The 57,671-nt window shown below is 70.8% G+C and carries 45 protein-coding genes (2 of these 45 cut by a window edge); 22 read left to right on the top strand and 23 right to left on the bottom strand.

What is annotated here, in order from left to right:
* The 3 genes from WME90_RS46275 to WME90_RS46265 form a co-directional block, all read left to right on the top strand.
* Nucleotides 1–424, top strand: partial view of an aspartyl/asparaginyl beta-hydroxylase domain-containing protein gene (locus WME90_RS46275; RefSeq protein ID WP_437278509.1) — the 3' end only. 431 nt of this gene lie to the left of the window's left edge; only the last 424 of its 855 coding nucleotides appear in the window; the start codon falls outside the window, past its left edge; its stop codon occupies nt 422–424.
* Between the two features lie 198 nt (nt 425–622).
* A complete protein-coding gene (locus WME90_RS46270) occupies nt 623–1,099 on the top strand; it encodes a hypothetical protein (protein WP_437278508.1) in 477 nt (158 codons plus the stop codon).
* A 26-nt stretch (nt 1,100–1,125) separates the two neighbouring features.
* A complete protein-coding gene (locus tag WME90_RS46265) occupies nt 1,126–2,250 on the top strand; it encodes an acyl-CoA dehydrogenase family protein (RefSeq protein WP_437278507.1) in 1,125 nt (374 codons plus the stop codon).
* Nucleotides 2,251–2,316: 66 nt separating this feature from the next.
* Here WME90_RS46265 and WME90_RS46260 read toward each other — a convergent pair whose 3' ends face one another.
* The 5 genes from WME90_RS46260 to WME90_RS46240 are packed head-to-tail and all read right to left on the bottom strand — an operon-like array spanning nt 2,317 to nt 6,487.
* The gene (locus tag WME90_RS46260) at nt 2,317–2,703 is read right to left on the bottom strand and encodes a response regulator (protein WP_437278506.1); all 387 of its coding nucleotides are present in this window, start codon (nt 2,701–2,703) and stop codon (nt 2,317–2,319) included.
* Between the two features lie 58 nt (nt 2,704–2,761).
* Nucleotides 2,762–3,496, bottom strand: a complete 735-nt coding sequence (locus WME90_RS46255) for a response regulator (protein WP_437278505.1) — start codon at nt 3,494–3,496, stop codon at nt 2,762–2,764.
* Nucleotides 3,497–3,518: 22 nt separating this feature from the next.
* The gene (locus WME90_RS46250) at nt 3,519–5,075 is read right to left on the bottom strand and encodes a sensor histidine kinase (protein ID WP_437278504.1); all 1,557 of its coding nucleotides are present in this window, start codon (nt 5,073–5,075) and stop codon (nt 3,519–3,521) included.
* A gap of 25 nt (nt 5,076–5,100) precedes the next feature.
* The gene (locus WME90_RS46245) at nt 5,101–5,835 is read right to left on the bottom strand and encodes a sensor histidine kinase (RefSeq protein WP_437278503.1); all 735 of its coding nucleotides are present in this window, start codon (nt 5,833–5,835) and stop codon (nt 5,101–5,103) included.
* A gap of 46 nt (nt 5,836–5,881) precedes the next feature.
* Nucleotides 5,882–6,487 (bottom strand): response regulator transcription factor, encoded by a 606-nt coding sequence (locus tag WME90_RS46240; RefSeq protein ID WP_437278502.1) that lies wholly within the window; start codon nt 6,485–6,487, stop codon nt 5,882–5,884.
* A 709-nt stretch (nt 6,488–7,196) separates the two neighbouring features.
* Between WME90_RS46240 and WME90_RS46235 the strand changes: the two genes are divergently transcribed.
* The 5 genes from WME90_RS46235 (at nt 7,197) to WME90_RS46215 (ending at nt 10,361) form a co-directional block, all read left to right on the top strand.
* On the top strand, nt 7,197–7,688 hold the full coding sequence (locus tag WME90_RS46235) for a GreA/GreB family elongation factor (protein ID WP_437278501.1): 492 nt from the start codon (nt 7,197–7,199) through the stop codon (nt 7,686–7,688).
* A 154-nt stretch (nt 7,689–7,842) separates the two neighbouring features.
* Nucleotides 7,843–8,919 (top strand): Spy/CpxP family protein refolding chaperone, encoded by a 1,077-nt coding sequence (locus WME90_RS46230; RefSeq protein WP_437278500.1) that lies wholly within the window; start codon nt 7,843–7,845, stop codon nt 8,917–8,919.
* Between the two features lie 29 nt (nt 8,920–8,948).
* On the top strand, nt 8,949–9,515 hold the full coding sequence (locus WME90_RS46225) for an RNA polymerase sigma factor (RefSeq protein WP_437278499.1): 567 nt from the start codon (nt 8,949–8,951) through the stop codon (nt 9,513–9,515).
* Nucleotides 9,508–9,903 carry a hypothetical protein gene (locus WME90_RS46220; RefSeq protein WP_437278498.1) on the top strand — a complete coding sequence of 132 codons (396 nt, stop codon included), beginning with the start codon at nt 9,508–9,510 and terminating at the stop codon, nt 9,901–9,903. The genes WME90_RS46225 and WME90_RS46220 overlap by 8 nt, the downstream gene beginning before the upstream one ends.
* Nucleotides 9,900–10,361 carry a hypothetical protein gene (locus WME90_RS46215; protein ID WP_437278497.1) on the top strand — a complete coding sequence of 154 codons (462 nt, stop codon included), beginning with the start codon at nt 9,900–9,902 and terminating at the stop codon, nt 10,359–10,361. Before WME90_RS46220 ends, WME90_RS46215 begins: the two co-directional genes overlap by 4 nt.
* A gap of 40 nt (nt 10,362–10,401) precedes the next feature.
* On the opposite strand, the gene WME90_RS46210 is transcribed toward WME90_RS46215, so the two are convergent.
* Nucleotides 10,402–11,325, bottom strand: coding sequence for an NAD(P)/FAD-dependent oxidoreductase (locus WME90_RS46210; RefSeq protein ID WP_437278496.1), 924 nt, complete (start codon nt 11,323–11,325; stop codon nt 10,402–10,404).
* A 51-nt stretch (nt 11,326–11,376) separates the two neighbouring features.
* On the opposite strand from WME90_RS46210, the gene WME90_RS46205 reads away from it, so the two are divergent.
* From WME90_RS46205 to WME90_RS46195, 3 genes are all read left to right on the top strand, one after another.
* On the top strand, nt 11,377–11,736 hold the full coding sequence (locus tag WME90_RS46205) for a hypothetical protein (protein ID WP_437278495.1): 360 nt from the start codon (nt 11,377–11,379) through the stop codon (nt 11,734–11,736).
* Between the two features lie 336 nt (nt 11,737–12,072).
* A complete protein-coding gene (locus tag WME90_RS46200) occupies nt 12,073–12,873 on the top strand; it encodes a hypothetical protein (protein ID WP_437278494.1) in 801 nt (266 codons plus the stop codon).
* Nucleotides 12,874–13,450: 577 nt separating this feature from the next.
* Complete coding sequence (locus WME90_RS46195; protein WP_437278493.1) at nt 13,451–14,251, top strand: hypothetical protein; 801 nt, start codon at nt 13,451–13,453, stop codon at nt 14,249–14,251.
* 274 nt (nt 14,252–14,525) lie between these two features.
* Here the strand turns inward: WME90_RS46195 and WME90_RS46190 are convergent, their stop codons facing one another.
* Nucleotides 14,526–15,581, bottom strand: coding sequence for a hypothetical protein (locus WME90_RS46190; protein ID WP_437278492.1), 1,056 nt, complete (start codon nt 15,579–15,581; stop codon nt 14,526–14,528).
* Between the two features lie 598 nt (nt 15,582–16,179).
* The gene (locus WME90_RS46185; protein WP_437278491.1) at nt 16,180–17,244 is read right to left on the bottom strand and encodes a glycosyltransferase family 2 protein; all 1,065 of its coding nucleotides are present in this window, start codon (nt 17,242–17,244) and stop codon (nt 16,180–16,182) included.
* 326 nt (nt 17,245–17,570) lie between these two features.
* Here WME90_RS46185 and WME90_RS46180 point away from each other — a divergent pair, with 326 nt between their 5' ends.
* Nucleotides 17,571–19,124 carry a lipopolysaccharide biosynthesis protein gene (locus WME90_RS46180; RefSeq protein ID WP_437278490.1) on the top strand — a complete coding sequence of 518 codons (1,554 nt, stop codon included), beginning with the start codon at nt 17,571–17,573 and terminating at the stop codon, nt 19,122–19,124.
* Between the two features lie 25 nt (nt 19,125–19,149).
* Here WME90_RS46180 and WME90_RS46175 read toward each other — a convergent pair whose 3' ends face one another.
* The 3 genes from WME90_RS46175 to WME90_RS46165 form a co-directional block, all read right to left on the bottom strand.
* Complete coding sequence (locus WME90_RS46175; protein WP_437278489.1) at nt 19,150–19,443, bottom strand: reverse transcriptase/maturase family protein; 294 nt, start codon at nt 19,441–19,443, stop codon at nt 19,150–19,152.
* Between the two features lie 325 nt (nt 19,444–19,768).
* Nucleotides 19,769–21,160 (bottom strand): O-antigen ligase family protein, encoded by a 1,392-nt coding sequence (locus tag WME90_RS46170; RefSeq protein ID WP_437278488.1) that lies wholly within the window; start codon nt 21,158–21,160, stop codon nt 19,769–19,771.
* 555 nt (nt 21,161–21,715) lie between these two features.
* Nucleotides 21,716–22,690, bottom strand: a complete 975-nt coding sequence (locus WME90_RS46165) for a glycosyltransferase (RefSeq protein ID WP_437278487.1) — start codon at nt 22,688–22,690, stop codon at nt 21,716–21,718.
* A 524-nt stretch (nt 22,691–23,214) separates the two neighbouring features.
* Between WME90_RS46165 and WME90_RS46160 the strand changes: the two genes are divergently transcribed.
* Entirely contained in the window at nt 23,215–23,961 is a 747-nt protein-coding gene (locus tag WME90_RS46160) for a cyclase family protein (RefSeq protein WP_437278486.1), read from the top strand.
* 93 nt (nt 23,962–24,054) lie between these two features.
* On the opposite strand, the gene WME90_RS46155 is transcribed toward WME90_RS46160, so the two are convergent.
* Nucleotides 24,055–25,449, bottom strand: coding sequence for a pyridoxal-phosphate dependent enzyme (locus WME90_RS46155; RefSeq protein WP_437278485.1), 1,395 nt, complete (start codon nt 25,447–25,449; stop codon nt 24,055–24,057).
* A gap of 616 nt (nt 25,450–26,065) precedes the next feature.
* Between WME90_RS46155 and WME90_RS46150 the strand changes: the two genes are divergently transcribed.
* Nucleotides 26,066–26,959, top strand: coding sequence for a LysR family transcriptional regulator (locus WME90_RS46150; protein ID WP_437278484.1), 894 nt, complete (start codon nt 26,066–26,068; stop codon nt 26,957–26,959).
* Between the two features lie 30 nt (nt 26,960–26,989).
* Here WME90_RS46150 and WME90_RS46145 read toward each other — a convergent pair whose 3' ends face one another.
* Both WME90_RS46145 and WME90_RS46140 read right to left on the bottom strand, forming a co-directional pair.
* Nucleotides 26,990–29,242, bottom strand: coding sequence for a hypothetical protein (locus tag WME90_RS46145; RefSeq protein WP_437278483.1), 2,253 nt, complete (start codon nt 29,240–29,242; stop codon nt 26,990–26,992).
* Nucleotides 29,243–29,889: 647 nt separating this feature from the next.
* Nucleotides 29,890–31,620: a PHP domain-containing protein gene (locus WME90_RS46140; RefSeq protein ID WP_437278482.1), complete on the bottom strand. Its 1,731-nt coding sequence runs from the start codon at nt 31,618–31,620 to the stop codon at nt 29,890–29,892.
* 218 nt (nt 31,621–31,838) lie between these two features.
* On the opposite strand from WME90_RS46140, the gene WME90_RS46135 reads away from it, so the two are divergent.
* The 3 genes from WME90_RS46135 to feoB all read left to right on the top strand — a co-directional run bounded on the left by WME90_RS46135 (nt 31,839) and on the right by feoB (nt 37,692).
* Nucleotides 31,839–35,099, top strand: a complete 3,261-nt coding sequence (locus tag WME90_RS46135) for an esterase-like activity of phytase family protein (protein WP_437278481.1) — start codon at nt 31,839–31,841, stop codon at nt 35,097–35,099.
* A gap of 341 nt (nt 35,100–35,440) precedes the next feature.
* Entirely contained in the window at nt 35,441–35,752 is a 312-nt protein-coding gene (locus WME90_RS46130) for a FeoA family protein (protein WP_437278480.1), read from the top strand.
* Nucleotides 35,749–37,692: a ferrous iron transporter B gene (gene feoB / locus WME90_RS46125; protein WP_437278479.1), complete on the top strand. Its 1,944-nt coding sequence runs from the start codon at nt 35,749–35,751 to the stop codon at nt 37,690–37,692. Before WME90_RS46130 ends, feoB begins: the two co-directional genes overlap by 4 nt.
* A 48-nt stretch (nt 37,693–37,740) precedes the next feature.
* Here feoB and WME90_RS46120 read toward each other — a convergent pair whose 3' ends face one another.
* The 7 genes from WME90_RS46120 to WME90_RS46090 all read right to left on the bottom strand — a co-directional run bounded on the left by WME90_RS46120 (nt 37,741) and on the right by WME90_RS46090 (nt 46,860).
* Nucleotides 37,741–38,823 (bottom strand): formylglycine-generating enzyme family protein, encoded by a 1,083-nt coding sequence (locus tag WME90_RS46120; RefSeq protein ID WP_437278478.1) that lies wholly within the window; start codon nt 38,821–38,823, stop codon nt 37,741–37,743.
* Between the two features lie 283 nt (nt 38,824–39,106).
* Entirely contained in the window at nt 39,107–40,342 is a 1,236-nt protein-coding gene (locus WME90_RS46115; RefSeq protein WP_437278477.1) for a hypothetical protein, read from the bottom strand.
* A gap of 648 nt (nt 40,343–40,990) precedes the next feature.
* Nucleotides 40,991–42,511, bottom strand: coding sequence for a hypothetical protein (locus tag WME90_RS46110; RefSeq protein WP_437278476.1), 1,521 nt, complete (start codon nt 42,509–42,511; stop codon nt 40,991–40,993).
* Between the two features lie 285 nt (nt 42,512–42,796).
* A complete protein-coding gene (locus WME90_RS46105) occupies nt 42,797–43,936 on the bottom strand; it encodes a hypothetical protein (protein ID WP_437278475.1) in 1,140 nt (379 codons plus the stop codon).
* Nucleotides 43,933–45,240, bottom strand: a complete 1,308-nt coding sequence (locus WME90_RS46100) for a FecR domain-containing protein (protein ID WP_437278474.1) — start codon at nt 45,238–45,240, stop codon at nt 43,933–43,935. Before WME90_RS46100 ends, WME90_RS46105 begins: the two co-directional genes overlap by 4 nt.
* Nucleotides 45,231–45,881, bottom strand: coding sequence for an RNA polymerase sigma factor (locus tag WME90_RS46095; RefSeq protein ID WP_437278473.1), 651 nt, complete (start codon nt 45,879–45,881; stop codon nt 45,231–45,233). The genes WME90_RS46100 and WME90_RS46095 overlap by 10 nt, the downstream gene beginning before the upstream one ends.
* 73 nt (nt 45,882–45,954) lie before the next feature.
* Nucleotides 45,955–46,860 (bottom strand): hypothetical protein, encoded by a 906-nt coding sequence (locus WME90_RS46090; RefSeq protein WP_437278472.1) that lies wholly within the window; start codon nt 46,858–46,860, stop codon nt 45,955–45,957.
* Here WME90_RS46090 and WME90_RS46085 point away from each other — a divergent pair.
* The gene (locus tag WME90_RS46085; protein WP_437278471.1) at nt 46,850–47,116 is read left to right on the top strand and encodes a hypothetical protein; all 267 of its coding nucleotides are present in this window, start codon (nt 46,850–46,852) and stop codon (nt 47,114–47,116) included. The genes WME90_RS46090 and WME90_RS46085 overlap by 11 nt on opposite strands.
* Before the next feature lie 73 nt (nt 47,117–47,189).
* Here WME90_RS46085 and WME90_RS46080 read toward each other — a convergent pair whose 3' ends face one another.
* On the bottom strand, nt 47,190–51,923 hold the full coding sequence (locus WME90_RS46080) for an nSTAND1 domain-containing NTPase (RefSeq protein WP_437278470.1): 4,734 nt from the start codon (nt 51,921–51,923) through the stop codon (nt 47,190–47,192).
* Nucleotides 51,924–52,494: 571 nt separating this feature from the next.
* Between WME90_RS46080 and WME90_RS46075 the strand changes: the two genes are divergently transcribed.
* A complete protein-coding gene (locus tag WME90_RS46075) occupies nt 52,495–54,651 on the top strand; it encodes a S41 family peptidase (protein ID WP_437278469.1) in 2,157 nt (718 codons plus the stop codon).
* A gap of 209 nt (nt 54,652–54,860) precedes the next feature.
* Here the strand turns inward: WME90_RS46075 and WME90_RS46070 are convergent, their stop codons facing one another.
* Nucleotides 54,861–55,607 carry a hypothetical protein gene (locus tag WME90_RS46070; protein ID WP_437278468.1) on the bottom strand — a complete coding sequence of 249 codons (747 nt, stop codon included), beginning with the start codon at nt 55,605–55,607 and terminating at the stop codon, nt 54,861–54,863.
* Nucleotides 55,608–56,204: 597 nt separating this feature from the next.
* Between WME90_RS46070 and WME90_RS46065 the strand changes: the two genes are divergently transcribed.
* The 3 genes in view from WME90_RS46065 to WME90_RS46055 are tightly spaced (each overlapping or abutting the next) and all read left to right on the top strand, a layout consistent with a single transcriptional unit that may run on beyond the window.
* Nucleotides 56,205–56,660 (top strand): hypothetical protein, encoded by a 456-nt coding sequence (locus WME90_RS46065; protein WP_437278467.1) that lies wholly within the window; start codon nt 56,205–56,207, stop codon nt 56,658–56,660.
* The gene (locus tag WME90_RS46060) at nt 56,660–57,382 is read left to right on the top strand and encodes a hypothetical protein (RefSeq protein ID WP_437278466.1); all 723 of its coding nucleotides are present in this window, start codon (nt 56,660–56,662) and stop codon (nt 57,380–57,382) included. Before WME90_RS46065 ends, WME90_RS46060 begins: the two co-directional genes overlap by 1 nt.
* Nucleotides 57,379–57,671, top strand: the start of a protein-coding gene (locus tag WME90_RS46055; RefSeq protein WP_437278465.1) for an SLC13 family permease. The gene runs 1,045 nt beyond the window's last position; the window shows 293 of its 1,338 coding nt (coding positions 1–293); the start codon lies at nt 57,379–57,381; its stop codon lies off the right edge, out of view. Before WME90_RS46060 ends, WME90_RS46055 begins: the two co-directional genes overlap by 4 nt.

Raw genomic sequence — 57,671 nt, 5'->3', positions numbered from 1 at the left:
CTTTCTCTGGAAGCTGTCTCCTCACCAGACGCGCCATGGCGCCTGCAACCGCGGCTCGGAGGTCCGTATCCACCTGATCCTCGACTGCTACATGAGCGGAGCGCTGGAAGCGCTCGTCTCCCGGGAGTTCCTCGATCCGGACGCGCTGAGGGACAAGCCGCGTCTCTCGGAGGAGCGCTTCGCGGAGCTCTGCCGCGCCGCGGACGCGCTGGTGGGCGGCGGCCGCCAGGGCGCCGCAGAGGACCTGTTCCGGAAGGCGTTCCACGATCACGACCTGGGCTCCCTGTCGAGCTACGACCTGCTCGCGCGCTATCACGAGGAGCGCGGCGACGCCGCCCGGCGGGATCACTGGTTGAACGAGAAGATCACCTTCCTGAACCTCAACGTGCCAGGACATCCGTTCTATCAGCACGCCCAGGCGTGAGGCCTGCCATCAAGGAGGGGAGCTCGAGGAGGAAGGCGCATCTGCCGCCGCCCAGGCTCATCCACATCGGCCAGCGCGCGCGCCGCCGGCGGCGCCGGAAGCGGGGGATGCGCCCGATTGCCAGCGAGGGCGGACCTTCATACGATGATCATGTTGCAGGCTCGGGGGGGCTCCGCGCTTCGACGAAAACGGCGGACAATGCTCGGTATCAACCACGCACAGACCGGCGCGCTGGAGGACCGCTCGCCAGGCGGCTCCGAGGCGCGCCCTTCGGCCCGTCGGGAGCGGGAGCGGCTCTCCGGCGCGCGGGACGCCGCCGGGCCGGGCGAGGGCCGCACCAGGCCGGCCCCCGCGCGGCGCTGCGTCACGGCGCGCGCCGTCCGCTCCGACATGTTGCTCGTGCTGCTCGCCGCGCTCGCCGCGCTCGCCGCGGGCGGCGCCCTCGGGTGCGGACACGCCTGCAACTACGGCTTCTCGCCGTGCCCGGCGGTGTCCCCCGCGACCACCGCGCCGGGCTCGAGGGGCGCGCAGGGTACCTGCCCGACCGAGTATCGCCCGATGTGCTCCAACATCCGCTGCGTAACCGACAAGAACGGCTGCCAGATCTGCGATTGTGTGGAGACCGGGGCGGCCCCGCTCCACCCGCGCGACGTGCAGCCGCCGGACGGACGGTGATCGCAGCGCCCCGGAGGAGCGACCCCATGAATGCACAGAAAGACGACGCGAGGCAGGCCGACGAGCTCCTCGCCGAGGCCGAGCGGATCTCGGCGATCCTCGCCGAGCACGCGGCCCGGCACGACCGGGACACCACCTTCCCGATCGAGGGGCTGGCCGCCACGATCCGCTCACCGATCAACACGGCGCTGCTCGGCGGGGCCGCCGGCGACGACGCCGCCCGCGCGCCCTGCTCGTGGCTCACCTTCGGCCGCATCGTCGCCATCCTCGCGCGGGGCGATGCGTCGTTCGCCACGGCGTGGCTCATGCACCAGGGCGCCAGGTCCGTGTACCCCGCCCTGACGGCCCCCGACGAGCGGTCCCGCTTCGAGCAGGCGATCCGCCGCGGCGCGTGGGTCGGCAACGCGCTCTCCGAGCCCACCAGCGGCAACATGTTCCTCGTGCCGCGCCAGGTGGCCCAGAAGGCCGAGGGCGGCTATCGCCTGACCGGCGAGAAGCGCTTCGTCACCGGGTGCGAGCACGCCGACTACTTCTTCACGGCCGCGGTCTGCGACGGCCAGCCCGCGTTCTTCCTCATCGACAGGGACGACTCGATCGCCATCGAGCCCGTCTGGGACACGCTCGGCATGCGGGCCACGCGCAGCCAGATCGTCCGCTTCCAGGGCACGCTCCTGCCCGAGTCGCGGCGGCTCGCGATCGATCCGCTGGCGCCCAACCCCATCCCCAACGGCCTCGCCTGGCTCTCCGTCGGCATCGCCGAGGCCGCCATGGCCGCGGCCGTGGCCTACGCCAGGGAGCGGGTCCTGCCGCCGGGCGACCGGCCCATCGCCGAGCTGCAATGGGTGCAGTTCGCCGTGGCCGACATGAGCACGCGCCTCGAAGCCGCGCGCGCCCTCGCCATGCGCACGGCCGCCGCCCTCGACGCGGGCGACCCGAGCTACGGCCTCCTGCAGCTGCAATCCAAGGTGGTGGCCAACGAGGCCGCGGTGGCCATCGCCACCTCGGCCCTGGAGATCGCCGGCGGCGCCGGGTACATGCGCACCCGCCCCATCGAGCGCCACCTTCGCGACGCGATGAGCGGCCCCGTCATGGCCCTGTCCGGCCCCGCGATCCGCGACATCGTGGGCAAGGCGCTGCTCGGCGTCGCCTGACGCCACGCGCGCGGCCACCTCGCGCTCGCGCCGCGCGGGCTCGCGCGCTCTGGGCGTCCGAGCGCCTCAGCCGAGCAGCTGCCGGATTTGATCGAGCAGATCCGGAAAGCCGATCCCCTTGGAGATCACCGCGTCCGGCGGGGGCGCGTCGCCGAGGTCCTCGCCGCCGCTGCCGCTGATCAGCACCGCCTTCGCGCGCGGCAGGCGCGCCCGCAGCACCGCCACGAGATCGGTGCCGTGGCCGTCGCCGAGGTTCTGGTCGAGCAGCGCGAGGTCGTACCGCGCCCCCTCCGCCGCGAGCTTCTGCCCGGCCTCGGCGAACGAGGCGGCCTCCTCGACCTGGAAGCCCTCGTCCTCCAGGAGCGTCGCGAGCACGAGCCGAGACGACGCGTCGTCGTCCACGAGGAGCACCGTCACGCGCACGCCGCCCTCCTCCTCCGCCGCGGCCGGCATGCTCGCGGCCCCGCAGCGCGCAGCGCCCGCCGCCGTCCGGCGAGTTGTCCCGCGCCCCTCAGCACGTCCCCGGTTCGCTCCGGGCGCGCGCGATCGTGTGCATCAGCTCGCGCACCTCGAACGGTTTGTGAAGGCAGGCGTACCCGCCCTGGCTCGTGAACGCGTGGATCATCTCCGGCGTCGCGCAGCCGGTCATCGCGATCACCGTGATCGGGCGGCTCAGCTGCCGGATCTGCTCGCAGGTCCTCACGCCGTCCAGGGAGGGCATCCGGAGATCGAGCACGCACACGTCGACCGCCGCGTCGCGCGCGCGCGCGATGGCCGTGTGCCCGTCGTACGCGGCCTCGGCGCGCAGCCCGGCCGCCTTGAGCCCCGCCACGATCGACTCCGCGACCGCGGGGAGATCGTCCACGACGAGCACGCCGCGCGACGAGAGGGCCCGCGCGACGATCCGCATGAGGTGCTCCATCGAGAAGGGCTTGTAGATGACCGCGTACACGCCCTCGCCGATGCCCTGCTCGATGAGGTGCTCGCGCGCGAAGGCGGTCATCAGCACCACGGTGAGCTCCGGCTGGAGCCGCTTGATCTCCCGGAACGTCGCGACGCCGTCGAGGCCGGGCATCCTCACGTCGCTCAGCACGAGCGCGAAGCGCCGCTGCCTCACGAGCTCGAGGGCGTGCGCCCCGTCGCGCGCCTCGACGACCTCGTACCCCTCGAGCTCGAGGTTCGCCGCGAGCGTGGCCCGCATGCCCTCCTCGTCGTCCACCACGAGCACCGGTCCGCTCACTTGCATCGACGGCCGTCCCCTTCCGCTGTCACGCGGGCTGCGCGGAGTGTACCTCTACCGCCGCGGCGCGCGGCAACCGGATGGTGAACGTCGTCCCGGCGCCGGGCGCGCTCTCCACCTCGAGCGTGCCGCCGTGCAAACGGACGATTCCGGCGGTGATGGCGAGCCCGAGGCCGGTCCCCTTCAGCTTCGTGCTGAAGAGCGGCTCGAAGATCTTCGCGATGTGGTCCTCCTCGATCCCCTCCCCGTTGTCGGCCACCGTCAGGACCAGCGCGTCGCTACCCACATACCCACACACGCGCACCCACCCCTCGCGTCCCTCGGGGATCGCCTCGGCCGCGTTCTGGATCAGGTTCACGAGCACTTGCCGGAACTGGTCCTTGTCGAGGCTCGGCACCGGCAGCGCCGCCGGCACGTGGTTCTCCAGGCGCACGTGCGCGGGCGGCTCGACGACCGACATCGCGTCGTCCACGAGGGGCGCGAGCGGGCAGGCGGTGCGGCGGAGCCTGCGCTCTCGCGCGAAGTCCAGGAGATCGCCGATGATCCTGTTGCACGAGAGGAGCTCCTTCTCCATCAGGCCGAGGAACTGGGCGACGCGCGGCTCCGCGCCGACCTCGGTCCCGGCGAGGCGCTTCTTGAGGTAGTGCGTCGCGTTCCGGATGGCGCCGAGCGGGTTGCGGAGCTCGTGGCCGACGCTCGCCGCGAGCTGCCCTATCGCGGCGAGCCGCTCGACGCGCAGGCTCGACGCCTGCGCCTCGCGCAGGCTCTCGGCCATGTGGCGGAGCGCCGCGCCCATGCGCCCGAACTCGTGCTCTCCCAGGTCGGGCACGCGGTGATCGAGGTCGCCTCCGGCGATGCGCCTCGAGCACTCCGCGAGCGCGCCGAACCCGCGCGCCATCGAGCGCAGCAGGCCGCCGAGGAGCACGACGAGGCTCACGAGCGCCGCCGTCATCAGGGCGATGCTCGCGATCCTGATCCTGGCGCGCGCGCGGCCCGCCTCCTCCGCGTTCCGCGCGACCTCGCGCCGCGCGTCGGCGATGGCCGCGTCGATCTGGGGCACGAAGCCCTCTTCGTACTCGGCCTCCGGGCGCTCCACGAACCTCCGGTAGGCCGCCGGATCCCCGGCGCTCGCCATGCGGGACACCTCGCCGACGCCCCCGGCGATCGCCGCGAAGCTCGCGCGCATCCGGCGAAGGCGCGCGTCGCCTCCCTGCGCCTCGCGCGGCGCCTCGGGGGCGCGCTCGCCCTCGATCAGCGCCCGCTCGAGCGGCGCCCACGCCCCTTCGAGCGGCTCCTGCGCCCGATCGATCGCCTCCGCCGCGGCCAGGTCGCGCGCGACGAGCTCGGCCAGGTAGCGGAGCTCCTCGGTGTCGCCGCCGCCGAGGGAGATCTCCGCGGCTTCCCGCATGTAGCGGCCGGCGTGGTTGGCGAGCGTGACGTGGCGGGTGAGGTCCTCGTACGACAGCTCGGCGCGCCGCTCACGCCGCGTCATGCTGGCGGAGGTGACGTAGAGCGCGCCGGTCGCGAGCAGCACGACGACCGCGGCCACGGCGAAGATCAGCGAGAGGGCGGCCCGGATGCTCACCGCGGCGCCTCGGGCGCGCGCGCCGTCACAGCCGCTCCTCGGCGCCCGCGCCGGGCGGCTCGGGCGCTACCGCGAGGGGCAGCTCGATGCAGGCCAGCGTGCCGGAGGGCGCGCCCCGGCCGAGGGTGAACGTGCCGAAATAGCGGCGCGCGACGCGCCCGGCGATGTTGAGCCCGAGGCCGAGGCGGCCCGGCTTGGTGGTGTAGAACGGGCGCGTGATCACCTCCCGCTCCGCCTCGGCGACGCCCGTCCCGGTGTCGCCGACCTCGATGCGGTAGCGCGCGCCGAGCACGCTCCCGCGCAGCGCGACCACCCCGCCCCCGGGCATCGACTCCGCCGCGTTCTCCACGAGACACCGGATCGCCAGCGCGAGCTCGGCTGGATCGAGCTCGACCACGCCGTCCACCGCCTCGACGTCGACGCGGATCCCCGGCTCGGCGATGCGCGCGCACGCCGCCGCCGTGAGGACGCACTCGCGGGCGCTCGCGCTCACCGGCCGCCGCCTGAGGCTCGCGTTCGCGTCGACGACGCCGTCGACCAGCGCGCTCGCCGCGATCGCCTCCTCGTCGATGACGTCGATGAACTGCTCCACCCGCGGGTCGTCCCGAAAGACCTGCTCCCGGGCGACCTTGCGCCTGATGAAGAACGCCGCATTGCGGATCGTCCCGAAGCAATTGCGCAGATCGTGGCGCAGCGTGGCCACGATCTCCTCGGCCGTCGCGGTCTGCTCCACCGCGCCGAGCGGATCTCGGCTCGTCATCGTGAGGGATCGCCTTCTTGGGTGCCGCGTTCGCCTCGGTGGGCGGTCACTTGAGCGTCCGGGCCGGGAGCCCCGCGTCGCCGACCCGCACCGTGTCCAGGTAGCTCGACGCCGCGCGGGAGGACGGGGGCGGGTCCGTGCGCACCCGCTCGCGCAGCGACGACACCGGCGCGTCCTGGGTCTCCCGCGGCCTGAGCGACGGCGCGCCCCTCACCGCCTTCGATCCGGGCGCGACGGTCTCGCGCGCCGCGGAGGCGCCCGCGCCGGCGGACCGCCTCGCGTGGGCGAGGCGCGCGAGCTCCAGGACGATCCTTGTGATCCGGGCGGGCTCGAACGGCTTGAGGATAACGTAGTGGCGGCCCCCCTCGCTGGAGCGGATGTACTCCTCGGCGCCGGTGATCAGCAGGCAGCTCGTGTAGAACGGCAGATCGGCGACCCGCTTGAGGAGCTCGTCTCCGTTCATCCCGGGCATCTTGTAGTCGGAGCAGACCACGTGGAACTGGCCTGTCTGCAGCAGCTCGAGCGCCCGGTGGGCGGACGTGCAGGTCTCGACGTCGACGTCGTCGTCGAGGATGGCCGCGATGCTGTCCAGCATTCTCCGCTCGTCGTCGACGACGAGCACGCGCAGCCGCTCCTGGGCATACAGGCTCACGATCTTCCTCTTGTGTGCTCGTGCGGTGGTTCGAACGCTGCTCTCGCGTGGCGAGCGACGGCAGGACGCCTCGCGTCATTTCCCGCGCGCGCCCGGCTCGCGCGCTCCAAGCTGTGCGGCGATGCCGCATCGACACACACGCTCTCGTGTCGACGCATGGCAGCTCGGAGCAGCGGCGCAGCAGATTAGGAATCTACACTACTCCCCCTATCCCGGCAAAGAGATTCCTGAACGATTCCTGAGCGGTTCACGATGCGCGCCGGCGCGGGGCGCCATCGCGCGTCTTTGTCGGTCTTCGTCCGTCTTCGTCCTTCCGAGTCACAGTCTTGAAACATTCGATTCACACAGACGATAAGTGCGTCGGCGGCCCCGCACGCGGGGCGCGCGTGAATTGCACATCTGCAAGGAGCGGAGAGGTCTCGGCGCTGAAAAGAGCCCACGAACTGCAACTCTGCAGGAGAGAGGCACCCATTGCAGAGTTGCAATCAGCGCAGGTGCGCTCTCGGCGCTGCTGCGCTGCTGGACGACGGGCGGGCGCGCGGCGGGAGGCCTTTCCAGGAGGAGCTGGGCCGTCCCCTCGGGGACCGGCGGCGACGGACGCGCGTCGCGCGACGCTGAGGACGGCTGCGCCCCTCGGGCCTCGGTCCGCGGCCCGCCCGACGCCCGCGGAGTGACCGCCGCGATCCCGTCTGGTAAGGTGTGTGTGTCCATGCCACCGGCCATCGACAAGCGCGCATTGCTCGCGGCTCTGAAGGACCAGCTCGCCCGCGAGCTCGAGCGCTCCACCGAACGGGCGCGCGACGCCGCGAGCGCCGTGACGCACGAGGAGAACCGCGCGGAGGGCGACAAGGACATGCGCGCCACCGAGGCGTCCTACGTGGCGAGAGGCCACAGCGAGCGCGTGCTCCAGATCGAGCAGGCGCTCGCCAAGCTCGGCGCCGTCACGGTGCGCGACTTCGGCCCTGGCGCCGGCATCGAGAGCTCGGCGCTTGTGGAGCTGGAGAGCGGAAAGCGGCGCGCGCTCTACTTCCTCCTGCCGGCCGCGGGCGGCGAGCGCATCCAGTTCCAGGGCGTCGAGCTGCAGACCCTCGCCACGACGAGCCCGCTCGGCGCGTCCCTGCTGGGCCTGTCGGAGGGCGACGAGGCCGAGGTCGCCACACCGCAGGGGACGCGCACCCACCTGATCGCCAGCGTGCGGTAACGCCAGCCCGGACGGGCCCGCGCTCGCCGCCGGCCTGCCCGCGGAGCCTGCCTCCAGAAAAAGAAGCTCGCCCTCGTAGGGCCCCCCTGCCTGCCGGCGTCACAGGGATGAACGACCCGCTCGGCACGACGCGGGCGACCCAGGAGAAGAGTCGATGACGCAGTCTCGTTGGTGGAGGCTTGGTGGGATATTGCCGCTCGTCGGCGCGCTCGTCGGCGCGTCCGGTTGCACGGCGGAGACGGGTCGGGGCGACACGTCCCCGAGCGACGAGGCCGCCGAGGCGGCCCTCGCCCAGGGGCCCTCGAGGGCCGGCGGTCACCGGGGGGGTTTCGGCGGCCATCGCGGCGGCCCGCACGGCCCCGAGCACCTCCTGCGCGCGGCGCTCCACGAGCTCGACCTCTCGGACGCGCAGAAAGCGACGATCGAGGGCGCCCTCGACGGCCTGCGCGACGGCGCGAAGGAGCGCCCGAAGGACGGGGGCGTGTTCGCGGCGCTCGCCGAGGGCGTGCGCGCGGGCAAGATCGATCGAGCCGCGATCGAGGCGAAGCTCCCCGACGCCGGCCGCGCGGCCGAGGAGCGCCGCGCGCGCGTCGCCGGAGCGCTGGGCACCCTGCACGCCACGCTCACGAAGGAGCAGCGCCGGCAGCTCGTCGACACGATCGCCGCGAAGATGGACGACCGAGAGGCGCGGGGCGAGCGCGGCCCGCGCGGCGGCGAGCGGGGCGGCGAGCACCACCGCGGCCCCCGCGGCGACCGCGGCGGCATGGGCGGCCCCGGCATGCGCGGCGGTCCGCTGGGCCATCTGCTCGCCGGCCTCGACCTGCGCGACGAGCAGCGCGCGCAGATCGACAAGGCCCTCGAGGGCGCGCGCCCGAGCGACGCCGGCCGGAACGCGCCGAAGGAAGATTTCGCGGCGAGGCGCGCCGAGATGCGCGCGCGGCTCGAGACGTTCGCCGCGGATCGCTTCGACGCGAACACGTTCCTGCCGCAGCCGCGCGCGGGCGAGAAGACGGGCCCGCGCGCGCACCTCGACCACATGGTCGACGCGCTGGCCGCGATCGTCCCGATCCTCGATGAGGCGCAGCGCAACGCCCTCGCCGAGCGCATCGAGAAGGGCCCGGCCGCGGGCAGGACCGAGCGCGGCGAGCACGGCCCTGGGCCCGGAGGGCGCGGCCTCGGGCCCGGCGGGCGCGGCTTCGGGCCCGGCGGGCGCGGCCTCGAGCGCCGCTGAGCGCCCGTCCCGGTAGCGCGCGCGGTGCCATGGGCGCAGAATCGCGGGGGCACGTGATCGTCGACCTCAGGCTCGTCGCAGCGCGCGTCGCCAGGGGCGATGACGCGGCCTTCCGGCAGATCGTCGAGCACACGCGCGCGCCGATGTACCGCCTCGCCGCGCGCCTCGTCGGCGACCTCGCGGAGGCCGAAGACGCGCTGCAGGAGGCGTTCGTCGACGCCTACCGCGCCCTGCGCGAGGGGCGCTACGACGGGAGATCGAAGGTGGAGACCTGGCTGTACCGCATCGTGACGAACGCCTGCATCGACGCCCTCCGGCGCCGCCGCGAGACCCCGCGCGAGGCGCCGGCCGAGCCCCGCTTCGACGGCCTCGTCTCCGCCGAGGCGCGCGTCGCGCTGCGCGAGCTCGACGCCCTGCTCGCCGCGCTCCCGCCCCAGGATCGCGCCGCGCTCGTCCTCGTCGCCGTCGAGGGCCTTCCCGCGAAGGAGGCCGCGGCCGCGCTCGGCTGCTCCGAGGGCGCCGTCGAGCAACGCCTGGTGCGCGCTCGCGCCGCGCTCCGCGCCCGGCAGATCGAGGAGGAGGCGCCGCATGCGTGATCGCGACGACGACGACCGGACCGGACCCGATCAGGACCTCGCGCGCCTCGCGGCCGCGACCGCGCGCCTCGACGCCGACGACCGCTTCACGGCGGCCGTGCTGCGCGCGGCCGCGGCGACGAGCGACCCGCTCGCGCGCCTCGCGGCCGCGACCGACGGCCTCGAGCCGGACGCCGGCTTCACCGACGCCGTCGTCCGCGCCGCGACGGCCGCTCCTCTCCTACCCGCGCGGCCTGCGATCGCCGACGGCATCGTCCGCTCGGGTCGCCCTGCCCTCGTCGTCACCGCCCTCGCGGCGGCCGCGAGCGTTATCTTCTTCCTGCAAACGCAGCGCGACGTGGACAGCGCGATCATGGCCTCCGTGGAGGCCCTCGAGGCGAGCGAATGACCGAGCGCCCCGCGCCCCCGCCCGCCCTCGCCCGCTGGAAGCCGCTGGCCGTGCTCGCCGCGGTGTTCCTGTTCGGCGGCGTCGCCGGCGCGGCCATCGGCCGCGGCACGGCCTTGCGCGACCTCGAGGCCACCTTCGGGGGCCCTCCGGCCGAGGCGCGCGCCAAGTTCCGCCTCAGGGCGATGCGCCGCCACCTCGATCTCACCGACCACCAGGTGCACGAGCTCAGGGCGGCCCTTGCCGAGGCCGAGGCCGAGCGGGACAGGCTCCTCTCCGAGTGCCGCCCCGCGCTCGACGCCCTCCGCGATCGCACCGACGCGCGCGTGAAGAGCCTGCTCACGCCCGAGCAGCTCACCCGCTACGAGGAGCTCGAGGCCGAGCGGCGGCGGCACCCGGGCCCGCCGCCGTTCCGACCGGGGCCTGGCCGCGGGCGCGGGCCGGGCGGGCGGGGCGACTGAGAGCCTGTCCAGGCAGAGCCAGCGAGCGCGCGCTCTCGCGCTACGCGAAGTCCTCTTCCTGCAGCGCGCAGTTGATCCCGAACGCCGCGGCGGCGCCCTCGGCGGCGGCCACGATGGCGAGCAGCACCTCCTTCGAGGCGTCCCCGGCGACGAAGACCCCTTCCCGGGTCGTCTCCTCGTGCTCGGCGACCGTCTCGACGCCGCGCTCCTCCGTGATCCTGCAGCGGAGCCGCTCGGCCAGATCCGCCCCCTGCTCCTGCTTCGCCTTGAGGAAGAGCGAGCGGCGCTCCACGGCGCTGCCGTCCTCGAACACCACGCGCTCCAGCATCCCGTCCCTGCCCTCCAGCCGTGCGACTCGCTCCTCGCGCACGCCGATCCCGTGCCGCGTGAGCCGATCGGCGTCCGATCTCGACAGGGGCGCTGGCCCGTCCGTGAACAGGACCACGTCATCGCTCCACGTCTTCATGTTCACGGCGAGCGAGACCCCGGAACAGCCCTGTCCGTACACGCCGATTGCCTGATCGCGCGCCTCCCATCCATCGCAGTAGGGGCAGTGGTGCACGCTCTTGCCGTACATCGCGGCGAGCCCGGGGAGCTCCGGCAGCCGGTCGACGAGCCCGGTGGCGAGCAGCAGCTTCCGGCAGCGCAGGCGCTCGCCTCCTTCCAAGATCACCTCGAAGCGCCCCTGTCCACGGCGGACGTCTGAGACGGCCGCCTCGCGGATCTCGACGTCGTAGGGCTCCAGCTGCTCGCGCGCGATCCGCCTGAGCTCGGACGGCGCGATCCCATCACGCGACAGGAACCCGTGCACCTCGCGCGCCGCGTGATTGCGGTACTGCCCCGAGTCGCACACGAGCACGCGCCTCCGGCAGCGCCCCAGGATGAGCGCCGCGCTGAGGCCGGCCGGCCCTCCGCCAACGATGATCACGTCGTATCCCGAGATGTCCGCTTCGCGTGTCGACATGGGGTCGGAGCCGCCTCGCAACGGGCGCGCCGCGCCACCACCGCGCACGGCGTGTCCCCGTCCCCGCCCGGGCTCGGGGGCGCCCGGCGCGCGCCGCTCGCCAGCGCTCCCTGGAACCGCTGGGGTCACCGCATGCGCTCCTGCATGAGCCTGTCGGCCGCGCGGCTCTCGGCTGTGACGCTGACGAGCGCTTGCGCACGCTCGGATCGATCCGAATCTGCCCACAAGGAGTCGGCCTCGCCCGCGCAGGCCGCGGCGCTGGATCAGCGAGCGCAGGGGCCATCACCCGCGACGGCGCGGCTCGCCGGGCGGGCGACGCGGATCACCGTCGAGACCACGATCCTGGTCGACGCCTCCGAGCCGGCGACGCAGCGGCTGCGGACCGCGGTCGAGGAGCGCGGCGGCACGTGAGCGCAACGCGACGACACCCAGGCCGCTCGCCGTCGTTCTGTCGAGCCTTCATGCAATGTGAGATTTCGATCACCCACCGCTCCTTACCGGGTCTCAGGCGGAGCGCGACGAACACGACACGCGACCGTGTGTTGGTCCCGCACGCCGTGGACAGAGCAGCACCAATTCAACGATTTAAAATTCCACACAAGTCACCGGCTGAGCACTGGACATGATGGCTAGTCATCGGTACACCCCCTCCGCCCTTCGACGAGGCCACGAAGGGACGAACCCGGGGGGACGACCATGTACCGGATCGGCACCGCTGCTCTCGCAGCGCTCTCGTTCGCGTCTTTGGTGGGCTGCATCGCAGTTCAGGAAGAGGAGGAGGGCGTCGTAGGAGTCGCCCCTAGCGCGCTCGAGTTCGTGAACGCGCTCAACCCCAATGCTCTCAACCCCAACGCGCTCAACCCCAATGCCCTCAACCCCAACGCGCTCAACCCCAGTGCCCTCAACCCCAGCGCGCTGAGCCCGGCGGCGCTGAGCGCGGTCCAGGCTCCGGATGCCGGGGGAGATCTGTCACGCCAGCTCCTCCGCTATGTGGTCAGCTGTGCGTTCGACGTATCGCAGTCGTTCAGCTTCTCGTGGACCGACAGCGAGGGCACGGTCCAGTACGAGGTGTACTGGGGGCTCCTCGGGCTCGCGCCGCAATGGGAGACCTCGGCGCTCAACCCTCCGAAGCAGCAGTTCATCTCGGCGTGCCTCGCGTCGCGGACGAACTGGTACGGCGCCTCCGTGACGATCTCCTCGCGGGGCGATGCCTCGGCCATCAACAAGACCGGCAGCCCCGAGCTCTCGACCTACACGCGGCTGGAGGGCGCCTTCTGGGGCAATCTGTTCGCCCCCTCTCCTTACCTGAACGCCTGCTACAACGAGGCCAATCGTGACCATGCGCGATCGCTGTCCCGGGACTGCGCCGCCGGTCATCTCGACGGCAGCGGGCCCGCCCAGCCGTGCGGGATGATCAACATCGTCGGCTCGTGCGACAGCGCGTGCGAGCCGCTCAAGCAGCGCGGCATGTACTACCCGAGCTGCGCCAGCAACGTCAACGGCACCGTGGACTCGACCCCCAAGGTGATCACCGTTTTCCTTCCCTAGCCGTCCGCGGGCAGCGCGCGGCTCGGGGTAGAGCGCTCATCGCCCGAGTTCGTCCAGGGTCCCACGCCCGCCGCAGGCCCCCGGAGAGGGCGCTCGCCGCGAAAAGCGGGGCACGTACCTGAGCCCGACAACGTCCTTGTCCCCTTGGCGCTCGCGCGCGCCAAGATCCCTGCGACGCTCGCCTACAACCGACGCCCGGCCTCGCGGGGCCTCGTCGGTGAGCTCGGCCCGCCGATCACCGCGGGCACGCGGCAAGAGGCAACGGCGATGGCCCGCGGCCTCGCTGCGGTCAGCCGGTCGAAGCTAGCCTTGGCGCTCGCAGCTCTGCCTACCTGGAAGAGCCGCATTGTGATCGATGCCGACAATCCGCTCGCCCCTCACGCCGTGGACAGAGCAACCCGAATTCTCGATTTACGAATTTTACACAAATCACCAGTTGAGCACTGGACATGATGCCTATTCATCGGTACACCCAATTCGACCTTCGACGAGGGCACGAAGGGACGAACCCGGGGGGGGGACGACGATGTACCGGATCAGCATCGCTGGTTTCGCAGCGCTTTCGCTCGCGTCTTTGGTGGGCTGCATCGCAGTTCAGGAAGAGGAGGAGGGCTCCGTAGGAGTTGCCCTTAGCGCCCTCGAGTTCGTCAACGCCCTCAACCCCAACGCCCTCAACCCCAACGCCCTCAACCCCAACGCCCTCAACCCCAACGCCCTCAACCCCAACGCTCTCAACCCCAACGCATTGAGCCCGGCGGCCCTGAGCGCCATCCAGGATCCCGGGGCGGCCGGCGATCTCTCGCGCCAGCTCCTCAGCTATGTGGTCGGCTGTGCGTTCACCTCGTCGCAGTCGTTCAGCTTCTCGTGGACCGACGGCTCGGGCACGGTGCACAACGAGGTGTACTGGGGGATCATCGGCCTCGCGTCGGACTGGAGCACCAAGCCCCTCGGCCAGACGGAACAGCAGTGGGTCTCGGCGTGCCTCGCGTCGCGGACGAACTGGTACGGCGTCTCCGTGACGATCTCCTCGCGGGGCACTCCCTCGGCCCTCGACAAGACCGGTACCCTCGAGCTCACGACCTACACGCATCTGGAAGGCGCCTTCTGGGGCAATCTGTTCGCCCCCTCTCCTTACCTGAACGCCTGCTACGACGACGCCAATCGCAGCTATTCACGGTCGCTTTCGCGGGAGTGCGCCGCCGGTCACCTCACCAGCGGCGGGGCCGTCCAGCAATGCGGGCTGCTCAGCATCCGCGGGTCGTGCACTGCCTACTGCCAGCAGCTCAACACGAACGGCATGTACTACCCGAGCTGCGTCAACAACCTCACCGGTATCCCCGAGTCGACCACCCGGGTGATCACCGTCTTCCTCCACTAGCGCGCAAGGCGTGGCTCCGGCTCGGATGGGGCTGCACTTTCAGGGGAAAGTGCAGCACTCGCTCTCAAAATACAGCACGCTGCGGAAGCGAAGTACCGCACTCACGACCCCTCCAGGAGATCGTGACGGCTGCGTCGAGCCGAGAATTCACCTGCTCGCCACACCCCACGCTTCCGCGAATACAAGAATGCGAGCGTGTTCCGGTACGCCTTCGAGGAAGCTGCGGCGCAGGGCAGGCGACTCGATGGCGTCCGCCTCGGCGCACAGCTGATCCCTAGATGGTGGTGCTGTACCAGGCGAGGACGAAATCCCGGTCGAGAGCTGTACCCATCATGTCGCTCGGCAGCGACGATGCCACCTCCTCGAGCTGTTCTGCCTTCCCGAGCGCCCCGCTCGCCCAGGCGAGCATCGCCAGCGCGGCGTGAGCCGTCCTGCCCTTCTCGGATGCCAAGGCGACGGCCGCTTTCGCCGCACGCTCCGCCTCGACGAACGTGCCCCGCCAGCTGTGCGCGGTCGCCACGATCGTGCGGGGCCGCGCGGCGGCCCCCTCTCCCGGCGCGCACGCGAACGCCCGCTCCACCCGCGCGAGCGCGACGTCGAGATCGCTCGCCTCCAGCGCCTGCTCCGCCGCGCGCTCGTACCAGCGCGCGGCCGCAACGATCGCCCCGCCGTGCTCAAAGTGCTCCGCGAGCACCCGCGCGTCGCGCTCGCCGGCTTCCTCCAACCACGCACCGGCAAGCCGGTGACCGAGCCGCCGATCCACCTCGGTCAGCATGCTGTACGCCGCCTCGCGCACGAGCCCGTGCCGGAAGGTGAAGTCGGCCGCGCGCACGAGCTCCTCCACGAAGAACGGGTTGCCCGCGGCGCGCCGGACGATCTCCGTTACATGCTCGGCGGAGGCTTGCTCGCCGAGCGCGGCCCGTACCATCCGCTCGCACGCCCGGCGAGGCATGAGCTGCGGATCCTTCCGCGCCGCACACAGCTGTACTCGCTCTTCGTCCGGGAACGGCACGCCGACCATCTCCCCCAGGAACTCCGTCACCCGTTCCCGGAGCGCCGGCTCAACATACGGGGCCACGCGGGCCGCGAGCTGCTCCCTCTGGCGCACGAGGGGCTCGCCGTCGACGAGGCGCGCCGGGCGGCGCACCGCCTGTCCAAGCAGGTCGAGGGGCGCCCCGGCGCGCGCCGGGTCCCCCCGGCGCCGACGATGCGCTCGAGCTCGAACCGACCGGCAATGACCATCGGCGGCTCCGTCATGCGCATGCCCCGATGATGATACCAACGCCGTCGTCCACCTGACGGGCAGTGAAGAATCTTGAGCAACCGGCACGAAAACCTTGGCGGCCGAGTAGTGGCTGACGACCCGAACAGATCTGCCGACCTTACGTCTGCGGCACTCGAAATCCCCATCTGGGCCGCTCAGCTCGGCCGGGCGTCGTCCCGAAGCACGGCGAGTCGACGTTACCGGACGTCCCGTTCTGCTCAACGCGACATTGACTCCGCCGATGTGGTGCGAAGCCTGCCACTCTCGCATCCCTTGATCCCTGCGAAGGTGGGGGATGCCGAGAGCAGCGCCTTACGGAGGCGACCGTGCCCATACCCAATGAATGACGCGTGACGTTGTCCGCCCCATCGGCCTCGCGCTCGCCACATATCTAGCGGTCGGCTGCGAAGTAGCCTTTGCGACAGTTAAATGGGCTCTCCTCGTGCGCCCTGGGTCACGTGGAGTGGGTCACAGCTTGCTTCGCCGAGCCGCCGGGCCCTCCGCGCGGGCCCTGCCGCTGCGCGGCGCCGTCCCGCCGCGCCCTTCCACTCCGGCTGGCGCAGGGCGAATGCCCGCGCCGCGGCCTGGGCACGTTGGAACAGACGCGCGGCGCGCGGGGGCCGCGCCGCCGCGCCCCCTTGGTGATGAGAGCGAGAGGCTCGGCTTACCCTTGCAGCTCGAACGTTCCCGTCGTGTCGGTCCGTCCGTTCCCCGTGCCCGCCATGTCCGGCTGTCGATTGACGGCGCCCTCCTTGGCGTTGCCGCTACGGCGCGCCATCAGCTCGGGACTTGGCGCTCCGCCACGATGGTGCTCCGAGGGGGACCCTATGAGGAGCCGCGCAAAGACCTTCGTTCTTTCCCAGGAGCGGTTGCGGTCGGGATGCGGCAGCGTGCGCGGGTAGGTCACGAGCCAGCGCATCAAGAAGGACAGCGCGGTCAAGCGGTCGTCCTGGTCCATGAACGCGAGCGTGGCGTCTCGATAGAGGAACGCCGACGCGGCTGGACGGAGGTGGAGGAACCGGGGATTCTGCTCGAAGAACCTGTTGAGCACGAGCGCGAGGCCTTCATACATCGGCAGGGCATTACGGCTCGCCTGCCCGGAGTGCGGGCGGTATTGGAACACCGGCACTTTCAGTCGAGCGGTCGCATACCTGGCAGCGAGCCGGATCCACATGTCGCGATCCTCGGCGTAGCGGAGATTGACGTCGAAGCCTCCGACCTGGTCGAAGCAGCGGCGCCGGGCGATCACGGCGCACACTCCCAGCGGCGACCAGGTCAGGAAGTCCACCACGCTCAACCGCTCGACCTCAGGATCCTCCGGCAGGTCCCCCTGCAACGCATCTGGCGTCCCGTTTCCCCCGAGGCAGGAGAGATCAGGGTGATCCCTCAACACCCGCATCTGCAGGGCCAGCTTTTGCGGATGCCATACGTCGTCGGCATCCAGCAGGGCCACCCACTCGCCGGAAGCCAGGCCGATGCCGGTGTTTCGCGCCGCGGAGACGCCCCGGTTCTGCTTTCGAAAGTACCGTATCCGGTCGCGGTAGGGAGCCAGCCGCTCGGGCGTATTATCGGAGCTTCCGTCGTCGACCACGATGATCTCACGCCGCTTGTAAGTCTGCGCGAGCACGCTCTCCACCGCGTCCGCTACGAAATGACCGTAGTTGTATGTCGGAATCACCACGGACACCAGCGGCTCCTGCTCCTGCCGCAGCGCCTCTATCTGACTCATACCTCGACCCTCCCCCGGCGCAGACCATATTCCACATTCATCGGGTCGGCCAGGAGCCACGCATTCTTCATCAGCGATTCTATTCGTCCTCCGCCACGGGCGTGAGATCGGCAGTCGCGACGGGCTGTACACCATCGAGGTTCGACGTACTAGAACGCGCGGGACGCAGGACGATGTTCGGGGCAGTCACCGCATAGCGACGGACGGCGAGCGCGCTGCGAAGGCGGCATAAGAGCGTGGACCTGGCAAACCTGGCGCGCTAGAACGAGCGACGGCCACGTATCGATTTGTCGAGGTTCACGAAGCTCACGAGGCTTACGAGGCACATGCAATCCATCGATATCGAGTATGGACGGGTGACCAGCAAGGCCGCTAGCGTCAAGCCGCGCTGGTCTCGACTTCTCCCCGTCTGGAACGTCTCGGCGTCCTGGCTCAGCATGTTCGTGTCAACCGCGGGCGGGTTCATCGTGACCCCGGCGCTCCTGGGAGCGCTCGGGGAGGTCAACTACGGGATCTGGCTCCTCGTCACCTCGTTCATCTTTCAGCTGCGGATCCTCGATCTCGGCATCTCGAACGGGACGATGAAGTTCACCGCGGGCGCGTACGAGCGAGGCGACAACCGGGAGCTCACGAGCGTCTGGAGCACAAGCCTCCTCCTCTTCGGCTCGGCCGCCCTCCTGACGCTCGGGGCCACGAACGCCCTTATGGTGGTCCTGCCGCGCCTGTACCCGGCGTCGCTCGGGACGCACAGAGACATCATCCTGGCGCTCGGCGTGGGCACGGCGCTCGAGCTCCTGCTCCGGCCGTACGCGGCGAGCGTGCGCGCGCGCTCCCTCTTCTTCCTCTGCGATACGGTCGAGACGGTGTCGTACTCGCTATTCAAGCTCGGCCTCGTGCTCTACTTCGCAGGGACGAAATCCATGTCCCTCGCGCTGCTGTGCGGCATCACGGTCGCCGAGACGGTGTTCAGGAACGTCGTCGTCGCCGCGGCCGCGCTCAAGCTCGCTCCGTGGACGCGCAGGTTCACGCCACGGGCGGCGGACCGCGCGACCTTGGCCAAGCTGGCGCGCTACAGCGGCGCGGCGCTGATCATCAACCTCGCCGATGTCCTGAGGTTCCAGATCGACTCGGCGGTCATTGGTGGCTTCATGCCCGGGGCGCTGGAGAACATCTCGATATACAGCATCGGCATGCGCCTCGTGACGACCGCGGCGTTCAGCGTCGGTATCATCGGCGCCGTGCTCATCCCGCGCTTCAGCGGGCTGTTCGAGAAGGGGGACGCGGCCGGGCTCACGCGCCTCCTCGATCGTACGAACCTCGTCTCGGGGCTGCTCACGGCCTACCTCTTCATCAACATCGCAGCGCTGGGGCCAGACCTCCTGGCGCTGTGGATCGACAAGCCGTGGATATCACAGAGCTCGACCATCATGCTCCTCATGATCCCCTCGTACTTCGTGATGCAGCTGACTGGGCCCGTCGCGAGCCTGCTCGCCGGCAGCGGGAAGCTGCGCGGCCAGACGATCATCACTGTGGCCGAGGCGCTCGCGAACGTGGTGCTCAGCATCGCCCTCGTAGGCCCGCTCGGGATCTACGGGGTGTGCCTCGGCACGGCGATCCCGATGATGCTCGTGCGCGGCATCGTGTTCCCCATCGTCGTCAAGAAGGAGATGGGCATCGGGGTCTTGCGCTACTACCGCTCGCACCTCCCCGCGGTGGCGATCGCCGCCGTCTACTCCATCGTGATCGTCGCCGCGCGCTTCGCTCCGATCCACGGCTTCCTCTCGCTCATCGCGGTGGGCGTCGCGAACACGCTGTTCTTCGCCGTCCTCGTCTTCCTGTTCATCCCCGAGGCGCGCCAGCTCGCCGCCGCCCGCCGCTGACACGGCTGCGGGAAGTCGCCCCGGTTCAGCCCAAAACCTCCATGGCGCCCGCGTGCAGCCACTTCATCGGCAGCCGCGCCATACGCCTGTCGCCGATCCGGTGCTCGAGCACCCAGCTCGTCTTCCGGCTGATGCCCTCCGCGAGCGCGTTCAGGGCGTCGTGTCGCCCCCGGCCAGGCCGGCAGCCATACGAGAAACCCAGGGACGCTCGCTCGTAGATCGGCGCCAGCACCATCCGCGCCGCCCGCTGGACGAGCTCGTCCTCCGGCGCTGGGATGCCGAGCGGCCGCGTACGCCCATCGCCTTTCGGGATGTGCACGCGACGCGCCGGCTGCGGGTGGTAGCTGCCGCGATGAATGCGATCCAGCGGGTCGAGCAGGCGAGCGTCGAGGTGCTCGCCGTATTCTTCCCACGTGACGCACCCACTCCGGGCCCCGCGTGCCTACGCAGGCGCTGGGACGCCTCCTTCAGCGGCGGCACCTCGATCGCGCTCAGCAGGTTGTCGAACCGCTCTCGGGAGCGATCGCTCGGGCCTCGCCTCGAGCCCGGGTCTGGCCAGGGTCACGTCTCTGTCTTCTCGTTTCGTTGAAGCCCCTCGACGCCGAGGGGCTCCGCGGGCGACCGTGCTCTCGGTCGCCTGGCCTTCACCGTCTGATGTGAAGGTAGATGTTCAAGACTCCGAGGAGGGTGAATATGGCGCAGCACACGGCGACGATCTCCTTCTTCGACAGGCGGATCGAGATGCGGGGGTCCTGCGCGTGCGCGATGCCATAGAGGGCCATGGATGCGCCGACCACGATGTAGAGCATGTCCTTGTAGCTCCACGACAGGAAGAAGATACCCACCAGCGCGCCGCACAGGCTCACGAAGACGGCCGCGGCAAAGCGCAACACCGTGGTGTCAATGTTGTAGCCGCCGCGCCAGATCTTGAACGACACCTTCAGCGACGTATAGAGGAGCAGCGCGAACAAGCAGACGCCGACGACGCCGGTCTCCGCAGCGGCGAGCAGGTAGGAATTGTGCGCGGTCTGCGCGTTCGGGGATTCGTCCGCGAACTGGCCGACGCCGATGCCGATGCCCATGGTGTGCTGGATCATATCGAAGCCATCACGCAAGAGCTCGATACGCGCATCCGTGCTCCCCTCCGCCTCGTCTCCGCTCCGTCCACCGAACATGACCATCGGTGTGCCCGCGAAGCCTGCGACGAAGATGCCCTTCAAGCCGTGCCGCTGCAGGACGCAGAGGGTGATGATGACGAGGTACACGATGAGCCCCATCCGCGAGCGTGCGAAGACGATCATGGTCCCGATCCCGGCCAGGTTCGCGGTCACGAAGAGCATGCGGACGGTCGCCGATACCCAGGAGAGGAACGTGCGGGGCTCCATGGCTGGCGCGTACGGGCGCGGCGAGGGCGCGAGGCGCAGACCGGCGCTCGGGTGAGCCAATCTTCGATTTCGCCGAGTGAGCGTCAGGGCAAAGGGGATGGTCATCCCCGCCATCAGCGACAGGTCGTTGGGATCGTGGAGCGTGCCGCGGTAGCGCACGCGATCGGCGATGGTTGTCGTCGCGAACGGACCCGGGCGCTCGCAACGATACTCGGCGTAGGGGTCGGGCGCGTCGACCCAGCAGTCGGCGCGTACTTCGCAAGCGCGGCCATCGGGCGTCAGGCTCTCGCCCACGGGGTCGGAGATCATGCACTCGAGAGGCGTATACGCCTGCTTGAGCGCGACGCAGGTGACCAGGACGGCGCAACCGACCAGCGTGATCACGAAGATCCGGAGGCCCCGCGGCGAGGCGCACCCGAAACCGAGCGCGAGCATGACGCACGCCGTGGGCAGCAGATCCATCAGGCGCTCGAAGAAGACGTCAGGGCTCTTCACCGCGGTCGTCAGGAGCCCCCACACCATGAACCAGACCGCGTACCGCATTTGCGGCGAGATCGTCAGCTCGATGCGTCGCATTTGGTAGTCGACGACGACACAAGCGACGGTGATCGCGAGCATCAAGTGCAGCAGCCCCGGTATGGCGCCTAGCACCGGGACGAATTCTTGTGGCTTGATGATGATGAGCGCGCAGAGCGCGCACGCAGCCCATGCAGCCATAGCGTCGTCGCGCCGCCACTGCCACCGAGTCTTAGGCTCTATGCCGCGCCGGCCGCTCGTGGACAGAGCGGCTCTCCGGCGGACATACGAGCGGCGGGCCGCCCCTTTCGATTCGCAAATTTAATCGTTAATCCATGCTTGTCCAGCGCAGGTTGGCGCTGCTGAGCAAGCAGAAAGCCCCGCAGAGCGCCGCGGTGTTCGAGGTCGACCGGGCCCCGAAGGGCACTAATGTCGGGGCCATCGTCGCCGAGGTGCCGGCCATCGTCCTGGCGGCCGCATCGGGGGCTCCGAGCCTCGAAGCCCTCGAGCATCACATCGATGTCCGGGGCTTGGACGCAGCGAGCAAAGCGCGCGCCGTGCGCGCGGGTCAGGCTTCGCGGTGCGGGCCAGAGGTCTGGGCGTCACGAGAGAGCGCCGCGACGCGCGAGCGCGAACACGCCATGGTGGCTCACGAGCGGGACCTTCGGCGTGGGAATCAGAGCGTGAGGGTCACCCCTGCGACGGAGAATTCGCGCTTACGCCCCGAGCATCGTCTGGCCTGTAGAAATGCTTACCGTAGAAGAAGCCCGCCAAATCCCAGATGGCCAGCTCATCCGAGAAATTCTGCGACGAGCTCCTGTCTCGCTTCAACAGAGTCGGGCCGATCCTGAGCATGGCGCGCGCCGCACGCCCGTAGCGGTATCGCGGCACTCCGATGAGATAAACCACTGGCGAGGGGCGCTCTCTGTCCAGTACGCCGAGCGAGACGGAGTTCCAAAAGCACCAGCGCCGATAATAACGCTTCGTCAACCTCTCGGGTGGAATATAGTGATAGATGATGAGGTCCGGCAAATACAAACCGCGTGCGCCCGCCGCCAACAGGCGCGCCGTCATGTCTTCATCTTCACCTGCGAGCAGGCGCGAACCTTTTCGCCCGACCAACGTCGAGTATGGGCCGACCCTGTTCAGCATCGCGCGGGTGACGACCGCGTTGCCCCCCATCAACACGCCGTCGTACTCTTTGCCGAAGACGCGCACCTGATCGCCGCCGTCGATCGCGCCGATGACTGCCCGGTAGCCATTCGGCAACCACGCGGGCTGCGCGGCCCCCCACCGCGGAATGTAAGGTCCGCTGACAAAATCGACGTTCCCGTCACGAAAGGCTCGGTCGACACGCGCGTACCAATGAGCCTCGACCTCTTCATCGTCGTCGATCATTCCGACGAGATCACCGTTCGTCGCGGCGATGCCGGCGTTGAGGGCGTGCGACCGCCCCTGCTTCCCTTCAAATAGATAGCGGAGCCGACCGCCGAATTTTGCCATGTAACCCTCGACAACAGCCCTCGTATCGTCCTTCGAGTTGTTGTCGACGACTGTGACGCGCACCTCTGCCCCTTGCGGAATGTGCGCCGCGAGCAGGCTATCGAGGGTGCGCTTGAGCAACTCTCCGCGATTGTAGGTTGGGATGATCACGTCCAATTTCATCGCTGCCCCCCCTCCCCGAGCTCCATGCTGACTAGAAAGCCACGGGCGGACGTTTAACGGTCGAGGCATACCGATCGAGCACAGCGCACCGTTGGGACATCTCGACCCTCGGCTGGCATCAATCGTATGCGCGAGATCCATACATGATACTTCGGAGGAGCGGCCCGTGCAAAGACACTCTGGAATGTCAATCGTGTCCGCTCGCGACGGGTACTGGATGTCCGTTTCGAGATCGTGGGCAGTCCGCCCGGGGCTTGGCGAGGCGTCGCCGGCGCAGAGCCAGCGCCGGGTGAGCGGTGCAGAGCGCGTTCGCGCCGCGCTCCGCGCGCCCCGCGAGGCGGCCGTCCACGGAGGGATGCCCCCCGGCGATGCTCGGCGCTTCACGCCTCCGCTCGCCGGCCCCTACCAGGTCCCGCGCTCCGCGCTGAACGGGAGGGGGCGCAGCGGGCGCGCGCTCGCGGCGCGGCGCGAGCCCTCGCTGACGTGCCTTGTGCGGGCAGCGTGGCCATGGTGAGCTGCGCGCCATGCAGCACGCGCACGGAGCGGACGTGATCGACATCGCCGCGGCGCGGGTGGTCGATCTGACGCACCCGATCACGCCCGAGATGCCGCTGTTTCCCGGCGACAAGCCCTATGCGTCGGAGACGCTCAGCACCATCGAGGTGAATGCTTGTTGCTCGAATCGGTTCTCGATGGACGAGCACGCGGGCACCCACGTGGACGCGCCGGCGCACTTCGCGGCCGGGGCGGCGACCATCGAGCAGATCGCCCCGGAGCAGCTCGTGGGGTCGGCGGCGGTCGTGGACGTGACGGCGGCCGTGGCGATGAACCCCGACCATCGGGTCACCGTGGACGATCTCCGGGGCTGGGAGGCGCGGCACGGGGCCCTCGCCGCGAGGCACATCGTGCTGATCCGGACGGGCTGGGGGGCCCGCTGGTCCGATCCGGCGAAGTACAGGAACGAGGACGCGCGCGGGGTCATGCACTTTCCCGGGGTCTCCGTCGAGGCCAGCCGCTACCTGCGCGAGCGCGGCGTGCGCTGCATCGGCATCGACACGCTGTCGACCGACCCGGGGTCGAGCGAGACGTTCGAGCAGCACAGGGCCTTCCTTGGCGCCGGCGGCTACCACATCGAGAACCTGGCCAACCTGGAGCAGCTCCCGGAGGCCGGGGCCGTCGTGGTGGTCGCGCCCCTCCCGCTCGCGCGCGGAAGCGGCGCGCCCGCCCGGGTGCTGGCGCTGGTGCCACGCTCCGGCGACCCGGCGGCGTAGCGCGCAGCGCGAGCGCCGGCCCGCTCGAGCTGTGCGCTCGAGGGTAGGTGAGATCGCGCCGAGCTGCCCGGTCCCCGGCGGGGACAGCGCTCGTCACACCTCGTGCAGCTTCACCCGGCGCCGAAGGTAGTTGATCAGGTCGATGCGGGTGACCAACCCGACGAACTCGTCACCATCGGTCACGATCGGCACGAGCCCGGCGTCGAACATCGGCAGGAGATCTCGAATCGGCGTCCGCACGTCGACCGTCCGGAGCCTCGTCGTCATCGCCGTCTCGACCGGCTGGCGGAAGCGCGACACGTCGTCGACGGCCGCGAGGAGGAGGTCGGACTCGTCCAGGAGGCCGACGATCTTGCCGTCCTCCAGGACGGGGAGCTGCGACACGTCGTAGAGCTTCATCCTCGCATAGGCCACGAGGAGCGCGTCCGAACGCTGCACCGTGACCACCGCCCTGTCCGCGTGGCGGCGCGTGATCACGTCGCGCAGATCCCCTGTCGGCGCGCGATCGGTGAAGCCCTGATCGGCCATCCAGAAATCGTTGTACATCTTCGACAGGTACTTGTTGCCGCTGTCGCAGACGAGGGTGCAGACGCGCTTCGGCGACGACTGCTCGCGGCAGTAGCGCAGGGCCGCCGCGAGCAGCGTCCCGGACGACGACCCGGCGAGGATGCCCGTCCTGGAGAGGAGCAGCCGCGCCGTCTCGAGGCTCTCGCGGTCGGAGATCGTGTAAGCGTGCTTGACACGGGACAGGTCGAGGATCGGGGGGAGGAAGTCCTCCCCGATGCCCTCCACGAGCCACGAGCCCGCCTTGCCGAGCTTGCCGGTCTTGACGTAGCCCGCCAGCACCGAGCCCTCCGGATCGGCGAGCACCATCTCGCAGCGCGGCTGCGCCTTGGCGAAGTAGCGCGAGAGCCCGGTCATGGTGCCGCCGGAGCCGACGCCGCACACCATCGCGTCGATCCTGCGATCGAGCTGCGCGTCGATCTCGGGGCCGGTCGCGGTCTCGTGAGCGAGCGCGTTCGCGGGGTTCTCGAACTGGTTCACGTAGAACGCGCCTTCCTCGCGCGCGATGCGGGCCGCCAGGTCCTGGTAATAGCTCGGGTGGCCCTTCTCGACGTCGGAGCGCGTCATCACCACCTGCGCGCCGAGCGCCTTCAGGTGGAAGACCTTCTCCTGGCTCATCTTGTCGGGGATCACGAGCGTGAGCCGGTAGCCCTTCTGCGCGGCGACGAGCGCGAGGCCGAGCCCGGTGTTGCCCGCCGTCGCCTCGACGACGTGGCGCCGCTCGCCCCCGAGCTGACCGGCGCGCTCGGCCGCCTCGATCATCGACAGGCCGATGCGATCCTTGATGCTGCCGCCGGGGTTCTGGCTCTCCATCTTGAGGAAGAGCTCGCACGGGCCGGCGTCGAGCTGAGTCACCTGGATCATCGGGGTGTGCCCGATGAGAGCGACGATGTTCTCTGCAGGCGCAGGGGTCGGCGTGGACATTGGCATGACAGCTCAACGGTCACACGACGGGCACCGCCTGTCGAGGTGCTGTCGGCGATGACGCGCCATGACGCGCGCGTGCGCGGGTCGACACGGGCAGACGCGCGCGTGCGCGATCGACGCGGGCAGACGCACAGCGACAAGCGACAAGGGCAGCCTTGGAAAACGGAGTAACGTCCGCTAGGATGGACTGCCCCCTGTGGAGCGCACGAGGGAGCGCGCCAGATAAAGTAAAGATACTTTCTCATGTCTCGACCGCTCACCGGGGCCGTCCGCTGCGACCCCCGGGACGACGAGCAGACCCGGGCCGTCATCGAGCGGAGCCGCGCCAAGCAAGAGGGGCGGCTCGATGAGCTCGTCAACAACGTCTGGGGCGGCTACGAGCACTTCCACGAGGGCACAGAGTTCTGGACGGAAGCCGGGTTCTGGGCTGCGCCGTTCTCGAGCAGCTCAAGAGCAGCGAGAGCCCCACCTTCATCGGCAGGGCAGTCGCCGCCTTGGCCGCCGATCGCGGAGCCCGCGAACTGCGCTCGCGACCCCCTCACCCGCCCTGTCCGTGCCGGCCAGCTTCGTGACGTTCCAGCTGAAGGCACGCCTGGGCTACGCTCTACCCCTCGTGACAAAGCCGTCAGACCTCGACTGGAACGACCTTCGCTACGCCCTCGCCGCCATGAGGGCAAAAACGTTGGCTGGCGCGGCGCGCTCGCTGGGCGTCGAGCACTCGACGGTGGGCCGCAGGCTCGTGGCGCTCGAAGCGGCGCTGGGCGCTCCGCTGCTCACGCGCGGCCCCGAGGGGCTCTCGCTCACGGCGATAGGCCAGACGGTCGCGCCGCTGCTCGAGCAAATGGAGCAGGCGGCGCTCGCGGTGCAAGCGGCCGTGCGGTCGCAAACGGTTCGGGTCAAGCTGGCCACCCCCTCGGCCTTCGGCCGCTTGCTCGCCCCGCACATCGGCGCCTTCCAGGCCGCCCGCCCCGAGATCGTCTTGGAGGTACTGAGCGGCAGCCGCCCGGCCGACCTCAGAAAGGGCGAGGCCGACGTCGCGCTGCGTTCGGGCACGGTCGACGGCGACGATCTCATCGCCAAGAAGATCGGCGAGCTCGATTGGTCGCTGTATGCGTCGGAAGCCTACCTGGCGCGGCACCCGGCTTCGGCCGGCTCGTTCGACCTTCGGGGGCACGACCTCTTGGGCTTCGAGGCCGGCACCAGCAACGCCTTTCTGGCCCGGTGGCTCGAAGAAAACGGCGAAGGCGCCCGCGTGCTCATGCGGTACCGCGAGGTGAGCGACCTTCTGGCCGCCTGCGTCGCGGGCATGGGCCTCACCATCTTGCCTTGCCTCCTCGCGTCGCTCGAGCCTTCGCTCCGGCGGCTCACGGGCGAGAGCCTCGGCAAGAGCCGGCTCTCGATCGTGTACCGCAAAGAGGCGCCCCTCGCCGAGCCGGTGAGGGCGGTCATCGAGCTCGTCACCGAGGCGTTGCGGGGGCACCTCGGGCCCCCAGGGCGCCGCGGATGAGCGGCGCCCTGCCCCGGGGCCATTCGGGGGTTAAAGGTCCCGCGAGCGGTGCCAGAGGGTGCCGTCGGGGCCCACGACGAAGACGTCGAGCCTGCCCGGGGCCGAGCTCACGAGGATGGGGTCGCCGCCGACGTCGACGGCGAGCGTCGCCCAGTCGGTCTGCCCGGGCCACCAGCTGCCGGCGCTCCACTCTTTGTAAAGCAATCGACCGTCGGTGCTCCGGGCGACGACTTCGAGGTGGCCGACGTCCGACGAGACCACCGACGGCGGCCCCGCGAGGTTGCCGCCCATGTCATACCAGTCGGTCTGGCTGGGCGACCAACCCGACGCCTCCCAGGCCTTGTTGTACGCGCGGCCGTCGGCGCCGCGCCCGATGATGTCGAGGTGGCCGGCGCCCCACGAATCGACGGCCGGAGTCTCGGCGAACTGCTTGCCGCCGAGGCCTTGCCAGCCCGTCTGGGAGGGCCACCAGCCGGCCGACGCGTTATAGACCTTGTTGTACGCCCGCTTGCCGGCGTCGAGCGCGATGACGTCGATATGGCCGGCGCCCCACGAGGCGGCCGTCGGCGCGGAGCCCATCGCGCCAAGGTCGTTCCACCCAGATGGAGAGGGCGACCACTGGCCCGTTGAGGTCGACCACGACTTGTGCAAGACCTTGCCCGACGCGCCCAGCGTGAATACGTCGAGGGAGCCGGGGTCGGGCGAGACGGCGACCGGCGGCGCCGAAGCGGGGCCCCCGAGAGAGTCCCACGTGGTTTGCGAGGGCCACCAGCCGGCGAGGAGAGGGTCCCACACTTTGTGGTACACCGAGTTGTCGTTGCCGAGCATGAAGGCGCTCAGGTGGTCGCCTCGCCTGACGAGCGCCGGCGCTCTGCTCGACGAGCCGCCCAGGCCCGCCAGGCCGAGCTGCGACGGCCACCACGAGGGCGGCGAGCCGGGCGTTTGGACCTTGTTGCCAAAGGTGGCGTCGGCGTTTCTGACGACGAGATCGAGCTGGCCCGACGGCTTTGTCGCGGCGGCCGGAAGCCCCCTTGCCCCGGCGCCGACGTGCTCCCAGTCGCCCCAGCCTTTGCCGATGCCGAGGGCGGGCCTCTTGCCCCGGGCGCCGGCGAACCACGACGAGTCGACGTCGTAGGTCAGAACGCGCTTCACCTGCTCGACCTGCGAGTCGCTGAGCGACCAGCGGTCGCCGGTGTAGCCCGGATCGTAGTTATAGCTCATGACGTTGGCGCCGAGGTTCGGCGCCGACGGCGTGTGGCCGGGCAGCGTGAGGCCGAGGCCCTTCAAGCCGTCGTCGCCCGTATAAAGAATGTCGCATGCCGAAGGGAAGCTGACGCAAAGGCACGTTTGGCTGTAACCGGGGTCGGCCTGGTTGCAGTCGGCGTACTCGAAGCCCGTGCGCGGCACGGCCAAGCGCAACGCGCGGTCGGGCACGGCCGGGGGGCAGTTGTCGAGCGAGCCGTAGCAGGCGAAGCCGAGCGGGTTCTGCGCCCAGGCGCTGTTGCCTTGAATGGGCCGTAGAGACGATTCGGGGTAGCCCGCGGCCTGCGCTCGGCTCGAGAAGTAGACGTTGGTCGTGGTCGCCGGGGGCAGATCGGCGGGTTTGTAGACGAGGTCCCAGAAGTCGGCGAGCTTGGCCGGGGCGCCGGTCGCCGGGTTCTTCAGGTTGGGGTTCGACAGATCGTAGCCGAGGCCCGCGCCGCGGAACGAGTGCGAGAGGCCCAGGTAGTGCCCCAGCTCGTGGGCGAAGGTGCGGTTGCCCGCGCCCATGTTGTAGCGTTGAATGATGATGCCGTTGCCCTCCCAGGGATAGGCGCCCCAGGCTTGGCTGCTCGAGCGCACGGTGAAGACGACGATCTCGCTCTCGTTGCCGCAGAGCGAGGCGGCGCGAAAGAGGGCCATCTCTTCCGACTCGGTGCCGCTCAGCCCGGGGGCCGCGCAGCCGGGGTTGAAGGCGACGGGGGGCGCCGACGAGGGGGGCGAGGGCCAGGCGTAGCTGCCGCCGATGGTGGTGAAGGTCGGGCTGGTGACGACGACCGATGCGGCCAGCGAGAAGCGAATGCCCGCCTTGACGAAGGCGGCGTTCGCGCCGGCAATCTGCTCGTTCAGGGCGGCCCGGCCGAGCGAGTCGTCGGTGCCGTCGACGAACTGAACGAACCGAATCGGGATCTCTCGGTTGATGACGGTCGTCGAGGACGATAACCCGGCCGACACCTCGGCCGCGGGGGCGCCGTCGGGCGCGGGTTCGAGATCGACGTCGGCGGTGCCGCAAGCTGTAGTCAAAAGAATGGACGCCGGAAGGGCGCGTGCGAAGAAAAACACGTGAGTCTGCCGAAGTGTCATTGGGGTTCCTTGGTGCGTGGAATGACGGCGCCCTGAGCGGGTCGGGGCGGCGCGCGCCCCCGCGAAGGGCGCGCGGCGGGGCCCGCGCTGCCGTCGTTGCAAGGCTGTGGTACCCGCCGGCGGACGAACCGTCGATTCGCAATGTGCGCCCAGGCCCGTGCAAAAATGCACGCACCGCCTCGGGGTGGTTATCCGCCCCCTCGCCCCGGTGAACGCCTCGGCTGCCAGGTCGAGGCCCCAGCGGCCCGAGCACAAGGCATCTCATCCGGCAACGACAGCGCGCCTATGGGCGCGTGCGTCGCGCCCGCCGCCGCTCGACGTGCTCCGCCGTAACTAGAGCGCCGAACAGATTGAAAGCTGTCTAAATTCATTAAGTTGCGATACCCAACCATCCTTCCGGGAAGCAAGCTCCAAGGGCAAGGAATGCGGGAAGGAGAGCAACCGCAAGGGCGCGAGGGGCGCAAGGGACGAGAGACGAGATATTTTCTTGCCTTCCCCTTGCGCCCCTCGCGCCCTTGCGGTTGCTCTTCCCTTCTGTTGATTTCCTCGCGACTCCGACGTGATCGGTCCTCTAGGCGTAGGGCGCGTCAGGCGGCGGGCCGGACCGCCTTCACGAACGCCGCCGGGCCGAGCGCGTTCAGCACCTCGCCCCGGCGGAGGCCGCCGCGCCGCGCCGTCCCCACGCCGAACCGCAGGTTGTGGAGCGCGCTCGTCGAGTGGGCGTCCGTCGAGATCACGAAGCGGATACCGCGCTTGCGCGCCTCCTTGATCCACCGGGGCTCCATGTCGAGGCGGTACGGGTCCCCGTTCACCTCGACGGCGGCCTTCGACTCGGCCACGGCGTCGAGCACCTCCTCGACGCGGCACGCGAACGGCTCGCGCCGCTGGATGAGCCGGCCGAGCGCGTGCCCCCAGATCTTGAAGACCGGCAGCCGCATCGCGCTGACGAGCCGGCGCGTCATCTGGTCCGCGTCCATCTTCATGCGCGAGTGGATGCTCGCGATGATCACGTCGAGCTGCTCCAGGATCGCGTCAGGATAATCGAGCCTCCCCGATTCGAGGATATCCGACTCGGTGCCTCGGAGGAGCTTCACGCTCACCCGCTCCTGGACGCGGGCGATCTCGTCCCACTGCTTCTTCAGCCGATCGAGGCCGACGCCGTTCGCGTAGTGGGCGGCGGGCGAGTGATCGGTGATGGTGAGGTATTTCATCCCCATCGCCTCGGCCTCCAGGGCCATCTCCTCGATCGTGTTCTTGCCGTCCGAGTACACCGTGTGGCAGTGCACCATCCCCTGGACATCGCCCTCCTCGACGAGCTCCCCGTCGCGGCGCCCGCGCGCGGCGTGCTCCAGGGCAGCCACGATGTCCTCCTCGCTCTCCCGGAGCTCGGGCGCGATGTACGGGACGCCGAGGTGCTCGTAGATGTCCTCTTCCGTCTTCACGGAGAGGCGCTTCTTGCCCCGCGAGAGCCCCCTCTCGTCGAGCGTGAACCCGAGCTCGCGCGCGACCGCGCCGAGCGCCGAGAGGTACGCGGGCGCCCCCGTCCGGTGGTGCAGCGCGGCGGCGTAGTCCCTGGGCGGCACGCAGAGGAGCTCGCCGCGCAGGCCGCCCGAGAGCCTCACCTTGCACCGCGCGTCGTCGCGCTCCTCGACCTCGGCGACCCGCGGGAACCGGACGAAGCGGTCGATCACCTGCGCGGCGTCGTCCGCCGCGGCCACGAGGTCGATGCCCGTCACCGTCTCTTCCCAGCGGCGGATCGAGCCCGCGAGGTCGGCCCGCTCGGTCGCCTCGCACCCGCGCACGTGGGCGAGGAGCGGCTCGGCCGCCTCGAGCGCGTCGACGAGGAGGACGCGCTCGTCGCGCGCCTCGTACTGGGCTATCCCCTCGAGCAAGCTCGCCTCGGTCTTCGCCCCGAACCCCTTCACTGCCCGGACTTTCCCCGCGAGACACGCCCTCTTCAGCTCTTCCACGGTGCCGATGCCGAGCGCCTCGTGGAGCGCCTTCATCCGCTTGAGGCTCATGCCCGGCACCTGCGCGAGCTCCAGGACGCCGCTTGGCAGCTCGGCGCGGAGCGCCTCGAGCTGCCCGGAGCGCCCCGTCTGGTAGAGCTCGGCTATCTGGGATGCGAGCGCCGAGCCGATGCCCTTGATGCCCGTGAGCTTCTTGCCCCTGACGAGCGCGCCGAGGTCGTCCGTGAGCTCCTCCAGCGCCTCGGCCCCCGTCTCGTAGGCGCGCGCTCTGAACGGGTTTTCCCCCTTGATCAGGAGGAGCATCCCCGTCTCGCGGAGGGCGCGGGCGATCTCGAGCTTGTCGAGCATGGATGGCGCAACTCTAGCACTCGCGGGGGCCGGAGTTCATGCCGGAAGGCCCTTTGCAGCGTGGCAGTTTGCCACAGCGACACCGGCGGAGACCGCCGCGGCCGCGCTCGGCCGGGCACACTGAAGTACACGGATCTGCAATGAAATGTTCAGGCGGCTGTCGCGTCGCCGGCGCTCGCCTCGGGCACTGTGGGCGGCTTCAACAAGGAGAACGTGACGTGAAGCTGCGCAGTCTCAGCTGGATCGGCCTCGGTGCCGTGGCGCTGGCGCTCTCGGGGTGCTCGGAGGATGGAGGCGAGGTACCGGACGGCGGCCAGAAGGCCGGCGCCATCCTGGGCTTCAGCGACGAGCCGGCCGGCGACCGCTGCGAGAACGGTGGCACGCGGGTCGACTCCGGACGCGACCTCGACGACAACGGCCGGATCGATGAAGGCGAGGTCGAGACGACCACCTATGTGTGCAACGGGCTCGACGGCAAGCCGGGAACGGATGGCCCCAACGGCGAGCCTGGCGCTGACGGCACGGATGGCGCCGACGGCGCTGATGGCGTCGACGGCACGGATGGCGCCGACGGCGCTGATGGCGTCGACGGCACGGATGGCGTCGACGGCACGGATGGCGTCGACGGCACGGATGGCGCTGACGCCCAGCAGGTGCTCATCGACACCGCGTCTGAGCCGAAGGGGCTGAACTGCCCGAATGGCGGGCAGAAGGTGACCAGCGGGATCGACGCCGACGACGACGGCGTGCTCGATGAAGGCGAGATCTCGGACACCGCCTATGTCTGCAACGGGGAGGACGGCGGGCGCGGCGTTGCGGGGTTCCAGCTCGTGGCCAAATACACGGCCCCCGGCGGGCCGATCGCCGAGATCGTGGCGGCCTCTCCCGACGGCAACGTGCTGGCTTATACGAGCAGCGTCACGCACACCGTGGGGTTCGTGGACATCTCCGACCCGAGCCGCCCCGCGCTCCTCGGCACCGTCGACATCGCAGGCACCGTGAGCAACGGCAACGGCGAAGCCACCTCGGTCGCGATCACGCCGGATGGCCGGTATGCGATCGCGGCGGTGAAGGACACAACGGATCCGATCCACAACGCCGATCCCGGCGCCCTGGTCTTCATCGATCTCGCGACCCGGACGATCGCCGGCTCGGTGGCGGTCGGCGTCGGCCCCGATAGCCTCAAGATCACGCCGGACGGCGCCCGGGTGGTGGTCGCCATCGAGGACGAGGAGAACGCCGACGACAACGCGGTCGCTCAGGCGCGCCCCGGCAGCGTCCAGATCGTCACCATCGACGAGGGCGACCCCTCGGCGTCGACCGTGGCCACGATCGCGCTCACGCCCGGAGTCGGCAACATCCCGGGCGATCCGCAGCCCGAATACGTCGACATCACCTCGGACGGCAGGACGGCGATCGTGTCGCTGCAGGAGAACAACCTCATCGCGGTCATCGATATCGCCTCTGCGACGGTCACCCGTTATATCGAGGCGGGCACGTCCACCCACGCTCGCGCCGATCTCGCGTCGAACGGCGAGATCGAGCTCGCGAGCTCGGGCTTCACCGGGCTGCTCGAGCCGGACTCGGTGTGTCTGCTCGCGGGCGGCCGGCACTTCGTGACGGCCAACGAGGGAGACACCCCGAACGGGGCGGTGGCCTCCGGCCTGTGGTCGGGCGGCCGGGGATTCTCGATCTTCGACCTCGACGGCGCCCGCGTCTACGACAGCGGCGACGCCGTCGAGCGGCTCGCGGCGCGCGCCGGCGCCTACCCGGAAGGGCGCTCTGCCAACCGGGGTATCGAGCTCGAGGGCTGCGCGACCGGGGTGTTCGGCGGCACGGACTACGCCTTCTTGCTGGGCGAGCGCAACGCGACATTGCTCGTCGTCGACGTGAGCGCCCCCTCGGCGCCGGTGCTGAAGCAGCTGCTCGGCGCGCCTATGCGGCCCGAGGGCGCGGTCGCGATCCCGTCGCGCAACCTCGTGGCCGTCAGCGGCGAGGGCGACGACGGCGTGGGCGGCGGCATCTGGCTGTATCGCTCGGTCACGGATCCGGCCGAGGTCGGCCACGGCCCCGACGTCTACGACGCGCGCTCGGGGGGCCCGGGCTTCGGCGCGCTCGGCGCCCTCGCGTACGAGCCGGCCACCGGCTTCCTTCTCGCGACGCCCGACAACGCCTTCGCGCGCCAGCGCATCTGGTCGTTCTGGCCCGATCACGGCGAGCGGCGCATGCAGCTCGTCCGGGAGCTGATCCTGAAGAACAGCGCCGGCGCCGAGCTCGTGGGCTACGATCCCGAGGGCATCTCGGTGAACCCCGAGGGCGGCTATGTCCTCGCCAGCGAGGGGATCGCCGGCAACGGCGGCAGCGCGACCTGCGTCGGCTCGGCGCTCAGCAACCGACTCCTGTTCTTCGACGAGCGCGGCCAGCTCGACCCCGGCTACGGCCACGGAGGCATCGTGGATCTCCCGTGCGGCGGCGAGGCGAACGCGATCGACTGGTCGACGGTGCGCGCCAACGGCTTCGAGGGCATCGCCGTTGTCGACGGCGCGCCGTCGGCGTCTGGCGGCCTCAAGGTCTATGTGGCCATGCAGCGCGCGCTCACGACAGAGGGTCAGAGCACCCGAATCGGCGAGTACGACGTCGATACGGGGACATGGAGCTGGTACTTCTACCCGCTCGACGCGAACCCCGGCGGGTCGCGTGGCAACACGTTCCTGAGCGAGCTCATTCACGTGGGCGGCGACACGTTCGCGGTGGTCGAGCGCGACCAGGGCTGGGCGGGCGAGGCGGGGAACAAGACGATCCGCACCTTCGCGCTGTCGAGCGGCACGCCGAACGACATCGCCGATCCGGTGGACAAGGCGCTCGCCTGCGATCTCCTGGAGCACCCGTTCCGCTTCGATCAGGAGAAGATCGAAGGGCTCGCGCTCGGCGCCGGCGGCCTGTGGATCACGAACGACAACGACGGCGGCGAGGCGATGAGCTTCTTCGTCCGGCTCGACCCATCGGTGCTGGGCGTCCAGGGCGGGGACGGCGATCCGGAGGAGCCGGGCGATCCGGAGGAGCCGGAGGAGCCGGAGGAGCCGGGTAATCCAGGTGGAGCTACCGTGGTCATCAACGAGGTGCGCTCGGCCGGAGAGGACTTCGTCGAGCTCTACAACAACGGCGCCTCGGACGTCGATATCAGCGGTTTTCGGCTCACGGACAACGATCCGTCGCACGAGCTCGTGCTCCCCGCGGACACGACGGTCCCCGCGGGCGGATACCTGCTGATCCGCGGAGAGAGCAGCGGTGAGCCCCTCCGGCTCACCTTCGGGCTCGGGTCGGCGGACTCGGCCATCCTGTACACGCCCGGCGGCGTCGTGGTCGACCAGCACACCTGGACCGGCCACGTCGATACGGCGAGCCGCTGCCCCGACGGCACACGCGCGTTCGTCGCGCCGGCGCCGGCGACCCCGGGCGCGGCCAACAGCTGCCCCTGAGGGCGCGCGGGGAGCGCGAGGGCGCTCCCGGGCGACCGTGATGAAACGAGGGCGCCGAGGCCGCGCGCCCTTGCCCGCGAACATCGGCGTCCTCGACCGCCCCCTCTCCAACCCTCGGAGCGGCCGGGGGCGAGCACCTCCCGGGAGGCGCCGCACAGGCGGCCCCTGCGCGTAGAAACACGCTCGGCATGGACGGCCGTCAGGCCTTGCCTGCGCGGATCGGTGGAATCCCGCTCAGGGGCTACCCACAGGGGCCAGAAGCGTGTAATGCTCTTGAAAACGAATTTCAGTAGCGCAAGCCCCCCATGAGCCTCAACGCCCCTTCCACTCTCGACGTATGCGTGTCGGACCTGAGCTCGCCTGATGTCATCGCCCCGCGAAAGGAGGCGCGCGCCGCCTCTGCCGCGGGCCCGCTCGCGGCGGTGCGTCCAGGCGAGATGGTGCGCGTGATCGAGGTTGGCCTCGAGGCCGACCTGGCCGGATGGCTCGAAGCCATGGGCATCGGCCCCGGCCAGACGCTGACGGTGCTCCGGCGCGCCGCGTTCGGGGGGCCCATCCACGTGCGCACCGGCTCGGGCGGCGAGTTCGCGATCGACGCGGGGCTGTCGCGCCGCATCGTCGTCGCACCCCCTGTGCGAGCGGAGACGGCGTGACCTCCCACTGCGTCGACGCGCCCCCGGTCCGGCAGGAGACGGGCGCCCGGCGGCCGCTCGTCGTGCTGCTCGGGCGTCCGAACTCGGGCAAGTCGTCGCTGTACAACCGCCTGACCGGCGGGAGCGCGCACGTCGGCAATTTCCCTGGCATCACGGTGGACATCCTCACGAGCGACGTCCGCCTCGCCGGCGGGGCGGGCGTGACGGTCGCGGACCTGCCAGGGTTCTATTCGATCGAGTCGGTCGTGGACCCCGCGACGGACGAGGGGATCGCGCGCCGCTTCATCCACCAGGCCCGCGACAGCGGGCGCGCCTGCCTCATCGTCCAGGTGCTGGACGCGACGCAGCTCGCGCTCGGTCTCCGGCTGACGAGAGAGCTCGTGCGGCAGGGGTTCGCGCCGCTCGTTGTCGCCACGCAGCGCGACGTGCTCGAGGCCGAGGGGCGCGCCATCGACGTCGAGGCCCTCCAGCGCGACATCGGCCTCCCCGTGCTGGTCGTGAGCGCGCGGGATCCGATCACGCGCGACACCGTGCTCGCGGCGCTCGGCTCGCGGCTCACGGCGCCCGCGCCCGCCGCCGCGGCGCCCACGTGGGACCCGGACGAGGTGGCGCGCGCCGCGTACACCGACGCGGCGACGCGCGACGCCGCCGCCGACCGGAGGCGGACGTTCACCGCGCGCGCGGACGCGGTGCTGCTCCACCCCGTGGTGGGGCCGTTCCTGTTCCTCGGGCTGATGGCGCTCGTCTTCGCCGCGGTGTTCCTCGTCGCCGCGCCGGCCACCGAGGTGCTCGACGCAGGGCTCGGGCGGCTCGGGAGCGCCGTGACCGCCGCGCTCGGCGGCGGGCTCGTCGCCTCATTCATCGCGGATGGCCTGCTGGGCGGCGCGGGGACGGTGCTCGCCTTCATGCCGCAGATCGTGATCCTCACGGTCGCGATGGAGCTGCTCGAGGCGAGCGGGTACCTCGCGCGCGGCGCGTTCCTCGTCGATCGCGTGCTCCAGTTGCTGGGGCTGAGCGGCCGATCGTTCCTCCCGCTCTTGATGGGCCACGCGTGCGCCGTGCCCGCCGTGCACGCGACGCGCATCATCCGCGACCCGCGCGAGCGCCTGACGGCGATCCTTGTGTTGCCGCTCATGACCTGCTCGGCGCGCATCCCGACGTACGCGCTCCTCCTGACGACGTTCTTCGCGTCGTACGGCGCGTGGGTGCAGGCGCTGCTCTTCGTTGGGCTCTATTTCTCCGGCATCCTCGCGGGCCTCATCGCGTCGCTGGTGCTCCGGCGCACGGCGACCCGCGGGCGCTCGTTGCCGCTCGTGCTCGAGATGCCCGCGTACCGCGTCCCCGAGCTCGGCCTCGTCGCCCGCCAGGGGGCGCGGGCGGCGTGGCGGTTCATGCGCGAGGTCGGGACCGTGATCCTGGCGGTCTCCGCCGTCCTCTGGGTGCTGCTCACGGTCCCCGCGCCGGGTCATCCCGCCGCGCCGGCGCCGGTGGACGCCACGGCCGAGGTCGCGCCGACGCCGGTCGCGTCGAGCATCGCAGGCGAGGTGGGGCGGGCGCTGGAGCCGATCACCGCCCCGCTCGGCTTCGACTGGCGCATCAACGTCGGCCTCATCGGCTCGTTCGGTGCGCGCGAGGTGATGGTCGGGACGCTGGGGATCATCTTCGGCATCGAGGACGCCGGGGACGAGCCGGCGCCGCTCGCCGAGCGGATCCGCGATGCGAAGGGCCCCGACGGGTCGCCCGCGTACACGATGCGCACGGGGCTCGCGCTGCTCGCGTTCTTCGTCATCGCCTGCCAGTGCATGAGCACCGTGGCGGCGATCCGCCGCGAGACGAAGACGTGGCGCTGGCCGGCGTTCGTCCTCGGGTACAGCTATGTGGCCGCGTATGTCGTGGCGCTCATCGTCTACCAGGTGAGCGGGCTGTTCGGTATCGCCTGAGCCCGGCCCGCGCGCCGGCGCCCGCACCAGGGACGGGCCGCGGAGGGCTCACGGCGCTGGCAGATCGCGCGCGCACATCGCCGATACGTAGTAGTGGCGGCCGTTGGTCTCGTAGGGCGCGCGGTAGGTCGTCGTCTGCCTGTATCCGGCGGCGACGAAGCTCCCGCCGTGCGTGACGCGCAGGGCAGCGTGGTTGTCCAGGCGGGAGCAATCCGCGCACGGCACGAGCGGGCGGTCGTCGTCGGCCGCGTCGCGCGTGATCTTGTAGGCCTCGCCGGCGAGATCGAGCTGGCCCCAGCGCCCCGCGCCCCGGGGAAAGGAGCCGACGGGCGCGAGATCGTCCGTGGTGCAGCGGATGAGGCTCCACGGAGGGAACGCGTCCTGGCAGGGCAGCGACGTCGTGCCGTCGCCCTGACAGCAAAAGGCCGCGTCTTCGGTGGTGATGGGGGAGGAGCCCCACGGATACAGCCGCTGCTCGTCGCCGCCGGCGGCGGCGTAGTTCATCTCGGCCTGGGTCGGCAGGCGCCCGCCGTCCCACGCGCAGAACGCGAACAGCTCGAGCCATGTCGCGCACACGATGGGTTTGTCCTCGTTAACGGCCGGAGCGTCGGTCCATGTCGGCCAGCCGTAGGGATCGCAGACGAGCGCCCGCTTTATCGCTTCCGTGGTCGCCGGGAGCAGGGTGTTCCAGGCCGGATCCCACCCGCTGTCCGGGATCTTCGGGTGCGCCCCTGCGCCGGCCGGAGGCGGGCTGGCCTGCGTCGGGCCGCCGGTCTCTTCCAGGTAGCGGCGAAACCGCCCGACCGTGATCATGTACTTGTCGAGGTGGAAGCTGCTCACGCTCGCCGGATACCGCGGGTCGTTGAGCCGGTTGAACGTGCCGCCGGGCACGGGCAGGCTGGCGCAGCAGTCGTCGTCGTGATCGAGGCCGCAGCGGCTGTCGGCGCCGGGCGTGGCGCCCGCGCAGCTCCGCGGAGGCGCGTGCGCAAGGTCTCGCCCGACGTGAACGGAAGCGCCCGCGTCCTGCGCCGCAGCGCCACCGCTGTACGCGTGGATGGATCCCTGGATCGCCGCGAGGGTGCAGAGGACGAGGAGGGCCGGAGTCGGCTGTCGAGTCGGTCGCGTGGCCATTTGAGATGGTTAGGTGCGAGCGCCGCCGCTCTGGTTGTGCGACATGGCGTCGCGGCGCGGGCGATGCGCCGGGGAGAGCGCCGGAGCGCGGCCAGCGCGAGGCGGATCGGGCTCCCAGGAGCACGGGAAACAGCGTGTACCTCCTCCACGCTTTCCTGGCTTCCTGCGATGTCGTCGGAGCGCAGGGAGGGCGCCTGTGGAGCGTCAGGATTTCTCGTCGATCAGCAGGTGTCGCTCGCGAGAGCCCGACGACCGCGCACGGCGCGCCGCACGAGGAGGTCTCTCACTCCCCTGCTTCGGTGCTGCAGGTGATGCTGATCCACCCTCGCTGGGCCTCTATCGCACCGCCGATGAACCGCAGGGGCGATGCGTGCTCCGAGGGCTCGCAGCTCCGCTGCGACACGAGCTCCGGCACCTCGGTCGCGCAGAACCCGCTCGGACACCCTGGACAATCGAGCGAATGCCGGCAGCTCTCCAGGTCCGCGCCGGCGAGCTGCACGACTTCGCAGCGGCGCAGCTCCCTGCCGTGGCGCTCGACGAACGTGGGGTGGCCGCCTGGATCACGGTGACCCAGCGCGGCGTCGCAGCGGTCGAGATCGACAAGATCGATCACGACCTGACAAGCGACAACGCCTCCGGCGTCCACGGCGATCGGGCGGACCAGGCAGTCGGCTCCGCACTCGGCCCAGCCCGGGTGAAGGAGCATGTCCCACGTGTGCTGGTCCTCGCAGCGGAAGGCGATCGGCTCCGCGTGCATGAGCGTGCTCCACGCCTGAAGTCGCGTGCTCCCTTGGTCGATGGCGAAACAGGTCGAGTCGAACGTGGTGAAGGGCCCGACCACCTCCGTGTCCAGGGTCATCGACAGCGCCGCCTGGCTGGGGACGTGGTCGGAGGCGATCCCGGGCCCCTCGTCGTCGCGCGTGCTCGCGACGAGCAGCCTCGCGATCCTGTCCTCGGGCAGCGACGCCACGAAGGCTTCCTCCGCCTCCCCCACGGGTGCGAGCGCGCCCGTGACGAGGTCCAGCGCGCGCCTGGCCGTCCGAAGCGGGTGGTACTCCTCTCCAGGCTCGGCGAGGCGCTGCCCCAGCGCCTCTGTCACGCCAGCCATCACCGCCTCCACCTCCTCCCTGGTCGAGGTCTTGGTGGTCCACGCGAGCGCGGGGATTTCCCTTGAGGTGAGGAGCGCGGCAGCATCGGGCGCGCTCGGCCGCGCGACGACCACCCGGACATCGCCGGCGTGCCACTGGGCCGGATCCGCGCTGCCGCATGACTCCGTTTCCCACCGCGATCCGAGCACGGCGAGGAGGCTCGCGCGCACGCTCTGGGCGACGCGCTCGCGAAGCTGCGCGGCTTCGGCCGTGTCCGTGTCATCGACGACGAGCACGATGACCTGCGGGGTCTCCTGGACGAGCCCTCCGTCGAGGACCAGCTGCGAGGTTGTCCGGGGGTTCACCGCCACGGGATCGGTGCCGCACGCCACGGCCGCGAGCGTCAACCATGCGAGATGGAGAGACCTCATTTGCCACATCATGGATGGTGTCAGCAACACGCGTACCAGTGAGGGCACCGCGTTTCAGGCCGAGAAGAGCGCTATTCCTGCGGCGTCCGAAGAGGGCCAGGCGCGCCATGCCAACGCGGCGGCGTGCGGCGCCAACCCAGTTGCTCGACGTATCGCTCTCATCGAAACCCGCGGGAGCTGGGTGGCCCCCGCCTCCGACGCACATGCGTCCCACAAAAAGATGGGTCGCACCCATCTCCCGCTGGACACGCCTCCAACAAAAAGACGGGTCGCACCCGTCTCCCGCTGGACATGCCTCCAACAAAAGACGGGTCGCACCCGTCTCCCGCTGGACATGCCTCCAACAAAAGACGGGTCGCACCCGTCTCCCGCTGGACATGCCTCCAACAAAAGACGGGTCGCACCCGTCTCCGCGCTGGAGATGCGCCCCGTCCCCGTACCCGGGTCGTTCACGAGGCGATCGGTCGGCTGCTCGGGTGGCCGGTGGCGCCGGAGGGGCGAGCGAGCTCGGGCCTGTCGTCGAGCCCGCCGTTCCCGTCGGCTCGCCGCCGGCGCCTTGCAGCGCGCCGCCCGCCCGCGCGTCGTGGCGAGCGCGCCCGCCGCGTCGCTGCGGACGAGACCGCGACAGCTCCGGTGATCGTGCGCGCTTCAAGGGGCGAATTTCACGAGGAAACCGTGCAGAAGAGGGTCCTCCTCGGGCTGGGTCAGCAGGCCCGCACCGAAATCGATGGTGTCGCCGAACAGTCCGGCCGCAATGACGTTGTCGGACCTGTCCACCGTCACGGAGGTGCCCCATGTGTCCGCAGAACTGTCGCTGTACGCGGCCCAGAGAGCATTGCCGGCCGCGTCGAGCTTCGTGACAAAGGCACGCGGGCGGGAGGAGTCCGTCGCGCCGGTGCCGAGGTCGACACGGCCGGACACATACCCCGTGAGCGCGATATCTCCTCCGTCCGTCATCGCGATGCTCGTGGTCGACTGGGCTTTGTCGTCGCCGAAGCTCTTGGCCCAGAGGAAGTTGCCTCCGGGGTCGAGCTTGAGCACGAAGATATCTCCTCCCGGAGCGGGGAAAGGCCCTCGCTCGTAGTCCCTGTCAGGCTCTGGACCTCCTCTGGATTCCAGCAGAACATCGCCAAGGTCCAGGTGGTCCCAGAACGTACCTGTCAGGGCGATGTTCCCGGAACCATCCACCGCGACGCCGTGGACAGTCGACCGCCCTGAGGGGATCGTCCTGTCCCAGACGTAGGCTCCATCCGCATCGATCTTGATCACGAAAATGTCATCGCAGGCCCTGTCTCTATCACTGCTCGTGCATGAGCCCGTCCGCGCGCCTCCGCCAAAATTGACTGTTCCATGGAAGTTGCCGGCGATGATGATATTGCCTGATGCGTCGGTGGTCATGTCCATGATCGCCGCGTTCCACGGGTAGCTCTTGGCCCAGAGGGGATACCCCGTCGGGTTGAGCTTCGCGATGAAGTGATGGTCGCCGCTCTCCTGCGGAGGGGCGGGCAGCACGAGCGCACCAAAATCGACGGTGCTGTCGTGGCTTCCGATGAAGATCACATTGCCGTCGTCATCCAGGTCGATGTGGTCTCCGGTTGTGACCGTCCCTCCGCCACCGGAGAACACATCCGACCAGATGTGTTCTCCCGCGTCGTTGAAGACGCCCACGACGGCGTGCCAGTATCCCCACGGCACGTCGAGCGATCCGCCCCCGAGGTCGAGCGCCTCGTCGATATTTCCCGTGATGGCGATGAGGCCCGACCTGTTGACTGCGACGTCCCTCGGATACTTGAACGCACCGTCGAACGTCTTGCTCCAGCGGCGGTTCCCGTCGACGTCGAAGCTGTCGAGCGGCGTCCCAGGCTCGACCGTGAACACGACCGTGTTGCCCAGACCATCCGCGGCGACGACCGGGTTGGGAGGCGATCCTTCGTTGAGGTCGGCGCCGGGGACGCCCGTGATCCAGAGAGGCGCGGCGTCACGCGGGACGACCACGTCGCCGCCCGTGGTGCCGGCGCTGCCCGTGGCGCCCGTGGTGCCGGCGCCGCCCGTGGCGCCCGCGGCGCCGGCGCCGCCCGTGGTGCCCTCGCCGCTCGCGCCGCCGATGGGATCGAGCGAGATGCGGCACGCGGTGCCGAGCGCCATCATCGCGAGGCATGTAGAGATCATGGTCTGTTTCACGGTGACTCCTAGAGCGCTCCTGGAGAGCGCTCGCGATCCGTTCTAGAGATGGCCGCGGCTCGTCCCGACGGCTCAACTTCGGACGACAGCGCTGGGCCGGGGAGGACGAGGCACGGGACCGAAGGCCGAGCCCCCCCGGCCGCGCAACGAACGAGCGCGGAGCCGCGCGGTCGTCGCGGTCACTCCCAGGAATGGCCAGTCCCCTTCAGGACAGCTCACCAGAACGGCTCGGAGGAGAGGAGCAGTCGTCGCAGGAGCACACGCGCCGGCGGCTCACCGCTCGACGACGACACCGAGCGAGAACGACGCGAGCGGGCCGAAGGTCGAGGTCACCCGTCCCACGAACCGGATGTCGACGGGCGGGATCGCCGCGCCTCCGAGCGCGCCCGCCGCGAGGTAGAAGGAATCGATGAGCCGGAAACGCGCCTCGGCTCGGCCATACACGAGCGCGGTGAACGTGGACTCGTCTCTGTCGACGTAGGGTGGCTCGGCTCTTCCGGACGCGCTCACGTGAGCGAGACCCAGGCCGGGAGAGAGGACGAGCCCGACACGGCGGCTCCTCGCGACGGGCGCGAGGACGAGCTCGGCGCCGAGGAGCATGGAGCGAAAGCGGACTTCACCTTCCGGCGCCTCGATCGTCGGGCTGACCACCGGCAGGTCCGCCAGGAGGCCGACACCGACCCTTTCCGAGGGCCAGATCCGGAGCGAGGCGCCGAGCGAAAGCGACGTGCCCGGCGTCTGCCATCCCGCGGCGATCGCGACGCCGACATCGACGAGCGCGGCCCTGGGCGCCGGCGCAGGGAACGCGGGCGCGGGAGGCGCCCAGGCGCGGGGCGGCGGGCTCCACCGCGCTCCACCGGGCACCACAGCCGGAGGCGCGACGGGGGCGGGCAGGAGCGGCGCCGGCGCGACGGCCGCCGGCGCGACGGCCGCCGGCGCGACGGCCGCCGGCGGCGCGACGGCGGAGGCGCGGACCTCCGACCGGAGCGCCCGCACCAGCTCCGCCGCGCGCAGCACCCGGGTGTCGAGCGGGCCGTCGGGCGCCACGCTCGCCACGAGCTCCGCCCGCCCGCCCGACGCGGACCAGATCTCGATGGCCCCCTCCTCGCCTTCGGGGACGACGAGGAGCAGCCCGCCGGGATCTACCGGCGCGGGGGTCGCCTCGACCCGCACCCGCAAGCCCACCGCTTCGAGCTCCTGCGACAGCCGGTGCGCCAGCGCCCCGCGCGCGCCGGCCACGACGGTGACCGGCGTCGGCTCGTCGGCCGAGCACGGCGCCGCGAGCGCCCCGAGCGCGCCGAACGCCAGGAGCGCCGCGAGCGCGCCGCACAGCGAGCACGCGACGGCGCGCGCGGCCGGCGATCTCCGCCAGCGCCGGGTCGACCTCCGTGACCTCCGCGGGCGCAGGATCAATCGGCCCCGCCGGCGAGCGTCGCCGCGAGCCCGGCGTGGGCGCCGTTCGGGTAGGCCGCGAGGTAGCGCGCGGCGAGCTCGCGGGCGCGCGCGTGCAGCTTCAGGTTCCTCGCGCACTCCAGGGAGCGGCCGAGCGCCTCGGGCGCGAGGGCGCCGCGGGGCCGCTCCGCGAGGTACACGGCGAACCAGCGCTCGGCCTCCGCCCAGGCGCCGCGCCCGTCGAACGCCATGCGGCCGAGGTGGTACGCCGCCGCCGCCGCGGCGTCGCTCCCGGCGAACCGCTGGCGCGCCGCCTCGTAGAACCGGGCCGCGAGGTCCGGCTTGCGCGAAAGCCGCGCCGCGGAGCCGAGATCGACGAGCTCCGCGCCGCTGGCGCGCCCGAGCACCGCGTCGATGCCCAGGAGCTCCACGTCCGCGAGCGCCTCACCGAGCCTTCCCGCGACGAGGAGCGCGCGCCAGCCCCCGGTGGGGGCCTCGACAAAGCCCCCGGAGGGGGCCTCGACCAGGGGAGCCTTCGCGCGGGCCGGCGTCGGCGGAGCGGGCGCGGGCGCGGCGGCGCTGGCGCTCGCGAGGAGGGCGGGCGGCTCCGCCGGAGGGCCCGCCTCCGGAGCAACCGCCGGAGGCGGCGCCTGCGGCGCGGCGGCGCGCGGAGCCGCGCAGGTCAGCCGTACCGACTCGGGGGCGGCGACGGCGCGCCCCGGCGGCTCGACGCAGGGGCCCAGGACACGCACCCGCCCGGCGACCATCGAGACCGCGAGCTCCTCGGCCTCCGTGTCCCACGTGACGTCGAACTCCGTGCCGATCACGTGGACCTCGAACGGCCCCCCCGCCACCACCCACCGGGTGTCGTCGCGATGCACGACACGCACGTGCAGCGAGCCGCGCTCCAGGAGGACGCCCGCGCCCCGAGGGTCGACCTCGGTCACGCGGGCGCGCGTCCCCGGCGCGAGGTCCACGCGCGACCCATCCGAGAAATCGAGCCCGACCCGCGACGCGTCCGCGGCCACCCACCGGCCGACGGCGCCCGGCGAGCCCTCGACCCGGTAGGTCAACGGGTCGCCCGGCCCGGGCAGCGCGAAGGCGAAGACGAGCGCGAACGCGGCGACGCACGCCGCCGCGAGCGCGAATCCGAGCGGCCGCCGGGAGGGAGCCGCCCTCCCGCGCAGCGAGAGCGCGGCCTCCTTGCGGTAGATCGCCTGGAGCCGATCCGCGGCTCGGGGCCGCGCCAGGTTATCGAGCGCAGCATCCTGGTGCGCGGCCACCCGGCGCCCCACGGCCGCGACGTCTTTGGTCCTCACGTCCATCGGTCGCCCTCCGCGAGCCAGGTCGAAAGCACGTCGTCTTTCTTGCAGCGCTCGACGAACGCGAGCTCTGCGCGGTGGAGCCGGCGCTTGACGGTCGCCACCGACACGTCGCACGCGGCGGCCACGTCGGCGAGCTCCTGGCCCTCGACGAACCGCAGCGTGAAGGCCAGCCGCTCGTCGGGATCGAGCGCCTCGAGGGCCCGGTAGAAAGCCCGCACGCCTTGCCGGGCCTCCGGATCGACGCTGGCCGCGATCTCCGGCACCTCGTCGCTCGCGAAGAACGCGAGCCAGCGGTGGCGCCGCTTCTTGCGGATCGCCTCGCGCGCGACGAACACGGCGACGCTCGTGATGAAGGGCTTCAGCGCCTCGGGCTTGTGCACGTCGTCGATGCGGGAGAACACCCGGGCGAACACGTCCTGCACCAGGTCCTCTAGGCTCCGGACGTCGCCCAGGATGCGAAACAGCATCCGCTCGACGAGGCCCGCGTACGCGTCGAGCAGGCGGCGCTCCGCCGCGGGGTTCCGGGCGTGCAGGCCACGCAGGAGGTCGAACGAGGCGGGCTGCGCGTCGGCAGGGCGCTGTGCGTCGGCAGGGCGGTCCGCTGGACGGGGCTTTCGGACGACGCGGAGGTGTGCGGGCATGCCGGTAGCCCCTTAGATGGCCGGACCCCGCCGTGACGGCTCATCGCGGGCGAGCAACTCAGGCGACGCGGTACTAGTTGCACCCGAGCCGGCACACCATGGCCGCCGTGTAGGCGCACCCGTGGTCGCCCCACAAAGACGAGCTCGGCCCCGTGCACCGGAACGCACACCCGCGCCCGTCCGCGGTCGCCTCGGCCGTCAGCCGGTATCCCTCGGCGTTGCAGCTCCCCGTCGACGACAGGCAGCTCGACAGCTGCGGCTCGCACTGCTCGACCACGTAGCCGGCAGGGCACGTCCAGTCCACGCTCGCCCGCCCATAATCCGGCGACCTCCCCGTCTCGGTCGCGACGGGCTCGTGCTTCGAGAACGTCGCCATCCCCGTCGTCACCTGGAGCGGCACCACGACGGCCCGCTCGCGCGGCACCACCGGGGCGGCCGCGTCCTTCGGTCGCACGACGAACGTGTCCCGCCGCGTCTGCCGCTCGCAGCCGGCCGTCGCGCCCTCCGGCGTCCACGAGAACGTGAGCTCCGCGCTCCCGTGCGCGGGCACCTCGACCGTGCGCTCGCCGTGGGTCACCCGCACGTCGACCTGCGCCCGGTTCGTGATGAGCGCCTGCGCCGTGCCCGCGGCGCCGTACGGAACCACGCCGAGATCGACCGGCAGCGGCGCGATCTCCGGCTCGGCGAGCGAGAAACGGCACACGTCCGCCACGGGGTAGATCGCATACGCGAGCGGCACGGCCTTCTTGACCTCCATCCGCAGCGCGCCGAACGCCTGCCCGCCTCCCTTCGCGCCCGCGACCGGCGCGCCCTCGACGCCCTCGATGGCCAGCTCCCCGACCGAGGTCATCGTCACCCGGCGGTCCCCCGCCTCGATCCGGGCCTTGAACAGGCCGGGCGCCGTGCCGTGCGCCTCGCCGGCGGTTCCCGCGCTCGTGCTGCACCAGCTCCTCGGGGACGCGTTCCTCGTGGCGTTCATGATCCACGCGGTGAGCGCCCGGCAATCCATGTTGCCCCTGCACGTGCTCGGCCGGGTCAACGCCACGCTCCACGTGCTCACCGGCGCGCTCTTGCCGGCGGGCACCCTGGCGGCCGGCTGGCTCGCGGGTCGCATCGGCGTGGAGGCGGCGGTGTGGGCCGGCGTGATCGCAGTCTTCGCCGCGCCGCTCCTGCTACTGCGATCCGCCGTGTGGAGGCTGCGGGCGGCGCGAGAGCGCGCCTGTTCGTGGGCGTGACCGCGCGCCGGAGCAGTCGTCCGTGTTCGCCCGTGCAGGCTGGTGGGATGCAACCTGCCCGTCTGTTCGTCCCTCAGCGGGCCTGCTCAACGCGGCGCAGGCAGGCCTCCTGATGGGCTCGAGCCGTGGCTTCGGGCACGCGAAGAAGCTCCATCCTCCGCTCGATGGGCATGCAGTAGGAGGTCGCAGTCCACAGCTTCGGATCATCGACGGCGTGGAGCGGCTCGAGATCGGTCCATACCCGCACGGCCTTGTCGTCGGACGCGGTGACGATGCGCTTGCCGTCAGGGCTGAACGCCGCCGAAAAGACCACATCCTCGTGACCGCGAAGGACGAGGGGCTCGCCCGTTCCGTCGGCGTTCCATATCCGTACCGTCTTGTCCCGAGACGCGGTGACAATGCGCTTGCCGTCTGGGCTGAACGCCGCCCCCCAGACCCAGTGGGCGTGACCCCGGAGGACCACGGGCTCGTCGGTGCCGTCGGCGTTCCACACGCGAGCGGTCTTGTCGTACGACCCGGTGACGACGCGCTTGCCGTCAGGGCTGAACGCCGCCGAAAAGACCACATCCTCGTGACCGCGAAGGACGAGGGGCTCGCCTGTGCCGTCGGCGTTCCACACGCGAGCGGTCTTGTCGTACGACCCGGTGACGACGCGCTTGCCGTCGGGGCTGAACGCCGCCGAAAAGACCCGAGCCCTGTGCCCCCGGAGGACCAGAGGCTCGCCCGTGCCGTCGGCGTTCCACACCCGCACGGTCCTGTCGAAGGACCCAGTGACGATACGCTTACCGTCGGGGCTGAACGCCGCCGAAAAGACCACAGCCTCGTGGCCACGAAGGACCAGGGGCTCGCCCGTGCCATCGGCATTCCACACCCGCACGGTCCTGTCCCAGGACGCGGTGACGATACGCTTGCCGTCAGGGCTGAATGCCGCCGAAGTTACCTCCTCCTCGTGCCCCCGGAGGACGAGGGGCTCGCCCGTGCCGTCGGCATTCCACACCCGCGCGGTCTTGTCCGCGGACGCGGAGGCGATGCGCCTGCCGTCGGGGCTGAACGCCACCGAATTTACCTCCTCCTCGTGCCCCCGGAGGACGAGGGGTTCGCTCGTGCCGTTGGCGTTCCACACCCGCGCGGTCCTGTCGTACGACCCGGTGACGACGCGCTTGCCGTCGGGGCTGAACGCTGCCGATCGGAGCCCATCCTCGTGACCGCGAAGGACCAGGGGCTCGCCCGTGCCATCGGCGTTCCACACCCGCGCGGTCTTGTCCCACGACGCGGTGACGATGCGCTTGCCGTCGGGGCTGAACGCTGCCGACCAGAGCCCATTCTCGTGACCGCGAAGGACCAGGGGCTCGCCCGTGCCGCCGGCGCTCCACACCCGCACGGTCTTGTCGTGCGATGCGGTGACGATGCGCTTGCCGTCAGGGCTGAACGCCGCCGAACAGACCCCATCCTCGTGACCTCGGAGGACCAGGGGCTCGCCCGTGCCATCGGCGTTCCACACCCGCGCGGTCTTGTCATCGGACGCGGTGATAATGCGCTTGCCGTCGGGGCTGAATGCCGCCGAGTAGACGGTATCGTCGTGGCCACGAAGGACAAGGGGCTCGCCCGTGCCATCGGCATTCCACACCCGCACGGTCCTGTCCCAGGACGCGGTGACAATGCGCTCGCCGTCGGGGCTGAACTCCGCCGAATTGAGCACGTCCTCGTGACCCCGGAGGACCAGGGGCTCGCCGGTGCCGTCGGCATTCCACACCCGCGCAGTCTTGTCATCGGACGCGGTGATAATGCGCTTGCCGTCGGGGCTGAACACCGCCGACCGGATCCGGTCTTCGTGTCCGCGGAGGACCAGGGGCTCGCCCGTGCCATCGGCGTTCCACACCCGCGCGGTCCTGTCGTGCGACGCGGTGACGATGCGCTTGCCGTCGGGGCTATAGCCCGCACGCGCGACAACATCCGGATGCGTGAGCACCACACGAGCAACCCAGCTGTGCAGCGCCCAGCGCGCGAGGACGGACCACCCTCGCGGCACATCGGGCGGCTCGACCTCGCGCAAGATCGAGAGCACGGTCGTCGGATCGGCTTGCAGCTCGCGCGCCGCGGCCATACGGGTGGCGTTGCGCGCCTGCAGGGCTTCGGCCTGCGCAAACGCTGCTGTCTTGGCGCGAATCGCCAGGTAGGACACGATGAGCGTGATCGCGCCGAGCGTGGCGATCAGACCCATGGCGAGCCGCCGGCGCACACGCCGCGCGCGCTCGGCGAGGGCTACGACGGCCAAGAGATAGCGCTCCTCGCGCTTGCCGAGCCCGGCGCGCCACTCGGCGCCGTGCGCGCGGCGGTGCTCGTACCACGCCCTGGCGCCCTCCGCCGCACGATCGCGCCAGAGCAGCCCTTCGGGCTGGCCGCTCGCCTCCCACGGCTGGGCCGAGGCGCGCAGCTGGGCCAGGAACTGCGCGTCCTGCTCGCTCTCGGCGAGCCATTGCCGGAGCTTCGCCCACCTGTCGATCAACGATTCATGGACCAGCTCCACGGTCGTGCCCTCGCGCTCGCCGCCGGTCTCGATGAGCAGGAGCCGCGCGCCGGCGAGGTGCTGGACCACCTGCGCGATCGCCAGGGCGGCGTCTCCCCCGCCGTCCGTCGCGAGCTCGCACAGCTCCTCCAGGCTCACCACCGCGCGCGTGCGCTCGGGCGTGACCAGGCGCAGGAGCACCGCCCGGGTCAGCCGCTGTTCGCGCGACGGCAGCGCCGCGAGCACCGCATCCGCGTGGGCCGACAGGGCACCAGCGACACCGCCGAACCGCTCGTAGCTGTCTCGCGTCAAGAGCCGGCGCGCGCGATCCCGCGCCTCCCAGAGCTTCGCGGCCGTGAATTGCAGGAGCGGCAAGGGGCTGCGCGTGTGCTTGAGCGTGTCCAGCATGTGCTCGACCATCTCCGCGGTCTCGAAGCGATATGCGGCCGCTTCGAGCGGCCTCGTCAAGGCCTCGCGCAGGCTCTCTCGCTCCATGGGTGGCAGGAACGAGAGCCCGCGGGCCACGTCGATCATGAGATGGCGATCCTCGGCCATGTGATCGAGGAAATCCGAGCGAACGGCGAGCAGCACGCGCAGGGGCGAGGTGGCGTCGTCGGCCGCGCCTTCCAGACAGGCGACGAACGCGGCCCGTTCCTCGCGCGTGGCGCCCAGCGTGTAGAGCTCCTCGAACTGATCGACGCAGAACAGGATGCGGCGCCTCTCTCCCTCCCGGCGACAGCGCGCGCGCAGCCGGGCGCCCAGGTAACCCGGCTGCGCGCGCAACGTGGCGACGAGCCCGTCATGATCGGAGAGCTCGGGCGAGCCTGTCGCGCCGGCGGACTCCGGCTCGGCGATCTGGGCGAGCACATCGACGAGCGCGGACAGCGGGCGGCGCCCCGGGCGCAGGACGAACGCCTCCCAGCGGTCGCCCGAGCGCTTCAGGGCCGGGATCACGCCGGCGCGCACGAACGACGACTTGCCCGCCCCGGAGGGCCCGGCCACGACCACGAGCTGCTGATTGCGCAGCCGGGTCACCATGGCTGCGATCTCGTGGTCGCGGCCGAAGAAGCGAGCGGCATCCGCCTCCTGAAATGCGGCGAGGCCGGCGAACGGGCTCTCGCCCGCGCCAAGATCGAGCGCCCTGCGACCGGGCAGGAGCGCCTCGAGCTCGGCCAGGAGCTCTGAGGCCGAGCCGATGCGCTCCGCTGCACGCTTCTTCAGGCAGCGGCCGATCACGGCGCCGAGCGCGCCCACGTCCGGGCGCCTTTGACTGGCGCTCGGCATGGGCAGGTCGAAGTCCACGATATCCAAGAGCCGCGCAGGCGAGAACGGGTCCAGCGGGTGCGCCCCCGTGACCAGCTCGTAGAGCAGGATGCCCACGGCCCAGAGATCGGCGCGAGCATCGATGTCCCAGCCCCGCAATTGCTCGGGCGACATGTACGGCGGCGTGCCGATGACCGCGCTTTCCCGTGCCTCATTGGCACCTCCGCAGAGCGCCGCCCGTGCCCCCGTGACCGTCGACATCATCCTGGCCTCGAGCTGCTTGGCGATGCCGAAATCGAGCACCTTGATGCGCCCGGTGTCCTCGAGGAGGATATTCTCGGGCTTGAGATCGCGGTGCACGATCCCGAGCTCATGCGCGCACACGAGCGCGCGGACCACCGGGATCATGAGCTCGACGGCCAGGCTGGGCGAGATCGGGTCTGGCGGGGTACCGGCGCTGTTGGGGGTGGACTCGAGCGCGCCGGGATGCTCGCGCTGGGCGATCCATTCGCGCAGCGTGCGGCCCTTGATGTATTCGAGCACCATGTACGGGTGTCCGTGAATCTCGTCGACCTCGTGGATGACCACGATGTTCTCGTGCCTGCAGCGCGCGGTGGCGCGCGCCTCGGCCAGAAAGCGCCCGATCCCTTGGCCGCTGTGCTCGTGGAGGAGCTTGACCGCGACGAGGCGGCCGAGCTTCGTGTCGCGGGCCAGGTACACGATCCCCATGCCACCCTGGCCCAGCTTGCGGATGATCTCGTAGTGCTTGATCGTGCCGCCGACGTCCGCGAGCCTGGAGCCCGGAGCGCGCTCCGCCAGCGTGTTCGCGTCCTGCGCCGGCAGGAGCGCGCCCTCATGCGCTGGCTCCTCGGGCATCGTGCCGGTTGTGCCCTCCGGGAGCGCGAGGCCGGTGAGCGCGACCGTACGCTCGGCCTCTTCACCAGGAGCGCTGCTCAGGCTCGGGCCGTCCTGCGGTCGCCGCGCCAGCGCCTCGGCGTCGCAGCTCGCCTCCTCGCTCGGCTGCCGGCTCTCGTGCATGGCCCCTCCGACGCTGCCGCCTCGCGCGGCAGCTCCGGGCGAAGTGTCCTCACCTCGCCTCGATACCCAGCGATCCCGGCTGTTGAGCGTGTCGCGCCGCTCTGGCGAGAGAGCTCAACGACGTACCCGGCCCGATGCTCAGGCAGGCTCGTTGCCTATCGATTCATCTATAGCATCGTAGCATCATCCTCACGCAGCGTCCGGCGTCCGTGTTCTGTCTGCCCCGGCTGAGCCATTTCCACATTTTTAGGCCACGCTCTGGGAATTCTCGGTCAGAAACCTCGTCCATCGTCGCGTCTTGGTACCGCAGTTGTCCTTGTGACGGCCCGAGTGGCGGTGTTGATATTGCCCTGGCTACTTGTTTTGCTTGCTTTCCCAGCATCTTGGTTCGCTGAGGTCGTGGGTGCAGGCGTTGGGACTGCTACCCGAGATTGACGCGCTCCCGATGCGCTGCCCCGGTCGCTAGAGTTCCGATCGGGGGAGAGGACACATGCACGCGCACCGTTCTGCCGACGTTTCCAACAGCGCTTCGCTCGTGGCCGGTTCGGCTTTGGTCCAGCAAACGCCGGCCGTGGAAATCCAGCGCCTTGCTGCGCTCGCCGCGGTGTGGGGCACGGTAAAGCTCTTCCACCCCAGGCTGGCCGCGGAGCGTTTCGACTGGGATGGTCCGCTCGTCCGCGCCGTGCCGAAGGTTCGGACGGCAGCCGATGACGCCGCCTTCGCCGCGGCTGTCGGGGAGATGCTCGCCACGCTCGGCGACCCGGCGACGGGCATCGAGCCGCCGCAAGAGGCTCGGGCCACCACCGTTTCCTCGACCCCCGCGCCCTCGCCTGCCGCGGCCTCGATCACCCACCGCCGCGACAGCGATGTCCTGATCGTGAATTTGCGCGCCGTGAAGGATCGTTTGGAGAACCAGGACTGGTCCGCGATCCAGGCCGTCCGGGAGGAGATCGAGACGTCCACCCGCATCGTCATCGACTTTCGCATGGGAGAGGACACGATCGGCAGCCCCTGGACCGCCCTCCAGCAGCTCGCGCCCGTGCTGGTCTGGCGCGACCTGTCCGGTCCAGCCACGCGCACCGTGGTCTGGAGCGGGTGGCCGCCACAAACGGGCTACTCGTCAGGCGGCTACTACCGCGGATTCGAGCAGATAGCCGTCGAGCGGTTCGCCGCGAAGCAGAAGGGCGGCCCGCCGCGACGTGTGGTCTTCGTGGTTGACGATAAGGGCGGCGTCCCGGCGCTCGCGTGGGCGATGCAGCTCAGCAAGGACGGCGCCATCGTGGCCGCGGGCCCGATACGCGACTCATCCGACACGCGCACCCATGCTCTCCCCGGCGGCTTTCGCGCGGTCGTACGCGTCAACGAGAGTCTCTGGGGGCCGTTGCGCGCCAACACGACGGTGCCCGAGGGCAAGGATCCCATCCCGGTCGCCGTCAAGCTCGCCCGCGCCAGGGTGAAGCCGGCGAAGCAGTGGGAGAAGAACGTGCCTTCGCCCCCGGCGATCGCCTCGGACGACGAACCCTACGAGGGCATGACGTACCCCGCAGTCGAATACCGGCTTCTCGCGCTGTTTCGCCTCTGGACGGTGATCGATCGCTTCTATCCATACAAGCACCTCATCGGCGACTGGAGCGCGGTCCTGCCGGAGTTCATCCCGCGCGTCATCGCCGCCAAGGACGAGCGGGAGTGGGCGCTCACCCTCGCCGAGCTGGCGGCGCGTATCGCCGACGGCCATACTCACCTGAGTGGCAGCGCCGTGCTCGACGCCCTCCTGGGCGTCGCGCCGGCGCCGGTCGAGACGCGCCTCGTGGAGGGGTTGCCGGCCGTGACCCGGCTCCGCGATGCGCAGGCGGCCCGCGATGCGGGGTTCCGGGTCGGGGATGTCATCGTCGCTGTCGATCGCGAGCCGGCCCAGGCGATCATGCAGCGTCGGGCGCCGTATGTCCCCGCGTCGACGACGGCGGCGCACGCCCAGCTCCTGGCGGAAGGGCTCCTTCCCGGCCCTGCGGGATCGAGCGCGAGGGTCACCGTGAAGGGCGCAGACGGCGTGCAGCGCGAGATCACGGCTCTCCGTGACTTTCGGTTTTATGACAGCTCACGATCCGCCGAGAAGCGGCCTTGGCATCTGATCACGCCGCAGGTCGGTTACGTCGACCTGACGCAGCTCACCTCGAAACAGGTCCCCGCCATGTTCGAGGATCTGAGGCAGATCAAGGCGCTCATCTTCGACATGCGCGGCTACCCGCACGGCACTGCCTGGGACATCGCGCCGCGGATCAACGTCAAGAACGCGACGGTGGGGGCCCAGTTCCGCCGTGCCTACCACCTCGGCGTGACGAGGGTCGAAGAGCGGTCGCAGCGCATCCTCTTCGAGCAGCGGCTGCCGCAGGGGACCGGCTGGATATACACCGGCAGGACCGTGACGCTGATCGACGACCGGGCGATCAGCCAGGCGGAGCACTCCTGCCTGTTCTTCGAGGCGGCGTCGGGAACTACCTTCATCGGCACGCCGACCGCAGGGGCCAACGGAGACGTCACCAACGTGCGCCTGCCCGGCGGGTTGACGCTGCGCTTCACGGGGCACGACGTGCGCCACGCCGACGGGCGCCAGCTCCAGCGCGTCGGCATCCAGCCGCACGTGGTCGCCGCGCCGACCCTCGCCGGTGTCCGGGCCGGCAAGGACGAAGTCCTCGACCGCGCGGTCGAATGGCTAGAGACCGGGGAGTGAGCCACGAGGGGGCCCAAGATCGGCGTCGCGATGACATACGCGCTACCAAGCCCGGCGCCCTTCCATGGGCGTCCTTCACCACCCCCGACCAAGCCCGGCGCCCTTCCATGGGCGTCCTTCACCACCCCCGTCCAAGCCCGGCGCCCTCCAGGCGCGATCGCGCTCCGGGCGCCCTCCGGAAGGAACGAGCGCGGCTCCCCGTCCCGCTTCTAGTTGCACCCGAGCCGGCACACCATGGCCGCCGTGTAGGCGCACCCGTGGTCGCCCCACAACGACGAGCTCGGCCCCGTGCACCGGAACGCGCACCCGCGTCCGTCCGCCGTCGCCTCAGCCGTCAGCCGATATCCCTCGGCGTTGCAGCTCCTCGTCGATGACAGGCAGCTCGACAGCTGCGGCTCGCACTGCTCGACCACGTAGCCGGCAGGGCACGTCCAGTCCACGCTCGCCCGCCCATAGTCCGGCGACCTCCCCGTCTCGGTCGCGACGGGCTCGTGCTTCGAGAACGTCGCCATCCCCGTCGTCACCTGGAGCGGCACCACGACGGCCCGCTCGCGCGGCACCACAGGGGCGGACGCGTCCTTCGGCTGCACGACGAACGTGTCCCGCCGCGTCTGCCGCTCGCAGCCGGCCGTCGCGCCCTCCGGCGTCCACGAGAACGTGAGCTCCGCGCTCCCGTGCGCGGGCACCTCGACCGTGCGCTCGCCGTGGGTCACCCGCACGTCGACCTGCGCCCGGTTCGTGATGAGCGCCTGCGCCGTGCCTGCGGCGCCGTACGGCACCACGCCGAGGTCGACCGGCAGCGGCGCGATCTCCGGCTCGGCGAGCGAGAAACGGCACACATCCGCCACCGGGTAATCGGCGCACGGCACGAGCGGGCGGTCGTCGTCGGCGGCGTCGCGCGTAACCTTGTAGGCCTCGCCGGCGAGATCGAGCTGGCCCCAGCGCCCCGCGCCCATGGGAAAGGAGCCAACCGGCGCGAGATCGTCCGTGGTGCAGCGGATGAGGTTCCACGGGGGAACCCGTCCTCGCAGGGCAGCGATGTATGCCAGCTCCGCGTATGAGGAATCCAGCCACGATCTTCGCTCGGCGGAGGGAACAACCGTACGATGCGAGGATATCAAGGGTGAATCGCCACGCTCACCTCAGGTGACCGCAGGTTCCTTGTACGGCGGTGGTATTCGAGCGCGCGCGGGCTGCGGAGCAGGAACACCGCGCGCCTCGTCGTTCGAGCCCAACGACGTGCCGAGAGAGGAGGTCGAGTCGATCGCCGCCCTCGCCGCCCTCGCGCCGAAGTCGGGAATCGCGTGCGCGCGCCTTTGCCTTGAAGGCCGCAACCATTGGCTTGGCCGGTTGAACCACGGGCTCGTTGCCGTCGCCAGCCGCGGGCGTCGCGCTGCGTTGCTGGAGGTGGCGCGCGCGTCCGCACGGGGCGCTGGCGCGCAAGACCAGGCCTGGATCCGGGCCCTTCCGAGCAGCTACGCTGGGGTGCCCTCATGCCTCCGCCCAGACCGCCTCGCGACCCCGGCCATCGCTACCCTTCATTGCCCTCCTCCGTGGTGTCCGCGTTCATCCACCCCGCCAGGCTCGACGCGCTGCTCGCCCCCTGGATGCCCGACGCGGAGGAGCGCGCCTTCGTCGTCCGGTGCATCGTGGGGGAGGGCCCGATCCATCACCGCGGCGCGAGCTACACGCTGGTCTGTCTGCTCGGCCTCCTGCTCGAGGAGCTCGGCCGGCCGGAGGTCGGCGCGCCGAGCGGCGAGTCGCTGCCCGTCCCGATCCGCCTGCCGCCGCACCTCGCGCGCGGCAGCGAGCACGACTACCCGCTGGCCATCCCGCTCGCGCCGCTGACGCGCCTCGCCCCGAAGGGGTCGCCGGAGCTCGCGGCGCTCGTCGACTGCCTCACCGACGGCCCGCCGCACCACGCGCTCGCCAACGCCGCGATGGTCTGCCTGCTCGACGCCCTCTTCGCGCGCGCCGGGCGCGCCCGCGCCGGAGCGGAGCCGGCCTGATGGCGCTGCCGCCGGCGCTCGGCCAGGCGTTCCGGATGGTGGCCGCCGAGCTGGGCATGCGCTCGGCGGCGCGGCTGTTCCTGCGCGAGCTGATGGGCGCCGGCGGCGCCCCGCTCGCGCGCGAGGCCCGCGACCAGCTCGGGCGCGAGTTCCCCGTCCTCGACTTCGTCGCCGAGCAGTGGCTCTCCGGCGGCGCGGAGGCGCCGCTCGACCCCGCAGGCGTCCTCGATGCGCTCCGAGGCGTGACCCGGCTGCTCGTCGTGGGACTGGAGGCCGACTGCCTCGACGCGCTCGTGCCGCGGCTCTCCGGCATCGATGCGGGCCTCGTCACCGACGCGGGCGGGCTCGACACGGACTTCCGCCGCGTGCTCGCGAACTACGACGGGCTCATGGAGCCGGTGGATCTGTCCGACCTCCACCGCTGGGCCGGGCGGAGGAGCGCGCTGCTCACGTTCGTCTACGGCACCGACGGGCACACGGCGCACGTGAGCCCCTCCTGGCTGCGCGTCTCGGGCCCCGACGTGCGGACCCAGTTCCGCTCGCTGATCGGGTGGGACATCCTCGGCCGACCCATGACGGTGTACCCGCGCTGGATGGTCGAGACGAGCTCGGCCGATTTCTCGTGCCTCGTGGGGCCGGCCCCGCGCGGGCCCGCACCCGAGGTCGCCGCCGCCGGCACGGACGACCCGCGCGCGCTCGCGCCCGCCCTCGAGGCGACGTGACGGCCCCGCAAGCCGCCCTCTTCACCGTCCTGCTCGGCGCGCTGCTGCTCCAGGCGCTCCTGCCGTCGCGCCGCATCCTCATCGTGACGGGCGGCGCGGGCCTCGCCTGCCTCGCATCGACGCTGCTCGGGGTCGCGACCACGCAGCGCCTGCTCGCCGAGGTGCCGTGGGACGTGCTCGTCATTCTCGTGACGCTGGGGCTCTTGTCCCAGCTCTTCGCCGCCTCGCGGCTCTTCGACCGCCTCGCCGTCGCGGCGACGCGGCTGAGCGGCGCCGAGCCCTTCCGCGT

Origin of the sequence: Sorangium sp. So ce375, from assembly GCF_051473855.1 — a bacterium.
In the GTDB taxonomy this organism is placed as follows: Bacteria; Myxococcota_A; Polyangia; order Polyangiales; family Polyangiaceae; genus Sorangium.
Note: the sequence above shows the minus strand (reverse complement) of the source record. Positions and strands in the feature narration are given on the sequence as shown.

Bases quoted from the DNA above. Each gene is read 5' to 3' on its own strand.
- WME90_RS46270 (WP_437278508.1), top strand. From the start codon at position 623: ATGCTCGGTATCAACCACGCACAGACCGGCGCGCTGGAGGACCGCTCG.
- WME90_RS46265 (WP_437278507.1), top strand. From the start codon at position 1,126: ATGAATGCACAGAAAGACGACGCGAGGCAGGCCGACGAGCTCCTCGCC.
- WME90_RS46260 (WP_437278506.1), bottom strand. From the start codon at position 2,703: ATGCCGGCCGCGGCGGAGGAGGAGGGCGGCGTGCGCGTGACGGTGCTC.
- WME90_RS46255 (WP_437278505.1), bottom strand. From the start codon at position 3,496: ATGCAAGTGAGCGGACCGGTGCTCGTGGTGGACGACGAGGAGGGCATG.
- WME90_RS46245 (WP_437278503.1), bottom strand. From the start codon at position 5,835: ATGACGAGCCGAGATCCGCTCGGCGCGGTGGAGCAGACCGCGACGGCC.
- WME90_RS46235 (WP_437278501.1), top strand. From the start codon at position 7,197: ATGCCACCGGCCATCGACAAGCGCGCATTGCTCGCGGCTCTGAAGGAC.
- WME90_RS46230 (WP_437278500.1), top strand. From the start codon at position 7,843: ATGACGCAGTCTCGTTGGTGGAGGCTTGGTGGGATATTGCCGCTCGTC.
- WME90_RS46225 (WP_437278499.1), top strand. From the start codon at position 8,949: ATGGGCGCAGAATCGCGGGGGCACGTGATCGTCGACCTCAGGCTCGTC.
- WME90_RS46220 (WP_437278498.1), top strand. From the start codon at position 9,508: ATGCGTGATCGCGACGACGACGACCGGACCGGACCCGATCAGGACCTC.
- WME90_RS46215 (WP_437278497.1), top strand. From the start codon at position 9,900: ATGACCGAGCGCCCCGCGCCCCCGCCCGCCCTCGCCCGCTGGAAGCCG.
- WME90_RS46210 (WP_437278496.1), bottom strand. From the start codon at position 11,325: ATGTCGACACGCGAAGCGGACATCTCGGGATACGACGTGATCATCGTT.
- WME90_RS46185 (WP_437278491.1), bottom strand. From the start codon at position 17,244: ATGAGTCAGATAGAGGCGCTGCGGCAGGAGCAGGAGCCGCTGGTGTCC.
- WME90_RS46180 (WP_437278490.1), top strand. From the start codon at position 17,571: ATGCAATCCATCGATATCGAGTATGGACGGGTGACCAGCAAGGCCGCT.
- WME90_RS46165 (WP_437278487.1), bottom strand. From the start codon at position 22,690: ATGAAATTGGACGTGATCATCCCAACCTACAATCGCGGAGAGTTGCTC.
- WME90_RS46160 (WP_437278486.1), top strand. From the start codon at position 23,215: ATGCAGCACGCGCACGGAGCGGACGTGATCGACATCGCCGCGGCGCGG.
- WME90_RS46155 (WP_437278485.1), bottom strand. From the start codon at position 25,449: ATGTCCACGCCGACCCCTGCGCCTGCAGAGAACATCGTCGCTCTCATC.
- WME90_RS46140 (WP_437278482.1), bottom strand. From the start codon at position 31,620: ATGCTCGACAAGCTCGAGATCGCCCGCGCCCTCCGCGAGACGGGGATG.
- WME90_RS46120 (WP_437278478.1), bottom strand. From the start codon at position 38,823: ATGGCCACGCGACCGACTCGACAGCCGACTCCGGCCCTCCTCGTCCTC.
- WME90_RS46115 (WP_437278477.1), bottom strand. From the start codon at position 40,342: ATGAGGTCTCTCCATCTCGCATGGTTGACGCTCGCGGCCGTGGCGTGC.
- WME90_RS46110 (WP_437278476.1), bottom strand. From the start codon at position 42,511: ATGATCTCTACATGCCTCGCGATGATGGCGCTCGGCACCGCGTGCCGC.
- WME90_RS46100 (WP_437278474.1), bottom strand. From the start codon at position 45,240: ATGGACGTGAGGACCAAAGACGTCGCGGCCGTGGGGCGCCGGGTGGCC.
- WME90_RS46095 (WP_437278473.1), bottom strand. From the start codon at position 45,881: ATGCCCGCACACCTCCGCGTCGTCCGAAAGCCCCGTCCAGCGGACCGC.
- WME90_RS46090 (WP_437278472.1), bottom strand. From the start codon at position 46,860: ATGAACGCCACGAGGAACGCGTCCCCGAGGAGCTGGTGCAGCACGAGC.
- WME90_RS46080 (WP_437278470.1), bottom strand. From the start codon at position 51,923: ATGCACGAGAGCCGGCAGCCGAGCGAGGAGGCGAGCTGCGACGCCGAG.
- WME90_RS46070 (WP_437278468.1), bottom strand. From the start codon at position 55,607: ATGGGCGCGGGGCGCTGGGGCCAGCTCGATCTCGCCGGCGAGGCCTAC.
- WME90_RS46060 (WP_437278466.1), top strand. From the start codon at position 56,660: ATGGCGCTGCCGCCGGCGCTCGGCCAGGCGTTCCGGATGGTGGCCGCC.